General features: G+C 72.3%; 53 protein-coding genes (2 of these 53 running past the window's edge). 30 read left to right on the top strand and 23 right to left on the bottom strand.

Annotation, left to right across the window (positions count from 1 at the left end; all coding sequences use genetic code 11):
* Both AMK27_RS32480 and AMK27_RS32475 read right to left on the bottom strand, forming a co-directional pair.
* On the bottom strand, positions 1–268 hold the 5' portion of the coding sequence (locus tag AMK27_RS32480; protein ID WP_073916351.1) for a nucleoside deaminase. It extends 197 nt beyond the left edge of the window; only the first 268 of its 465 coding nucleotides appear in the window; it begins with the start codon at positions 266–268; the stop codon falls past the left edge of the window.
* A gap of 31 nt (positions 269–299) precedes the next feature.
* On the bottom strand, positions 300–902 hold the full coding sequence (locus AMK27_RS32475) for a hypothetical protein (protein ID WP_073916348.1): 603 nt from the start codon (positions 900–902) through the stop codon (positions 300–302).
* A gap of 216 nt (positions 903–1,118) precedes the next feature.
* On the opposite strand from AMK27_RS32475, the gene AMK27_RS32470 reads away from it, so the two are divergent.
* On the top strand, positions 1,119–1,310 hold the full coding sequence (locus tag AMK27_RS32470; RefSeq protein WP_073916346.1) for a hypothetical protein: 192 nt from the start codon (positions 1,119–1,121) through the stop codon (positions 1,308–1,310).
* A gap of 146 nt (positions 1,311–1,456) precedes the next feature.
* Positions 1,457–2,386, top strand: coding sequence for a DMT family transporter (locus tag AMK27_RS32465; protein ID WP_073916342.1), 930 nt, complete (start codon positions 1,457–1,459; stop codon positions 2,384–2,386).
* Here the strand turns inward: AMK27_RS32465 and AMK27_RS32460 are convergent.
* Together AMK27_RS32460 and AMK27_RS32455 are read right to left on the bottom strand one after the other, a co-directional pair.
* A complete protein-coding gene (locus tag AMK27_RS32460; RefSeq protein WP_073916339.1) occupies positions 2,289–3,173 on the bottom strand; it encodes a LysR family transcriptional regulator in 885 nt (294 codons plus the stop codon). The genes AMK27_RS32465 and AMK27_RS32460 overlap by 98 nt on opposite strands.
* The gene (locus AMK27_RS32455; protein WP_073916336.1) at positions 3,173–3,541 is read right to left on the bottom strand and encodes a PLD nuclease N-terminal domain-containing protein; all 369 of its coding nucleotides are present in this window, start codon (positions 3,539–3,541) and stop codon (positions 3,173–3,175) included. Before AMK27_RS32455 ends, AMK27_RS32460 begins: the two co-directional genes overlap by 1 nt.
* An 89-nt stretch (positions 3,542–3,630) precedes the next feature.
* Here AMK27_RS32455 and AMK27_RS32450 point away from each other — a divergent pair, with 89 nt between their 5' ends.
* From AMK27_RS32450 to AMK27_RS32440, 3 genes are all read left to right on the top strand, one after another.
* Positions 3,631–5,088, top strand: coding sequence for a menaquinone biosynthesis decarboxylase (locus AMK27_RS32450; protein ID WP_073916334.1), 1,458 nt, complete (start codon positions 3,631–3,633; stop codon positions 5,086–5,088).
* Positions 5,085–5,987: a menaquinone biosynthesis prenyltransferase MqnP gene (gene mqnP, locus AMK27_RS32445; protein ID WP_073916331.1), complete on the top strand. Its 903-nt coding sequence runs from the start codon at positions 5,085–5,087 to the stop codon at positions 5,985–5,987. Before AMK27_RS32450 ends, mqnP begins: the two co-directional genes overlap by 4 nt.
* 69 nt (positions 5,988–6,056) lie before the next feature.
* Complete coding sequence (locus AMK27_RS32440; protein WP_073916624.1) at positions 6,057–6,728, top strand: UbiX family flavin prenyltransferase; 672 nt, start codon at positions 6,057–6,059, stop codon at positions 6,726–6,728.
* Here the strand turns inward: AMK27_RS32440 and AMK27_RS43115 are convergent.
* Positions 6,725–6,862 carry a hypothetical protein gene (locus AMK27_RS43115; RefSeq protein WP_167346897.1) on the bottom strand — a complete coding sequence of 46 codons (138 nt, stop codon included), beginning with the start codon at positions 6,860–6,862 and terminating at the stop codon, positions 6,725–6,727. The genes AMK27_RS32440 and AMK27_RS43115 overlap by 4 nt on opposite strands.
* A 113-nt stretch (positions 6,863–6,975) precedes the next feature.
* Between AMK27_RS43115 and AMK27_RS32435 the strand changes: the two genes are divergently transcribed.
* Together AMK27_RS32435 and mqnE are read left to right on the top strand one after the other, a co-directional pair.
* On the top strand, positions 6,976–7,431 hold the full coding sequence (locus tag AMK27_RS32435) for an Lrp/AsnC family transcriptional regulator (protein ID WP_030324379.1): 456 nt from the start codon (positions 6,976–6,978) through the stop codon (positions 7,429–7,431).
* A gap of 48 nt (positions 7,432–7,479) precedes the next feature.
* Positions 7,480–8,643 carry an aminofutalosine synthase MqnE gene (gene mqnE / locus AMK27_RS32430; protein ID WP_030324380.1) on the top strand — a complete coding sequence of 388 codons (1,164 nt, stop codon included), beginning with the start codon at positions 7,480–7,482 and terminating at the stop codon, positions 8,641–8,643.
* Positions 8,644–8,787: 144 nt separating this feature from the next.
* Here the strand turns inward: mqnE and AMK27_RS32425 are convergent, their stop codons facing one another.
* Both AMK27_RS32425 and AMK27_RS32420 read right to left on the bottom strand, forming a co-directional pair.
* Positions 8,788–9,666: an AraC family transcriptional regulator gene (locus tag AMK27_RS32425; RefSeq protein ID WP_073916328.1), complete on the bottom strand. Its 879-nt coding sequence runs from the start codon at positions 9,664–9,666 to the stop codon at positions 8,788–8,790.
* An 81-nt stretch (positions 9,667–9,747) separates the two neighbouring features.
* Positions 9,748–10,281, bottom strand: coding sequence for a GNAT family N-acetyltransferase (locus AMK27_RS32420; RefSeq protein WP_073916326.1), 534 nt, complete (start codon positions 10,279–10,281; stop codon positions 9,748–9,750).
* A 178-nt stretch (positions 10,282–10,459) separates the two neighbouring features.
* On the opposite strand from AMK27_RS32420, the gene AMK27_RS32415 reads away from it, so the two are divergent.
* From AMK27_RS32415 to AMK27_RS32400, 4 genes are all read left to right on the top strand, one after another.
* Entirely contained in the window at positions 10,460–10,720 is a 261-nt protein-coding gene (locus AMK27_RS32415) for a DUF4229 domain-containing protein (RefSeq protein WP_073916323.1), read from the top strand.
* A gap of 374 nt (positions 10,721–11,094) precedes the next feature.
* A complete protein-coding gene (locus tag AMK27_RS32410; protein ID WP_073916321.1) occupies positions 11,095–12,435 on the top strand; it encodes a dicarboxylate/amino acid:cation symporter in 1,341 nt (446 codons plus the stop codon).
* 106 nt (positions 12,436–12,541) lie between these two features.
* Complete coding sequence (locus tag AMK27_RS32405; RefSeq protein ID WP_073916318.1) at positions 12,542–13,186, top strand: TetR/AcrR family transcriptional regulator; 645 nt, start codon at positions 12,542–12,544, stop codon at positions 13,184–13,186.
* Positions 13,187–13,393: 207 nt separating this feature from the next.
* Positions 13,394–15,277 carry an AMP-dependent synthetase/ligase gene (locus AMK27_RS32400; protein WP_073916317.1) on the top strand — a complete coding sequence of 628 codons (1,884 nt, stop codon included), beginning with the start codon at positions 13,394–13,396 and terminating at the stop codon, positions 15,275–15,277.
* A gap of 3 nt (positions 15,278–15,280) precedes the next feature.
* Here the strand turns inward: AMK27_RS32400 and AMK27_RS32395 are convergent, their stop codons facing one another.
* From AMK27_RS32395 to AMK27_RS32385, 3 genes are all read right to left on the bottom strand, one after another.
* Positions 15,281–15,934, bottom strand: coding sequence for a pyridoxine/pyridoxamine 5'-phosphate oxidase (locus tag AMK27_RS32395; protein ID WP_073916315.1), 654 nt, complete (start codon positions 15,932–15,934; stop codon positions 15,281–15,283).
* Positions 15,931–17,226 carry an FAD-dependent monooxygenase gene (locus AMK27_RS32390; RefSeq protein ID WP_073916313.1) on the bottom strand — a complete coding sequence of 432 codons (1,296 nt, stop codon included), beginning with the start codon at positions 17,224–17,226 and terminating at the stop codon, positions 15,931–15,933. The genes AMK27_RS32395 and AMK27_RS32390 overlap by 4 nt, the downstream gene beginning before the upstream one ends.
* A gap of 109 nt (positions 17,227–17,335) precedes the next feature.
* Positions 17,336–18,613, bottom strand: a complete 1,278-nt coding sequence (locus AMK27_RS32385) for a thiolase C-terminal domain-containing protein (protein ID WP_073916311.1) — start codon at positions 18,611–18,613, stop codon at positions 17,336–17,338.
* Between the two features lie 105 nt (positions 18,614–18,718).
* On the opposite strand from AMK27_RS32385, the gene AMK27_RS32380 reads away from it, so the two are divergent.
* Positions 18,719–19,921 (top strand): acyl-CoA dehydrogenase family protein, encoded by a 1,203-nt coding sequence (locus AMK27_RS32380; RefSeq protein ID WP_073916309.1) that lies wholly within the window; start codon positions 18,719–18,721, stop codon positions 19,919–19,921.
* On the top strand, positions 19,921–20,391 hold the full coding sequence (locus AMK27_RS32375; protein WP_073916307.1) for a nitroreductase family deazaflavin-dependent oxidoreductase: 471 nt from the start codon (positions 19,921–19,923) through the stop codon (positions 20,389–20,391). The genes AMK27_RS32380 and AMK27_RS32375 overlap by 1 nt, the downstream gene beginning before the upstream one ends.
* Before the next feature lie 171 nt (positions 20,392–20,562).
* On the opposite strand, the gene AMK27_RS32370 is transcribed toward AMK27_RS32375, so the two are convergent.
* The gene (locus tag AMK27_RS32370; protein ID WP_030315615.1) at positions 20,563–21,210 is read right to left on the bottom strand and encodes a TetR family transcriptional regulator; all 648 of its coding nucleotides are present in this window, start codon (positions 21,208–21,210) and stop codon (positions 20,563–20,565) included.
* 363 nt (positions 21,211–21,573) lie between these two features.
* Between AMK27_RS32370 and AMK27_RS32365 the strand changes: the two genes are divergently transcribed.
* Positions 21,574–22,359 (top strand): VOC family protein, encoded by a 786-nt coding sequence (locus AMK27_RS32365; RefSeq protein WP_073916622.1) that lies wholly within the window; start codon positions 21,574–21,576, stop codon positions 22,357–22,359.
* A 137-nt stretch (positions 22,360–22,496) separates the two neighbouring features.
* Positions 22,497–24,965 (top strand): outer membrane protein assembly factor BamB family protein, encoded by a 2,469-nt coding sequence (locus AMK27_RS32360; protein WP_073916305.1) that lies wholly within the window; start codon positions 22,497–22,499, stop codon positions 24,963–24,965.
* A gap of 49 nt (positions 24,966–25,014) precedes the next feature.
* On the opposite strand, the gene AMK27_RS32355 is transcribed toward AMK27_RS32360, so the two are convergent.
* Positions 25,015–25,665, bottom strand: coding sequence for a hypothetical protein (locus tag AMK27_RS32355; protein WP_073916303.1), 651 nt, complete (start codon positions 25,663–25,665; stop codon positions 25,015–25,017).
* Between the two features lie 125 nt (positions 25,666–25,790).
* On the opposite strand from AMK27_RS32355, the gene AMK27_RS32350 reads away from it, so the two are divergent.
* Entirely contained in the window at positions 25,791–26,342 is a 552-nt protein-coding gene (locus AMK27_RS32350; RefSeq protein WP_073916301.1) for a hypothetical protein, read from the top strand.
* 18 nt (positions 26,343–26,360) lie between these two features.
* Here AMK27_RS32350 and AMK27_RS32345 read toward each other — a convergent pair whose 3' ends face one another.
* Genes AMK27_RS32345 through AMK27_RS32335 form a run of 3 tightly spaced genes read right to left on the bottom strand, consistent with a single transcriptional unit; the run spans position 26,361 to position 28,724 of the window.
* On the bottom strand, positions 26,361–27,146 hold the full coding sequence (locus AMK27_RS32345) for an enoyl-CoA hydratase/isomerase family protein (RefSeq protein WP_073916298.1): 786 nt from the start codon (positions 27,144–27,146) through the stop codon (positions 26,361–26,363).
* Positions 27,143–27,568: a Zn-ribbon domain-containing OB-fold protein gene (locus tag AMK27_RS32340; RefSeq protein ID WP_073916297.1), complete on the bottom strand. Its 426-nt coding sequence runs from the start codon at positions 27,566–27,568 to the stop codon at positions 27,143–27,145. The genes AMK27_RS32345 and AMK27_RS32340 overlap by 4 nt, the downstream gene beginning before the upstream one ends.
* A gap of 13 nt (positions 27,569–27,581) precedes the next feature.
* Positions 27,582–28,724 carry a lipid-transfer protein gene (locus AMK27_RS32335; RefSeq protein ID WP_073916296.1) on the bottom strand — a complete coding sequence of 381 codons (1,143 nt, stop codon included), beginning with the start codon at positions 28,722–28,724 and terminating at the stop codon, positions 27,582–27,584.
* An 89-nt stretch (positions 28,725–28,813) separates the two neighbouring features.
* Here AMK27_RS32335 and AMK27_RS32330 point away from each other — a divergent pair, with 89 nt between their 5' ends.
* Both AMK27_RS32330 and AMK27_RS32325 read left to right on the top strand, forming a co-directional pair.
* Positions 28,814–30,370 (top strand): FadD3 family acyl-CoA ligase, encoded by a 1,557-nt coding sequence (locus AMK27_RS32330; protein WP_073916620.1) that lies wholly within the window; start codon positions 28,814–28,816, stop codon positions 30,368–30,370.
* Positions 30,371–30,469: 99 nt separating this feature from the next.
* Positions 30,470–31,138 (top strand): LppU/SCO3897 family protein, encoded by a 669-nt coding sequence (locus AMK27_RS32325; RefSeq protein WP_073916293.1) that lies wholly within the window; start codon positions 30,470–30,472, stop codon positions 31,136–31,138.
* 241 nt (positions 31,139–31,379) lie between these two features.
* On the opposite strand, the gene AMK27_RS32320 is transcribed toward AMK27_RS32325, so the two are convergent.
* Positions 31,380–31,622 (bottom strand): hypothetical protein, encoded by a 243-nt coding sequence (locus tag AMK27_RS32320; protein ID WP_073916291.1) that lies wholly within the window; start codon positions 31,620–31,622, stop codon positions 31,380–31,382.
* 258 nt (positions 31,623–31,880) lie between these two features.
* Positions 31,881–35,027, bottom strand: a complete 3,147-nt coding sequence (locus AMK27_RS32315; RefSeq protein ID WP_241847669.1) for an AfsR/SARP family transcriptional regulator — start codon at positions 35,025–35,027, stop codon at positions 31,881–31,883.
* Between the two features lie 184 nt (positions 35,028–35,211).
* On the opposite strand from AMK27_RS32315, the gene AMK27_RS32310 reads away from it, so the two are divergent.
* Together AMK27_RS32310 and AMK27_RS32305 are read left to right on the top strand one after the other, a co-directional pair.
* Positions 35,212–36,429: an amidohydrolase family protein gene (locus AMK27_RS32310; protein WP_073916287.1), complete on the top strand. Its 1,218-nt coding sequence runs from the start codon at positions 35,212–35,214 to the stop codon at positions 36,427–36,429.
* Positions 36,430–36,589: 160 nt separating this feature from the next.
* Positions 36,590–37,600, top strand: coding sequence for a quinone oxidoreductase family protein (locus tag AMK27_RS32305; RefSeq protein ID WP_073916284.1), 1,011 nt, complete (start codon positions 36,590–36,592; stop codon positions 37,598–37,600).
* A gap of 142 nt (positions 37,601–37,742) precedes the next feature.
* Here the strand turns inward: AMK27_RS32305 and AMK27_RS32300 are convergent, their stop codons facing one another.
* Positions 37,743–38,219 (bottom strand): DUF2690 domain-containing protein, encoded by a 477-nt coding sequence (locus tag AMK27_RS32300; protein ID WP_158076940.1) that lies wholly within the window; start codon positions 38,217–38,219, stop codon positions 37,743–37,745.
* 240 nt (positions 38,220–38,459) lie between these two features.
* On the opposite strand from AMK27_RS32300, the gene AMK27_RS32295 reads away from it, so the two are divergent.
* From AMK27_RS32295 to AMK27_RS32270, 6 genes are all read left to right on the top strand, one after another.
* The gene (locus AMK27_RS32295) at positions 38,460–39,377 is read left to right on the top strand and encodes an LLM class F420-dependent oxidoreductase (protein ID WP_073916279.1); all 918 of its coding nucleotides are present in this window, start codon (positions 38,460–38,462) and stop codon (positions 39,375–39,377) included.
* Positions 39,378–39,388: 11 nt separating this feature from the next.
* Positions 39,389–40,150 (top strand): SDR family NAD(P)-dependent oxidoreductase, encoded by a 762-nt coding sequence (locus tag AMK27_RS32290; RefSeq protein ID WP_073916277.1) that lies wholly within the window; start codon positions 39,389–39,391, stop codon positions 40,148–40,150.
* A gap of 109 nt (positions 40,151–40,259) precedes the next feature.
* Complete coding sequence (locus AMK27_RS32285) at positions 40,260–41,384, top strand: LLM class flavin-dependent oxidoreductase (RefSeq protein ID WP_073916274.1); 1,125 nt, start codon at positions 40,260–40,262, stop codon at positions 41,382–41,384.
* Positions 41,385–41,529: 145 nt separating this feature from the next.
* Positions 41,530–43,269, top strand: coding sequence for an N-acyl-D-amino-acid deacylase family protein (locus AMK27_RS32280; protein ID WP_073916273.1), 1,740 nt, complete (start codon positions 41,530–41,532; stop codon positions 43,267–43,269).
* Positions 43,266–44,717, top strand: coding sequence for an aldehyde dehydrogenase family protein (locus tag AMK27_RS32275; protein WP_073916270.1), 1,452 nt, complete (start codon positions 43,266–43,268; stop codon positions 44,715–44,717). Before AMK27_RS32280 ends, AMK27_RS32275 begins: the two co-directional genes overlap by 4 nt.
* 238 nt (positions 44,718–44,955) lie before the next feature.
* A complete protein-coding gene (locus AMK27_RS32270) occupies positions 44,956–46,539 on the top strand; it encodes an APC family permease (RefSeq protein WP_073916268.1) in 1,584 nt (527 codons plus the stop codon).
* A 147-nt stretch (positions 46,540–46,686) separates the two neighbouring features.
* Here AMK27_RS32270 and AMK27_RS32265 read toward each other — a convergent pair whose 3' ends face one another.
* A complete protein-coding gene (locus AMK27_RS32265) occupies positions 46,687–46,893 on the bottom strand; it encodes a hypothetical protein (RefSeq protein ID WP_073916266.1) in 207 nt (68 codons plus the stop codon).
* 82 nt (positions 46,894–46,975) lie between these two features.
* Between AMK27_RS32265 and AMK27_RS32260 the strand changes: the two genes are divergently transcribed.
* The gene (locus AMK27_RS32260; protein ID WP_073916263.1) at positions 46,976–47,446 is read left to right on the top strand and encodes a GNAT family N-acetyltransferase; all 471 of its coding nucleotides are present in this window, start codon (positions 46,976–46,978) and stop codon (positions 47,444–47,446) included.
* 13 nt (positions 47,447–47,459) lie between these two features.
* Here the strand turns inward: AMK27_RS32260 and AMK27_RS32255 are convergent, their stop codons facing one another.
* Together AMK27_RS32255 and AMK27_RS32250 are read right to left on the bottom strand one after the other, a co-directional pair.
* Positions 47,460–47,600: a hypothetical protein gene (locus AMK27_RS32255; RefSeq protein WP_382503665.1), complete on the bottom strand. Its 141-nt coding sequence runs from the start codon at positions 47,598–47,600 to the stop codon at positions 47,460–47,462.
* A 50-nt stretch (positions 47,601–47,650) separates the two neighbouring features.
* Positions 47,651–48,391: a GNAT family N-acetyltransferase gene (locus AMK27_RS32250; protein WP_073916262.1), complete on the bottom strand. Its 741-nt coding sequence runs from the start codon at positions 48,389–48,391 to the stop codon at positions 47,651–47,653.
* Between the two features lie 188 nt (positions 48,392–48,579).
* Here AMK27_RS32250 and AMK27_RS32245 point away from each other — a divergent pair, with 188 nt between their 5' ends.
* Complete coding sequence (locus AMK27_RS32245) at positions 48,580–49,410, top strand: LLM class F420-dependent oxidoreductase (protein WP_073916259.1); 831 nt, start codon at positions 48,580–48,582, stop codon at positions 49,408–49,410.
* Between the two features lie 150 nt (positions 49,411–49,560).
* On the top strand, positions 49,561–52,146 hold the full coding sequence (locus AMK27_RS32240) for a bifunctional FO biosynthesis protein CofGH (protein WP_073916258.1): 2,586 nt from the start codon (positions 49,561–49,563) through the stop codon (positions 52,144–52,146).
* Between the two features lie 15 nt (positions 52,147–52,161).
* Here the strand turns inward: AMK27_RS32240 and AMK27_RS32235 are convergent, their stop codons facing one another.
* Positions 52,162–53,241, bottom strand: a complete 1,080-nt coding sequence (locus AMK27_RS32235) for a tyrosine-protein phosphatase (protein ID WP_073916255.1) — start codon at positions 53,239–53,241, stop codon at positions 52,162–52,164.
* A 154-nt stretch (positions 53,242–53,395) separates the two neighbouring features.
* On the opposite strand from AMK27_RS32235, the gene AMK27_RS32230 reads away from it, so the two are divergent.
* Positions 53,396–54,514 carry an ADP-ribosylglycohydrolase family protein gene (locus tag AMK27_RS32230; protein ID WP_073916254.1) on the top strand — a complete coding sequence of 373 codons (1,119 nt, stop codon included), beginning with the start codon at positions 53,396–53,398 and terminating at the stop codon, positions 54,512–54,514.
* A 119-nt stretch (positions 54,515–54,633) separates the two neighbouring features.
* Here AMK27_RS32230 and AMK27_RS32225 read toward each other — a convergent pair whose 3' ends face one another.
* Positions 54,634–55,558: the 3' portion of a sodium:solute symporter family protein gene (locus tag AMK27_RS32225; protein ID WP_073916251.1), read on the bottom strand. It continues 626 nt past the right edge of the window; the window shows 925 of its 1,551 coding nt (coding positions 627–1,551); its start codon lies beyond the right edge, outside the window; it ends in the stop codon at positions 54,634–54,636.

Raw genomic sequence — 55,558 nt, 5'->3', positions numbered from 1 at the left:
AGTACCAGCAGGGCGAGAGGGTCGTCACCATCGTCGTGCCCCGGTACGAGCGCTGCCGGCCGGCGGCCCGGAAGGCGGCGGTCTCCGCGTGCGCCGACGGATCCCCGTCCTGCACCCGCCGGTTGTGCCCGCGCCCGAGCAGCGCGCCGTCCGCCCCGTACAGCGCGGCCCCGATCGGGATCCCGCCCTCGGCGAGCCCGGCGCGGGCCTCGGCGACAGCCGTCGCGAGCCACCGCCGGGCGCTCTCCCTGCTGAGACGCTCGTCCATGCCGGATCTCTTCCCCGCCACGGACGAGGCCTCACCTCGGACGGGCCGCGTTAGCCGGGGGGACGTAACGGAGCCGTCCGCTCTCGTCCGGCACCCGGGTGAAGCCGGCCGCTTCGAGGAGGGCCGCGCTCTTCCGTGCTGTCCGTCGGCCCCACACGTGGAGGGGCAGCATGAGGACGACGGTCCCCGCCCAGGTGACAGCGGCGATGGTGAGGACGGAGTCCCAGCCGTCACCGAAGTCCGCCCCGACGTCGAGGGCGGCGAGGACGAGGGGCACGCAGAGGAGCCAGAGGACCTCCTTCCGGTACCTCCGCTCGAGGTCGGACAGCATCCTGGCCCTGAGGAGCGCGAACGTCTCGAGGTCGGTCGCAGGCAGGGGTCCTTCTTCGGTGGCCCGCGGGTATCTGCTCCAGTTCTCCGCGGCGAGTTCCCGCGCCCGCGGACGGAGGTCCGGCACGAGGTACAGGGTGAAGCTGGTTCCTCCCTGCCGTAAGTCCGCGTACGCGTAGCCGAACTGCTCGGCCAGCAGCGTCAATCGGGCGAGTTTCTTCAAGGAGGCCGAGCCCGCGACGAGCGCGACCGGCCTCCCGCCCGCCATCAGCCGCAGCATCTTCCGTTCCAGTCTCTTCCCCACTGCTCCCCCTCACCTTCGGAACTCCAGTCACTCTCACACCAGAACCCTTGTGCGAGGTTCCCTCCGGTCGGTGATCGACGTCGTCCCCTCCGCCGATCGGCTGAGGACCGGAGCCCCACCGGCCCGGCGCCCGGGGGAGGGGCGGTCGGCGGACCTAGCCTGCGGGGTGCTCCGCCGGTCGGCGGGGTGTTTCGCCGCTCTACCGAGAGGTCTTCCATGCGTTCCCTGCTGACCGTCCTCGCCACCGGTGCCCTCGTCCTCGGCGCCGCCGGCATCGCGAGCGCCGACGTCCACGTCGAGCTCGAGCCGGAGGCCTCGCACACCGTCGTCTTCGGCGACTGGCTCCAGTTCGCGCACGACGACGTCTTCAACGCCGGTCACGACAACACCGTCGGCTCCGACAACTGAGCCCCCTCCCGGACCGTCGACCGCCGTGCGCGGCGGCGGTCCGGGAGGCTCCCACCGGCAGTCATCGCCGCTGCCGATGGGCCCCATCGGCAGGTCCCCCCACTGGCTCGTGGACCCGGATCCGGGCCGCTCGTAGCGTCGTCGTCATGAGAAACGAGACCAGGGGAACCGTCGAACTCACCCTCGCCATGGTGCTCTCCGGCACCCTCGGCATCTTCGTCGTGGAGTCGGGGGCGTCCCCCTTCAACGTGGTGTTCTTCCGGTGCCTCTTCGGGGCCGCCGCCCTCGGCGCGTACAGCCTGGCCCGCGGCTACTTCACCGGCCACGGCCTCACCCCGAGGACGTTCGGCCTCGCCGCGCTCGGCGGGGTGTTCATCGTCTTCAACTGGGTGCTGCTCTTCGAGGCGTACGAGGCCACCTCGATCTCCTTCGCCACCGTCGTCTACCACACGCAGCCGTTCTTCCTGGTGGTGTTCGGCGCCGTGCTGTTCCGGGAGCGGATCACCGCCGCGAAGTTCGGCTGGCTCGCCGTCGCGTTCGCCGGGCTCGTGCTGGTGTCCGGGATACGGCCCGGCGACACCGCGTCCCTCAAGGGCCTCGGGCTCGCGCTCGGCGCCGCCGTCCTCTACGCCCTGTCGACGATCGTCACCAAGCGGATCACCGGCGTACGGCCGCATCTGATCGCCCTCGTCCAGGTCCTGGTCGGCATCCCGCTGCTGCTCCCGTTCGCCGACTTCGGCGCCGCGTCGGAGCTCGGTGCGGGCTGGGGATGGCTCGCGGGCCTCGGGATCGTCCACACCGGGCTGATGTACGTCCTCATGTACGCCGCGTACGCCAAGCTGCCCACCGCCAAGATCGCCGTGCTGGCCTTCACCTACCCCGCCGTCGCCATGGGCGCCGACTGGGCCGCGTACGGGCACCACATCGGGCTGGTCCAGGCGCTCGGCGTTCCCCTGATCGTCCTCGCCAGCCTCAAGGTCACCCTTGCTGCTCGGACACCAGTCGCCGCGCCTGCTCCACGAACAGACGGACATGTGCCGGAAGCCGCTTCCCCCGTCGCCACGCGAGTTGGGTGAAGAGGGTGAACGGCGCCTCCCAGGCCAGCGGGACCAGCGTTCCCTCCGACAGTTCCGCCGCGACGGCCACCCGGGGCAGCAGCGCCACCCCGAGTCCCGCGGCCACCCCGCGCTTGGTCGCCTCGATCGTGCCGAACTCCATGAACGGCGGCGCCCACTCCCGCAGCTCCGCCTCGAACAGGTCGCGGTACGGGCAGCCCGGCTCGGTGCCCACCAGCTGCGCCCCGGCCAGGTCCGCGGCGGTCAGCCCGGTACGCCCCACCAGGGGATGGCCGGGACCCGCCACCAGGACCAGGGGCTCGGGCGCGAGGACCTCCGACTCCAGGCCCTCGTGCTCGGTGTCGGGCTCCATCAGGAAGCCGACGTCGTACGTGCCCTGCCGCAGCGCCTGCCGGGTCTCGTCGCCCAGGGTGGGCCGCAGGGTGAGGCGGACCCCCGGGTAGCGGTGGTGGAAGTACTCGAGGAGCGGCGGCAGCCGGTAGGAGGTCAGGGACTCCATGGTGCCGATGGCGATCGTGCCGGCCGGCTCGGCCGCGACGGCGACGGCGGTACGGGCCTCCTCGGCCAGCTCGCCCATGCGGCGGGCGTACGGCACGAGCCGCTCCCCGGCCTCGGTCAGCCGGATGCGGCTGCCGAGCCGCTCGAAGAGCTCCACGCCGAGCGAGGACTCCAGGGACCGGATCTGACCGGTGACGCTGGACTGCGCGTACCCGAGTTCGGCGGCGGCCCGGGTGAAGGAGAGGACGGTGGCGACCTTCTCGAAGGTGGCCAGGAGCCGCAGCTCCATCAGCTCTCGGTGTCCTCGCCGCGCTCGCGCCGCCTCAGTTCCTCCTCGCGGCGGCGGAGGTCCGCCTCCCGGGCCCTGAGGTCCTCGTCGTCCGGCCGCCCGGTCTGCCCCTCGTCCTTGAGGGACTTCAGGAACTCGGGGTTGTCGTCGGGGGCGACCCAGCCGCCCGCGCCGCCCCGGGTCCGCGGCCGCCGGTCCTTGCCCGCGACGATCCAGCCGATCGCGCCGACCACCGAGAACAGCAGGACGACGATGGCCCAGACCGGCTTCGGAAGGTGCTTGACCTCTTCCTCCGGGGTGTTCAGGCAGTCGATGAAGGCGTAGATCATCAGCGCCAGCGGGATGATGAACAGCAGCGCCCTGAGCATGTGGGACAGCCCCTTGGAAGCAGAGATGGGGCTCGTTTCGACCGCCCCGGTGACAGGCCCAGCGTAGCCCGTGGCGGATACTGGCCCCTATGGCTTACGACGATCTCCGCTCGCTGCTCAGGGCCCTCGAGCGCGAAGGCGACCTCAAGCGCATCAAGGCCGAAGTCGACCCGTACCTGGAGGTCGGGGAGATCGTCGACCGGGTGAACAAGGCAGGGGGCCCGGCGCTTCTCTTCGAGAACGTCAAGGGCTCCTCGATGCCCCTCGCGATGAACGTCTTCGGGACCGACCGCCGACTGCTCAAGGCCCTCGGCCTGAAGTCGTACGGCGAGATCAGCGAGAAGATCGGCGGGCTGCTCAAGCCCGAGCTCCCGCAGGGTTTCGTCGGCGTCCGCGAGGCCTTCGGCAAGCTCGGCTCGATGGTCCACGTGCCGCCGAAGAAGGTGAAGTCCGACGACGCCCCCGTGCAGGAGGTCGTCCTGACCGGGGACGACGTCGACCTCGACCTCCTCCCCGCCCTCTTCACCTGGCCGAAGGACGGCGGCTCCTTCTTCAACCTGGGCCTCACCCACACGAAGCACCCGGAGACCGGGGTCCGGAACCTCGGGCTCTACCGGCTCCAGCGGCACGACAAGCGCACCATCGGCATGCACTGGCAGATCCACAAGGACAGCCGCAACCACTACGCCGTCGCGGCGGCGAAGGGCGAGCGGCTGCCGGTCGCGATCGCCTTCGGCTGCCCGCCGGCCGTGACGTACGCCTCGACCGCCCCGCTGCCCGGCGACATCGACGAGTACCTCTTCGCCGGCTTCGTGCAGGGCAAGCGGATCGAGATGGTCGACTGCAAGACCGTGCCGCTCCAGGTCCCGGCCAACGCCGAGGTCGTCGTCGAGGGCTGGCTGGAGCCGGGGGAGATGCTGCCGGAGGGTCCCTTCGGCGACCACACCGGCTTCTACACGCCGCAGGAGCCCTTCCCGGCGCTGAAGATCGACTGCATCACGATGCGGAAGCGCCCGCTGCTCCAGTCGATCGTCGTCGGCCGGCCGCCGACCGAGGACGGTCCGCTCGGCCGCGCGACGGAGCGTTTCTTCCTGCCGCTCCTCAAGATCATCGTGCCGGACATCGTCGACTACCACCTGCCGGAGTCGGGCGGCTTCCACAACTGCGCGATCGTCTCGATCGACAAGAAGTACCCGAAGCACGCGCAGAAGGTCATGCACGCCATCTGGGGCGCGCACATGATGTCGCTGACCAAGCTGATCATCGTGGTCGACAAGGACTGCGACGTCCACGACCTGCACGAGGTGTCCTGGCGGGCCCTCGGCAACACCGACTACGCCCGTGACCTCACGGTCGTCGAGGGGCCGGTCGACCACCTCGACCATGCCTCCTACCAGCAGTTCTGGGGCGGCAAGGCGGGCATCGACGCCACGAAGAAGCTGCCCGAGGAGGGGTACACCCGCGACGGCGGCTGGCCGGACATGGTCGAGTCGGACCCGGCGACGGCCGCCCTCGTGGACCGCCGCTGGAAGGAGTACGGGCTGTGACCACGGCCGCCGTGCCCGGCGCACAGCCGGGGCGTACGAAGGCGTTCCTGCGCCTGGTGATGATCGAGCACTCGGTGTTCGCGCTGCCCTTCGCGTACACCGCCGCGCTCACCGCCATGTACCAGGTGGACAAGGACATCCACTGGTGGACGCTGTTCCTCGTCACCGTCTGCATGGTGGGGCTGCGGACCTTCGCCATGGCCTGCAACCGGATCATCGACCGCGAGATCGACGCGCGCAACCCGCGCACCGCCCAGCGCGAGCTGGTGACCGGGGCCGTGTCCGTGCGCTCGGCGTGGACCGGGGCCGGGATCGCCGTCGTCGTCTTCCTCGGCGCCGCCGCCCTGCTCAACCCGCTGTGCCTGGCCCTCGCGCCGCTCGCCGTCATCCCGATGGTCGTCTATCCGTACGGCAAGCGGTTCACCAACTTCCCGCACGCCATCCTGGGCCTCGCCCAGGCCATCGGGCCCATCGGCGCCTGGCTCGCGGTGACCGGCGAGTGGTCCTGGGACGCGGTCATCCTGGGCCTCGCGGTGGGCGTCTGGATCGGCGGCTTCGACCTGATCTTCGCCTGCCAGGACGTGCAGGCGGACCGGGCCGGGGGCGTCATGTCCGTACCGGCGCGCTTCGGTATCCCGGCGGCGCTGTGGGGCGCCCGCGCCTCCGCGGTCGTCACCACGGGCCTGCTCGTCTGGTACGCCCTCGCGACCGGTGCCGGTCTCTTCTTCTGGGTCGGCCTCGTGATCGTGGCGGCCGCGTTCTGCTACGAGCACTCGATCGTGAAGCCGCACGACCTGTCGCGGCTGAACCGGGCGTTCTTCACGGTGAACGGTTTCATCGGCATGGCGCTGTTCGTGTGCGCCCTCCTCGACCTGCTGGTCCGCGGACTCACCCCGTAGGCGGTGAGAGCCGCGCCCGGGCCTGGCTTTTCCCGGCCGGATAGGCTCTCTGTCGTGGAGTCGCAGGAGATGAAGAGTCGTCGGCCCTGGGTGGTGGGGGTTTCCGGGGCGTCGGGTACGCCGTACGCCGCCGCCGTTCTGCGGGGCCTCCTCGCCGCCGGGGAGAGCGTCGACCTCGTGGTGTCGCGGGCCTCGCGGCTCACGCTGCTCGACGAGACGGGCATCTCGTTCCGCGACGCGCACTGGCGCGAGGACCTGGCGGCCTGGCTGGCGCGGGGCGCGGACGGGAAGCCGGACACCTTCGACATGGCGGACGCCCTCGGCGACGTGCGGTACTGGGCGGCCGGCGATCTGGCCGCGGGGCCGTCCTCGGGGTCGTACCCGGCGAAGGGGATGCTGGTGGTGCCGGCCTCGACCGCGGCGGTGGCGGGAGTGGCACTGGGGCTCTCGAAGGACCTGCTGCAGCGGACCGCGAGCGTGACGCTGAAGGAGCGGCGGCCGCTGGTCGTCGCCGTGCGGGAGACCCCGCTGAACGGGCAGACGCTCAAGCACATGGTGGCGCTGGACGAGGCGGGAGCCGTGGTGCTGCCCGCCTCTCCGGCGTTCTACGCGGGGGCGACGCACATCCAGGATCTGGTGGACTTCGTCGCCGGGCGGGTGCTCGACGCGGCAGGGGTGCCGCATCGGCTGTACCGCCGGTGGGAGGGAGAGCTCGGTGGAGCGACCCCCCGGTCCGGTTAGCGCTTCTTGGCGTGCTTCTTGTCGGCACGCTTCGAGGCGGCGGTGGGCTGGTGGGCACGCGAGCGGTTGGCCAGGTCCTGCAGCTCGCGCATGCGTGCGTAGGCCATCTCGATCGTGTACACGGTGAACACCACTCCTGAAAGATCGTCTTTGATCGTCTAAAAGATTCACAGGGTGTCTTCCCTGTGTACCTTAGATTCTATACCTAAACTCGCGGTATCGCTGGACAATGGAAGGCTTCATACCTATGGACGCCGTGGACAGGCAGCTCATCCAGGCTCTGCGCGAGAACGGTCGTGCCTCGTACGCCGAGCTCGGCCGGCTCGTCGGGCTCTCCGGCCCCTCTGTCACCGACCGCATCAACCGCCTTGAGGCTGCCGGAGTCATCACCGGCTACCGCGCCACCGTCGACGCCGCCTCGCTCGGCCTCGGCGTCACCGCCCTCATCGGCATCTCCCTCTCCGACGCCGCCGACCACGAGGACGTGGCCCGACGGCTGAAGGACCTCGCCGAGATCGAGGACTGCTGGTTCATCGCCGGCGACGACTCGTTCATGCTCAAGGTGCGCGTCAGCGACGTCGACGGCCTGGAGAAGACGATCCGCCGCCTCAGCGGCACCAAGGGCGTCTCCCGCACCCGGACGACGATCGTGCTCTCCACGAAGTGGGAGAACCGGGTCGGAGAGCTGCCCGAAGAGGGCTGAGAGTACGGTTGGCACGGCGTAATTCGGAGAAAAGGGAGGCGGCCGTACATGGATGTGGGCCTCAAGCGCGAACTTGAGCAGAAGGTCCGGGACGGTGAGCGGCTGAGCCGCGAGGACGGCATCGCCCTGTACGAGTCCGACGACCTCGCCTGGCTCGGCGGTCTGGCCCACGAGGTCCGGACCCGCAAGAACGGCGACGTGGTGCATTTCAATGTCAACCGGCATCTGAACATGACCAACGTCTGCACCGCCTCCTGCGCCTACTGCTCGTTCCAGCGCAAGCCGGGCGAGAAGGACGCGTACACCATGCGCATCGAGGAGGCCGTGCGCCTCGCGAAGGCGATGGAGAACGAGAACCTCACCGAGCTGCACATCGTCAACGGGTTGCACCCCAACCTGCCCTGGCGGTACTACCCGCGCTCCCTCTCCGAGCTGAAGAAGGCCCTGCCGAACGTCTCGCTCAAGGCCTTCACCGCCACCGAGATCCACCACTTCGAGACCATCTCGGGGATGTCGGCCTCCGACATCCTCGACGAGCTCATCGAGGCCGGTCTGGAGTCCCTCACCGGCGGCGGCGCCGAGATCTTCGACTGGGAGGTCCGGCAGCACATCGTGGACCACCGCACCCACTGGGAGGACTGGTCCCGGATCCACCGCCTCGCGCACGAGAAGGGGCTCAAGACCCCCAGCACGATGCTGTACGGGCACATCGAGGAGCCTCGGCACCGCGTGGACCACGTGCTGCGGCTGCGTGAGCTGCAGGACGAGACCGGCGGCTTCCAGGTCTTCATCCCGCTGCGCTACCAGCACGACTTCGTGGACATGCAGGACGGCAAGGTCCGCAACAAGCTCCAGGCGCGCACCACCATGGCGACCGGCGCCGAGGCCCTGAAGACCTTCGCGGTCTCCCGGCTCCTCTTCGACAACGTGCCGCACGTCAAGGTCTTCTGGGTCATGCACGGCGTCCAGACGGCGCAGCTCGCGCTCCAGCACGGCGCCGACGACATGGACGGCTCGGTCGTCGAGTACAAGATCACGCACGACGCCGACAACTACGGCACGCCGAACAAGCTGGGCCGCGAGGACCTGCTCGAGCTGATCCGCGACGCCGGCTTCCGCCCGGTCGAGCGGAACACCCGGTACGAGATCATCCGCGAGTACCCGGGGCCGGACGCGGAGCGGCGCGAGACGCCGCAGGCGATGCGGTTCTGATTCCGCGGGCGGGCGCGGTCCTGGGTCCGCGGCCGACGCGGTCCTGAGTCCGCGGGCCGGTCGCGAGGACGGACGGAGGAAGGGCCGGTGGGATCACCCACCGGCCCTTCTCTCATTCCGCCGGGTGCTCCACCGGCGCTTCGCTCATCCCGCCGTGTGCTCCACCGGGATCCACAGCTCCGCCGCGGCCGTCGTCCAGTCCTCCGAGGGGCGGAGGCTCATGATCTCGGGGCCCGGCCTGATCGCGTACGGGTTGGACGGGAACCACTGGGTGAAGATGTCCCGCCACAGGTGCTGCACGGCCTCCGGGAGCGGGCCCTCGTTCTCGAAGACCGCCCAGGTGCCGGCCGGCACGTCGAGCACCTCGAACTCCGCCGGTGCCTCGGCGTCGCTCACCACCGCGTGCCAGTAGTCGAGCTGGGCGCCCTCCTCCCGGCTGTCGGTGAGGTGCACGACCGCCGAGACGACCCCCCGGGGCTCCTGGTCCGAGAGGCGCCCGAGCCGCTCGATCGCCTCCTGGCCGAGGGACCGGATGTGCGCGGCGATCGCCGGGTTCTCCCCCTCGTGGACCAGCGGGACCCGGGCCTTCCGCCCGACGACCCGGAGGTCCTTCTTCTCCACGACCCTGTACCGCATGCTGCTGTTCCCTTCGACGACGAGTCGGAAGGACATCCGCGGCTGGGCGTTGAGCGCGGCCCCGCTGCGGCGTGCCTCGCCGGGGCCGACCCCGTGCACCGCGCGGAACGCGCGGGCGAAGGCCTCCCCGGAGCCGTAGCCGTGGCGCACCGCGATCTCCAGGAGCGTCCGTTCCCCGGCGAGCACCTCGGCACCCGCGACGGTGAGCCGCCGGCGCCGTACGTACTCCGACAGGGGCATGCCGGCGAGCGCCGAGAACATGCGCCGGAAGTGGTGCTCCGAGGTCGTCGCGATCCGGGCGAGCCCGGCCGGGTCGAGGTCGCCGTGGACCTCGGTGACGAGGTGCTCCTCAATGTGGTCGAGTGCCTGGTTGAGCCGCTCCAGCACGTGGTCCGTCCTTCCCTTTTCCTTGCTCTCACCGTAGGAAGAGGCCAGGAGCCCGGACCCGACTTCCTGTGTCCGGTCCTGTCAGGTGAGCGGCAGCAGCATGACGATGTCGTCGCGGTCGTCCCCGGGGGCGACCCGGATCGCGTCGGGGACGCGGCCGACCTCCTTGTAGCCGCACTTGGCGTAGAAGCCGTCGACGCCGGTGCCGCCCCGGCAGGTCAGCCGGACGGCCTCGATGCCCTCGAAGCCGCCGGCGGTCCGGGCGGTGTGCTCGACCGCGGCCATGAGGTCGCGGCCGTATCCCCTGCCCTGGTGCCGGGGGTCGACCATCACCGTGTAGAGCCACACCCAGTGCTGCATCAGGGGGTGGGTGTTGAAGGTGAAGAACGCGGTGGCGGCGACCGCGCCGTCCTCGTCGCGGCCGACGAGCAGCCGCGTCCCGCCCTCGCTCATCGCGACGAGGTGCTTGAGCAGCGAGGGGCGGATCTCGTCGGGAGTGACGGGCGGGACGAAGCCGACCGCGCCGCCGGCGTTGGAGACGTCGGCCCAGAGGGCGAGCACGCCGTCGCGGAGGGCGGGGTCGATCGCCGGATCCACCTCAAACGTAAGGGTCATGGGGCGAGCTTAGCTATTACTTGCACGGTGCTCAAGGGGAGCCTCCGGGGTGCTCGCGAGGCCCCGCCCCCGGGGTGCCCCCGGAGCGCCGCCGGGGTCGTGCTTCACTGGAGGGGCTCTTGTCCCGTATGGGATCTTGGGAACTTTTCGGAACGTCGGAACGGAAGAGTGGGCTGACATGCTCCGCTACACGCTGATGCGTCTCGGCATCTTCGCCGGATGCTTCCTCGCCCTGTGGGGTCTCGTCTACATCGAGGTGCTGCCGCGCGGCCTCGGCGACTCGAACCTGCTCTGGGTCCTCGTCCTCGCCATCGTCATCTCCGCCCCGCTGAGCTTCGTCCTGCTGCGGAAGGTGCGCGACGAGGCGAGCGCCGAGGTCGTGGCGAAGGTCGACCGCGCGAAGGGCCGGCTGGCGGCGAACCGGTCCCAGGAGGACTAGTCCACACCGCCCGCCGCCCGTAAAGGCTGCGTAAGCTTGCTCACAGATCATCCGCCCCGGGCGGGAGCTTCCCAGGCTCCCGCCTGGGGCGTTCTGTGTTTCGGAGGCGAAACGGGGTTTCGCCTACCCCAAAGAAGGGCTTTGAGGTTCTCAAAGTTCAAGTGTTAACGTGTTCGACATGACGACAGCAGTGCGCCCCTCTCATGCCGCGAGCACCCCGCTCGTGGCGCGCCTGCACGTCGATCTGTGCCGCTGTATGTCCGCGGTCTGTTGCCGCGGGGTCTGACCCGGCATCATGCAGCGGCCCGCGTGAAAACGCGTGTGTGCCGCACCCCCGTCCCGTATTTCCCGATACGCACCTGTGGAGTGTGTCTGTGTCCGCGTCCGCGACCACACCCGAGAAGCAGTCCCCCGCTTCCTCGCGCATACCGAAGATCCCGTTCTGGGCCCAGATCATCGCCGGTCTGGTCCTCGGCGCCCTGCTCGGCTGGATCGCCCGCAGCCAGGACGTCTCCTGGCTGAAGGAGACCCTCGGCCAGGTCGGCGACATCTTCGTCCAGCTCCTGAAGCTGGCCGTCGCCCCGCTCGTCTTCTTCGCGATCCTGGTCTCGATCACCAACCTGCGGAAGGTGAACAACGCCGCCAGGCTCGCCACCCGCACCCTGCTCTGGTTCATGATCACCTCGCTGATCGCGGTGGCCATCGGCCTCGCCATCGGCCTGATCACCAACCCGGGCGCCGGCACCGGCCTCACCCCGCAGGACGGCAAGCTGCCGAAGCGCGAGGGCTCCTGGATCGACTTCCTGACCGGCATCATCCCGACGGACGTCATCACGCCGTTCACCGAGCTGAACGTCCTCCAGATCGTCTTCATGGCCGCCGTCGCCGGCATCGCCGCCCTCAAGCTCGGCGACCGGGCCAAGCCGATCCTCACGCTCTCCGAGTCGGTCCTGGAGCTCCTCCAGAAGGCCCTGTGGTGGGTCATCCGCCTCGCCCCGCTCGGCACCGTCGGCCTCATCGGCTTCGCCATCGCCGACTACGGCTGGGACCTGATCGGCAAGTACGCGACCTTCACCGCCGACGTCTACATCGGCTGCGCCCTGGTCATGTTCGGCGTCTACCCGCTGCTGCTTGCGACGGTCGCCAAGGTCAACCCGATCCAGTTCTACAAGGGCGCCTGGCCGGCCATCCAGCTGGCCTTCGTCTCCCGCTCCTCGGTCGGCACGATGCCGGTCACCCAGAAGGTCACCGAGCGCCTCGGCGTCCCGAAGGAGTACGCCTCCTTCGCCGTCCCGTTCGGCGCGACGACCAAGATGGACGGCTGCGCCGCGATCTACCCGGCGCTCGCCGCGATCTTCATCGCGCAGATCTTCGACGTGCAGCTCGGCATCGGCGACTACCTGCTGATCGCCTTCGTGTCGGTCATCGGCTCGGCGGCCACCGCAGGCCTGACGGGCGCGACGGTCATGCTGACCCTCACCCTCTCCACCCTGGGCCTCCCCCTGGAGGGCGTCGGCCTCCTGATGGCGATCGACCCGATCCTGGACATGATGCGCACGGCCACGAACGTCGCCGGCCAGGCGCTCGTCCCGGTGATCGTCTCCGCCCGCGAAAAGATCCTCGACCTCACGTCGTACGAGAACGCCTCGTCGTCCCCGATCGACGACCTGGTCGAGACCCGCGAGCCCCAGGAGAAGGTCGCCGTCGCGGCCTGACCCCTGTCGCACCACCCGCTCTGCGTGCCCCCTGCCCCGTCGGGCAGGGGGCACGTAGGCTTTCGGCGGGGCAGCCAGTGGATCTTGGGAGCAGGGGTGGGCCGCCATGGCCGGTGGTACCAGGGCGCGGCGGTTGCCGCGGGCCGTGCGGGAGCGGCAGATGGTGGACGCGGCCGTGCGCTGCTTCGCGCGGAGCGGCTACCAGGCCGCCTCCATGGACGAGATCGCCGAGTCGGCGGGGGTGTCGAAGCCGCTCGTCTACCTCTATCTGCACTCCAAGGAGGAGCTGTTCACCGTCGTCATCCGGCGGGAGGCGCAGGCGCTGCTCGGGGTCGTGGCCGAGGCGGTCGTCGACCGGACCGCGCCGCCCGACGAGCGGTTGTGGGCGGGGCTGATGGCCTTCTTCACCTTCGCCGCGGAGCATCCGGACTCCTGGACGGTGCTCAGCCGGCAGGCGCGGACGCACGGGGAGCCGTTCGCCGGGGAGGCGGCGCGGATGCGGGACGAGATCACGGCGTTCGTCGCGGGGCTGATCGGTGAGGCGGCGCGGGAGGCGCCGGGCGGTGCCGGGATCACCGGCCGGGACGTCGACGCGCTCGCGCAGGCGCTCGTCGGGTCCGCCGAGTCGCTGGCGAGCTGGGCCAACGAGACTCCGGGGGTGACGGCGAAGGAGGCGGCCGCGACGCTGATGAACTTCGCGTGGTCGGGTCTGGGGAACCTCATGAAAAGCGAGCGCTGGTCTCCCCGCTGACGCTTACCTCGCAGTAAGGTTACCGGCTAGTCAAGACTGTTGCAGAGTATGCAACGTGCCGGAGGGTGACCGCACTTCACCGCCGCACTACGCCAGTTCACCGCCGCACAATGCCCATTCAACGCCGCATGACCGCACTTCACCTCCGCACGACGCCCGTTCACCGACGTACGACCTCAGTTCATCGCGCAGACCGAGGAGCCGCACGTGTCCGTCGTCACCGCACCGTCCGGGAGCGAACCGGTCGAGCCGCACAAGACCCTGGTGGACGGGGTCGTCCGCGAGGTCTCCGTGCCCGCGCTCGTCCCCGCGATCCGCCGGGGCTCGCTCGCCGACCTGCCGTACGACAACGCCCGCCAGGACCCCGAGGCGGTGCTCTTCTCCCGCAAGGGGCCGGACGGGGTGTGGGCCGACGTCACCGCCTCCGCCTTCGCCGCCCAGGTCCACTCCGTCGCCAAGGGCCTCATCGCGCACGGCCTGCGGCCCGGCGACCGGCTCGCCCTCATGGCGCGGACCACCTACGAGTGGACGCTGATCGACTTCGCCGCCTGGGCCGCCGGGCTCGTCACCGTCCCCGTCTACCCGACCTCCTCCGCCTTCCAGACCCGCTGGATCCTCCAGGACTCCGGCGCCGCCGCCTGCGTCGTCGAGGACCCGGCCCAGGCCCGGCTCGTCTCCGCCGAGCGGCGGCAACTGCCCGGCCTCGCCCACCTCTGGGTCCTGGACACCGGCGCCGTCGACCAGCTCCGTGCGGCGGGCGCCCGGGTCGCCGACGAGGCCGTCACCGCCCGGCGCGGACTCCTCACCCCGGAGACCCTCGCCACCCTCATCTACACCTCGGGCACCACCGGCCGCCCCAAGGGCTGCGCCCTCACCCACGCCAACTTCTTCGCCGAGGTCGACAACGCGGTCCGGCTCCTCCACCCGGTCTTCGTCTCCGAGCACAAGGACCCGCCCGCCACGCTGCTCTTCCTGCCGCTCTCCCATGTCTTCGGGCGGATGGTGGCCATCGGCTGCGTCCGGGCCAAGGTCCGCGTCGGGCACGCCCCCTCGGTGGAGGGCCAGGAACTCCTCGACGACCTGGCCGGGTTCCGCCCCACCTTCCTCCTCGCCATCCCGTACGTCCTGGAGAAGGTCTTCCACTCCGCCCGCGCCACCGCCGAACGCGGCGGCAAGGCCGCCTCCTTCGACCGCGCCGCCCGGATCGCCCGCCGGTACGGACAGCAGGCGGCCCCCTCGCTCCCGCTGCGGGCCGCGCGGGCGCTCTACGACCCGCTCGTCTACCGGCGCATCCGGGCCGCGCTCGGCGGCCGGGTGAAGTACGTGCTCTCCGGCGGCTCCCCGCTCGGCGCGCACGTGTCGGAGTTCTTCGCCGGGGCGGGCGTGGAGGTCTTCGAGGGGTACGGCCTGACGGAGACCACGGCCGCGTCGACGGTGACCCCGCCCCGGCGGCCCCGCCCCGGCACGGTGGGCTGGCCGCTGCCCGGCACCTCGGTGCGGATCGCCGGCGACGGCGAGGTCTGGCTCAAGGGCGGTCATGTCTTCGCCGGGTACTGGGACGCCCAGCGCGGGGCGGCCGTGCCGTACACCGACGACGGCTGGTTCCCCACCGGGGACCTGGGCTCGCTCGACGCCGACGGCTATCTGCGGATCACCGGCCGCAAGAAGGACATCCTCATCACCTCGGCGGGGAAGAACGTGGCCCCGGCCCCGCTGGAGGACTGGCTGCGGGCCCATCCGCTGGTCGCCCAGTGCGTGGTCCTCGGCGACGACCGCCCGTACATCACGGCCCTGATCACCCTCGACCACGAGGGCCTGACGCACTGGCGGCGGATGCGGCACAAGGACCACCTGGCGCTCTGGGAGCTGACCCGGGACGAGGAGCTGCTCGCCGCGCTCGGGCGCGCGGTGGACGATGCCAACCGGCTGGTCTCCCGGGCGGAGTCGATCCGGGACTTCCGGGTCCTGAACGCCGAGTTCTCGGAGACCTCCGGTCATCTGACCCCGTCGCTCAAGCTCAAGCGGCGGGCGGTGCTGCGGGACTTCGCCCGGGAGATCGAGGAGATGTACGGCTCGGGAGCGGCCGAATAGCGGTCAGGGCCAGAGGAGTTCGCGGGTCCAGCCCTCGTCCGTGCGCCGGTAGCGGAGCCGGAGGTGGCGGCGTCGCGCGTCGCCCTGGAAGAACTCGACCTCGGCCGGCTCGACGAGGTAGAGCGTCCAGGTGGGGGCGGGGGCGTCCGGCTCCGCCTCGGCCCGGCGCCACGCCTCGGAGCTCGCCTCCGCGAGGGTCTCGGGGGAGTCGAGGAGCTCGCTCTGCCGGCCCACCAGGGCCGCGGCGAGGGCGCCGGTGGAGCGGGCGTGGAGGTCCTCGTACGCCTCCTCCGGCGTCCCGGTGGTGACATGGCCCCGGATCCGGACCTGGCGGCCCTGGGCCGGCCAGTAGAAGCCGAGGGCGGCCTCGGGGCGGGCGGCGAGCTGGCGGCCCTTGGCGCTGGTGGCGTGGGTGGCGAAGTGCCAGCCGCGCGCGTCGGCGTCGTGCAGCATCACCGTGCGGACGTCGGGCCTGCCGTCCTCGTCGACGGTGGCCAGGGAGAGGGTGTGCGGCTCGGTCTGGCCGGCCGCGACCGCCGCCGTGAACCAGTCGTGGAAGAGGGGGAGCGGCTCGGGCGGGGTGCCCGCCGGGTCGAAGGCGGGCAGCTCGGTGTCCCAGACCTTCAGGGAGCGCAGGGCGTGGTGGAAGTCGGTCATGAGGCCACGGTAGAGCGCGGGGCGGGTACGCTGCTCGTGAGCGGCGTCCGGTAGTCCACCAGCGGGACCGCGTTCGCCGCCGCCTGGATCTCGTCGCGGATCTTCCGGGCGATGAGGTTCTTCCACGGGGTCCTCGGCAGCGTGCGCACCATGAACATGCGCAGCGCGATCTTCCACCGGGAGCCGACGGTCATCTCCTTGACGAAGCCCTCGGCCATCCTCTGGTTCCGCTCCACTCCGGGCCGCATGTGCGCCTCGTAGCGCGCGAAGGCGACGCGGTGGTCGCCGCCGGCCCGGGCCAGTTCGCCCGCCAGGACGTACGCGCCGGTGAGGGCGAGTCCGGTGCCCTGGCCGGAGGCGGGGGAGGAGCAGTGGGCGGCGTCGCCGAGGAGGACGACGCGCCCCTTCGACCAGCGGTCCATCTCGATCAGGGAGAGGGAGTCGAAGTAGAGGTCGTCGGCGTCGGCGGCGTGGCCGAGGAGCCGGGGGATCTCCCATCCGTCGCCGGTGAAGGCCTCGGTGAGGTGGCGCCGCTGGGCGGTGATGTCCCGGTGGTGGTACGGGAGTTCCTCGGGCGAGGAGAAGATGAAGAGGTTCTTCGCGTCGGTCTCGCCGGCCGAGCTGTAGACGCAGACCAGCTTCCCGGGCAGCGCGTGGTACGTCTCCCAGCGGTCGAGGCCCAGGTGGTTGGGGGCGGTGAAGATGGAGACGTACGCGCCGAGGTGGCGCTTGAACCGCTTCTCCTCGCCGAAGACCAGGCGCCGGGTGTGGGAGTGCAGTCCGTCGGCGCCGACCACCAGGTCGAAGCGGCGGACGGTGCCGCTCTCGAAGGTGACGGTGACGCCGTCGGGGTCCTCGTCGAGGGTGGCGATCGAGTCGCCGAAGAGGTACTCGACGTCGTCGCGGGTCCGCTCGTGGAGGATGCGGGCCAGTTCGCCGCGCATGATCTCGTCGTCGTCCTCGACGCGTCCGCCGAAGACGTCGGCGGGCAGTTCGCCGATGGTGCGGCCGCGGTCGTCGACGTAGGAGCCGCCGCGCATGTCCGTGGAGCGGGCGCGGATCTCGTCGAGGATCCCCATCCGGCGGCAGACCTCGATCGCGGTGCCGCGGATGTCCACCTTGTAGCCGCCGGAGCGGAGTTCGGGGGCGCGCTCGACGACGGTGGGGGTGAAGCCGTAGCGGTGCAGCCAGAGGGCGAGGGCGGGGCCGGCGACCGAGGCGCCCGAGATGAGGACGGTCTTCGCCGCGGTGGGGGCGGCGGTGTTCGGGGTGCTGTGCGCGGTGCTGTTCACGGCAGGACTCCTTGTCGGTGGCGGCGGGCCGTTCCCTTGCCCGCGGACATGACTATACGGATGTCCTAAACGCTTGTCTATGACGCTTGTATAGATTCCTGGCCGCGGCTCACGAGCGGCCCAGGACCACCGTCCCCGACGAGCAGAACCAGCCCCCCGTGCCCGACGCCACCGCCACCTCCGGCAGGCTTCCGTCCGGCCGCCGCACCTGGAGCCCCGGCGCCTCCCCGCGCAGCTGCCGCACCGCCTCGACCAGCAGGAACAGCCCCCGCATCCCCGGATGGCAGGCCGAGAGCCCGCCGCCGTCCGTGTTCACCGGCAGCCGGTCCTTCTCCTGGACGAACGCCCCTCCCTCGCCCTTCGCGCAGAAGCCCAGGTCCTCCAGGGTCACCAGGGTCATGTAGGTGAAGGCGTCGTAGACCTCGGCGAGGTCCACGTCCGCCGGGGTCACGCCCGCCCGCTCGAAGGCGAGCCGGCCGCTGACCGCCGCCGGGGAGACCGTGAAGTCCTCCCACTCCGACATCGTGGTGTGCGAGACGTGCTCGCCCGTGCCGAGCACCCACACCGGGGCCTTGCGGCAGTCCTGGACGTACTCCTCCGCGACCAGGAGCACCGCGCAGCCGCCGTCGGAGCGCAGGCAGCAGTGCAGTTTGGTGAACGGGTCCGCGATCATCGGTCCGGCCAGCACGTCGTCCACGGTGATCGGGTCGCGGAACATCGCCTCCGGGTTGAGCGCCGCGTTCGCCCGCGCCCGTACGGCCACCTCGGCGAGCTGCTCCAGGGTCGTCCCGTACTCGTGCATGTGGCGGCGGGCGGCCATCGCGTACTTGGCGATCAGCGTGTGCCCGTACGGCACCTCGAACTGGAGCGGGCCGCGCGCGCCGAACGAGAGGTTCGCGGTGCGGCGCCGGGCGCGGATGTCGGCGCGGGCGGTGGAGCCGTATACGAGGAGGACCGCGTTCGCGTGGCCCGCGGCGATCGCGTCGGCGGCGTGCGCGGCCATGACCTCCCAGGTGGCGCCGCCGACGGCGGTCGAGTCCACCCAGCGGGGCCGGAGTCCCAGGTACTCGGCGACCTCGACCGGGGCGAGGGTGCCGAGGCCCGCCGAGGCGAGGCCGTCGATCAGCGAACGGTCCAGGCCGCTGTCCGCCAGCGCGCGCCGGGCGGCCTGGGCGTGCAGGGCGTAGGGGGTGGCCTCGTCGACCCGGCCGCAGTCGGCGAGGGCGACGCCCGCGACGGCGACACGGCGGGGGCGCCCGCCGCGGGCGGCGGCTCCGGTGGTGGCCGGCGCGGCGGCGGGCGCGGCGGGCTGCGCGAGGGGCGGGCCGGCGGTCGGCGCGGTGGTCGGGCCGGCGGGCTGCGCGGTGGGCGGCACGGTGGTCGGCATGAATCTGACGGTACATCAGATCTGTGCGAACGGAACCGGCGCGACTCTGGCAACCGGCCCGGCGCGGGCCTAGCATGACGCACCGTCAGAAACGGAGGGAGCCTCATGGACGCCTCGCTCGTCGTCCCGCTCACCGAGGAGCAGCAGCGGATCCGCCGCACCCTGCGCGACCTGCTCGCCGAACGGGCCGGACCGCGGGAGAACCGCGCGGCCACCACCACCCCCCAGGGCTACGACCCCGACCTGTGGGCCAGCATGTCCGCCACCCCCGGTGCCGCCGGGCTCGCCCTCCCCGAGGAGTACGGCGGAGCGGGCCGCGGACCCGCCGAACTCGCCCTCGCCTGCGAAGAGGCCGGCCGCGCCCTCGCCCCCTCCCCGCTCCTCGCGACCGGTGTCCTCGCCGCCCCGCTCCTCGCCGCCCTCGGCACCCGCGAGCAGCGCGCCGCACTCCTCCCCAGGCTCGCGGACGGCAGCCTGACCTGCGCCCTCGCCGTCCCCGGCGGCTCGCTGGCGCTCGCCCTCGGCCTCACCGGCGACAACACCGCCGAGGGCTGGTCCGGCGGCGGACGCGCGGGCGGCGTCCAGGCCCGCGCCGTCGACGGGGGCTGGCGGCTGTACGGCGAGGCCGCCCAGGTCCTCGACGGGCACAGCGCCGGACTGCTGCTCGTCGCCGCCCACGCCGGAGGTTTCGCCCGCAGCCGCACCCTGCTCTTCCTCGTCCGGCCGGAGGCGGCGGAGACGGCCGGGCTGGTCCGCACCCGGCAGGCCGCCCTGGACGCCACCCGGTCGCAGGCCACCGTCCAGTTCAGGGACACCGGGGCCGAACTCCTCGGCGAGGAACCGGCCGACGTCCTCGGCGTGCTCGCCGCCACCGGCCGGGCCGCCGCCGTCATGCTGGCCGCGGAGGCCGTCGGCGCGGCCCGGGAGGCCCTCGACCGGAGCGTCGCCCACGTCGGCGCGCGGGAGGGGTCCGGCCGGCCCGCCGGCTCCCTCCAGGCGGCCAGGCACCGCCTCGCCGAGCTGTACGTCCAGGTCGAGGCCGCCGGTTCGCTCACCTCCTGCGCGGCCAGGGAACCCGGACCCGGCCCCGACAGCGGGCCGCTCGCCCTCGCCCACGCCCTGGAGGCGCTCCGCGCCACCGCGGGCGAGTCCGTCCAGCTCCCCGGCGGCACCGGCTCCGCCTGGGAGCACGAGGCGCAGCTCTTCTTCCGGCGGGCCGCCTCCGACGAGCTGCTCTTCGGGCCCGTACGGAGGCTGCGCGCCCGCGCGGCGGAACGGACCGGACTCTTCGGAGAGGTGGCGGCGTGATGCCCGTCGGACGCACACTGATGCAGAAGATGTCCTCGACCAGGACCTTCGCCCGGATCGGCCCGCACGTCGTGCCCGCCATGGACAAGGCCGTGCACCGGCTGACCAGGGGAAAGGTGCTGCTCAGCGCCCGGATGCTGCCCGGCGTGGTGCTCACCGCCCGGGGTGCGAGGAGCGGGCTGCCCCGGGTCACCCCGCTCGCCTGCATGCCGGAGCCGGACGGCGGCTGGCTGCTCGTCGGCTCCAACTTCGGCCGCCCCGGACACCCGTCCTGGACGGCGAACCTGCTCGCCCATCCGGACGTCGAGGTGAACTGGAAGGGTGAGGACATCCCCGTGCGGGCGCGGCTGCTCGCGGGGGAGGAGCGCGCGGAGGCGTGGCGGGCGGCGCTCGTGTTCTGGCCGCCGTACGCCACGTACCAGGCGCGGATCGAGCGCGAGATCAGGCTGTTCCGGCTGAGCAGGCGCTGAGGCACTGAGGCGCTGAGGCGCTGAGGCGCCGAGGCGGGGCCAGGTCGCCGCCGGCCGCGGCCCGCGCCGACCGGCGGGAAGCCCGCCCGGACACGGCGACGCCGACGGCGGTCCGTGGGGGCGGGCCGCCGTCGGCGTCGACGACAGGACGGGTGGAGGAGGGGGTCGGAGCTATCGGGTCGGCTTCTTGCCGGTGATGCCCAGATGCACCAACAGGGCGAGGTTGGGCTTGAGTTCGGCCTGCTTCACGCCCCAGGTCGTGAAGCCCTTCTGGTGTCCGGCGACCGCGGCCAGCATGGCCACGAGCGAGCCGGCCATGGCGGCGGGGCTGACCTCCTTGTCGACCTTGCCCTTGGCCTGGAGCTCCTTCACTGCGTCCGTGAGGGAGTTGGTGACCGAGTTCAGGATCTTCATGCGGATCTTGTAGAACCGCTTGTCGCCCTCCGCGGCGCCGAGGTCCACGACCCGGAGGATGGCGTCGTGCTTCCGCCAGAAGTCCAGGAAGCCTTCGACGAGTTCCTCCGAGGTCTGCCAGCCGGCCTTGCCGACCCAGGAACGGCCGGAGACGAGCTCGGTCAACCCGGCTCCCTCCTTGGCCATTTCCTCCGCGATCTCGAGAACCGCCCCCTCGACGTCCGGGAAGTACTGATAGAACGTCGCGGGTGAAGTACCCGCCTTCCGGGCCACATCGATGACCTTGACGTCCCGGTAGGGCGAGGAGCTGAGCATCTCACCGAGGCAGTCGAGCAGCTTCTGCCGCGTCGCCTGGCCGCGTCGTCCGGCCACGCGGCCGTCGACGGTGCGTACTTGTCCTGTCATGCCGTCAGCTTACCGAGGGGGTGTCGGCGCGCGATTCGGCCGACTGCAAATGGGGTGCGCCCCTGTGCCAACCGTGTTCTCCGAGGTCGGCACGCGTGTCTCCCCGGGCGCGGCAGCGCGGGGGAGGGGCGTGATCGCGCCACTCGTGACGGCCGGGCGGGCGGCGGGCGGCCGGCCGGCGGGATCCTCGCGACCGGACCGGGGGATTCCCGTACCCGAATAGGCTTATGAACAGCCTGTGGACAACTTCGGTGGACAACTCAAGCGCCCCAAGGGTTCCAGGGCGATAAATCGCCACTTTGTTCGTATGTCCGGTCGGTGGCGGACGCTGCGGGACGCCTCCCGCCGACCTAGCGTGTGGACATGGCCGTACGCACTGAGGGCACCCCCTGCTGGGTGGACGCGCAGCTCCCCGACCTCGAAGCGGGCAAGCGCTTCTACGGCGAGCTCTTCGGCTGGACCTTCGACCCCGACCGCGACGAGGCACTCCTCGACGGACGCCGTGCCGCCGGCCTGCTCCCCAAGCGCGACGGCCGCATGCCCACCACCTGGACCGTCTACCTCGCCACCGAGAACGCCGGCACCCTCGCCGCCCGGATCAAGGCCGCCGGCGGCCAGATGGTGATGGAGCCCTACCCCGTCGGCCCCTTCGGCGTCCTCGCGCTCGCCGCCGACCCCGGCGGCGCCGTCTTCGGCCTCCGCCAGTCCGGCGACGACGACGGCTTCGAGGTGATCAACGAGCCGGGCGCCTTCTGCTGGATGGAGGTGTACACGCGCCGCCCCGAGGCCGTCGACACCTTCTACGCCACCGTCTTCGGCTACCTCGGCCGCCAGGCCGACGCCGACGAGGAGGGCAGGGACGCCGGCTTCGACTACCGCGTCTGGTCGCCCCCCGGCTCCCGGACCGGCGACGACAGCGCCTTCGGCGGACGCGCCGTGATCAGCGAGGCCTTCCCCGCCGAGATGCCGGGACACGTCCTCGTCTACTTCGCCGTCCCCGACTGCGACGAGGCCTGCGAGACCACCGTCCGGCTCGGCGGCCGGGTCGCCACCCCCGCCTTCGACACCCCGCACGGCCGCATCGCCGTCCTCCACGACAACCAGGGCGCGCGCTTCGCGGTCCTCTCGGAGCCGTCCGGCACGAGGTGAGGCCTCCCTTCCGGATGCGTTCGCTATGACCTGAGACACCCCGATCCGCCCCCGGGTTCGCAACCGGGCCCTCGGACAGGAAGAATCAGGGCCACGGGGCCGTACCCTCATGGCCCGTACGGGGAGGTGGCAGGCAAGTGGAACAGCTGACGCAGCACGACCCGAGACGTATCGGGCCCTTCGAGGTGCTGGGCCGGCTCGGCGCGGGCGGAATGGGCCTGGTCTATCTCGCGCGCTCGGCCTCGGGCCGGCGCGTGGCGATCAAGACCGTGCGCACGGAGCTCGCTGAGGACCAGCTGTTCCGGGTCCGCTTCACCCGTGAGGTGGAGGCCGCGCGGGCGGTCTCCGGCTTCTACACGGCCGCCGTCGTGGACGCCGACCCGCGGGCCGCCGTGCCCTGGCTGGCGACCGCGTACGTCCCCGCGCCCTCGCTCGAGGAAATAGTGAACGAGTGCGGACCGCTCCCGGCCCAGGCCGTGCGCTGGCTGGCCGCCGGCGTCGCCGAGGCCCTGCAGTCCATCCACGGCGCGGGCCTGGTCCACCGCGACCTCAAGCCCTCCAACGTCCTCGTCGTCGAGGACGGCCCCCGGGTGATCGACTTCGGCATCGCGTCGGGCGTCTCCAACACGCGCCTGACCATGACCAACGTCGCGGTCGGCACCCCGGCCTACATGTCCCCCGAGCAGGCCCGCGACTCGCGCAGCGTCACCGGCGCGAGCGATGTCTTCTCGCTGGGCTCGATGCTGGTCTTCGCGGCCACCGGCCACGCGCCGTTCCACGGCGCCAACCCGGTCGAGACCGTCTTCATGCTGCTGCGCGAGGGCCCCGACCTGGCGGGCCTGCCCGACGAGCTGCGGCCCCTCATCGACTCCTGCATGCAGATGGACGTCAGCCGCCGGCCCACCCCGGCCGACCTCCAGGCCCAGCTGGCCCCGCATCTCTTCGGTCCCGGCAGCGACGACAGCGGCACGGCCTCGGCCTGGCTGCCGCGCAGCGCCACCGACATGATCGAGACCCGCCGCGGCGGCCGCCCGGCTCCGGCGCCGACCGCGCCGCCGATGCCGCCGCGCCCGCCCCGGGGTCCCGCCGAGCGGGGCGGGGACCCGCGCTTCCCGGAGCCCGCGCCCGTCGGGGGCGGCGCCCGGCACGCCGAGCCCGGGCCCCTCGCCGGCGGCCGCCACGCCGGGCCCGCCGAGAGCTCGGGCGGCCCCGTGCGCCTCGCCGGCGCGACCGTCCCGATCGGCCCCGGCCCCCGGGTCGCCGACACGCGTGCGGCGCTCGCCGTCGGCCGGGGCGCCGACGCGGGCCCGGCGACCGGCTGGATCCGCCCGCCCGGCGGCGGCCCGCACGGCGCGGACCACGCTTCGCACGCCGGCTCGTACCCGGGGGAGCCCGGCCCGCCGCCCGGCTCCCGCCCGGTCAACGTGCCCCCGCAGGGCTCCGACCAGACCGCTCCGGCCGAGCCCGGCCCCTGGCGGCCGTGGCGCTTCCGGATGTCGAACGACGTCTGGGGTACCCCGGTCGTGGACGGCGACCTGTTGTACGTGACCTCTTTCGAGGTACACGCCCTGGACACCGGCAGCGGCCGGCGCCAGTTCAAGACCCGGGACGTGGCCTGGTCCATGGCCGTCGCCGCGGGCCGTATCCACGCCTCCGACGGGCCCACGCTCTACGCCCTCGACGCGACCGACGGCGCCGAGCGCTGGCGGCTGCGGACGGACGCCTGGGTGTACTCGCTCCAGGTCGACCGGGGCACCGTCGTCACCGGCACCCGGGGCGGCGGCGTACAGGCCTGGGAGGCCTCCAACGGCGCCAAGCTGTGGGAGATCACCGGCGCCCAGACGGACTTCGAGACCCCGGAGGCGGGGCCCGCCGTGCACGGCGACACCGTGTACGTGTGGCGGGACGCCCGGCTCCAGGCACTCGACGCCCGCACCGGGGCGGAGCGCTGGTCGTACCCGATCGGCGACGCCGCCTCCTGCGCCAACGTGCCCGTCCGCGTGGCCCCGGCCGAGGACGGCTGCGTGTACGTCTCCGCCGGGACCCGGGTCCTGTCGATCGACGTCGCCGCGGGCCACGTCCGCTGGCACTTCGAGGCGCCGGCCGTCTTCACCTCCCCGCCCGCGTTCGCCCCGGGCCCGGCGGTGACCGGCGGCGGGGTGTACCTCTCCGACCACCTCGGCACGGTGTACGCCCTCGACGCCACCACCGGCCAGGACCGGTGGCGGATCGCGACCGAGCCGCGCCAGTCGACCGAGCCGGTCCTCGTCGCCGACGGCAACATCCACGTCGGCAGCGGCAGCGCGCTCTACACGCTCGACGCGGTCACCGGCACGCCCCGGTGGCGGTTCGCGGCGGGCGGCGAACTCGTCGGCTCGCCCGTGGTCGCCGACGGCCGGGTCCACTTCGGCTCCGCCGACCACGTCCTCTACACCCTGGACGCGACCGGCGGGCAGCTCCGCTGGAAGCTCGCGACCGGCGGCGAGATCACCGGCTCGCCGGTGGTCAGGAACGGGGTCGTGTACGCCTGCAGCAAGGACCGCTGCGTGTACGCGCTCGACGCGGTCAAGGGCACGGCCACCGGCCGGGGGGCCGCCGGGCGGTAGCCGGCCGACTCCGGCGCACGGACAGGACAGGGACCCGCCCCGCAGCGCCTCAGCGCTGAGGAGGCGGGTCTCCCCGTCCCCGCTCCCGCTCCGGGTCCCGGGCGGGCACGTCGTCCCTGAACGGCGCGTCGTCCCGGACCGGCACCTCGTACGGCCGGGTCGCCGCGTACGGCGCCGAGGCCTGCGGGTGGGCGCCCGGCTCCTCCGGGAGGTACGTGTCGTCCGGGGGCGGGCCGTCGAGCGTGGGGTGGGTGGGCCGCGGCGCCCGGTCCACGTGGTGCGGCGGGCGGGACCTGCCCGACATGACCAGCGCGCCGAGCAGCAGCAGGATCCCGCCGCCGAAGGCGTTCGCGACCCCGTCGCCGAGCCCCGTACCGTCGCCGCCGATCGTGAGGCTGCCCTCCGCCTGCCCCACCCGCACCATCCACAGCACGGTGAAGCCGAGGACGACGATCCCGGCGAACGCGACGAGCAGCCGGGAGCGCAGCACCACTCCGAGGAGGGTCAGGAAGGCGGCGAAGAGGAACGGCGCGAGCATCGAGCCGAGCAGCTCGCCCTTGGCGTCGGTGATGCCGGTGAACAGCTCGTCGATCGCGTAGTCACGTCCGTGACGGCCGTCGTACCAGGCACGGAAGGGGCTCCAGACGGCGGCCGTCGCTCCGGCGAGAGCCAGGACCGAGCCGGCGACGTTGCGGATCATCGATGCGCCCTCCTTGACGGTCCGGCTCTCGCTCCCGACGCTACGCCCGGTGCGGGGGGCCCGCCACGCGGCCGCGGGGCGCCGCTACAGTGGCGCGGACACGACAGGAAGACGGGGGAGCGGCGATGGTACGCACACGCCTGAAGCTCGCGGCGACACTGGCGGTGGTGGTGCTGGCGCTGACCGGTTTCCACACCGGCCACGGCAGCAGCAGCGGTGGGGGCAGCGGCAAGAGCGGCAAGAGCAAGAGCCGCGGCCACTCGGACGACGACGACTCGGGCGGCGGCTGCTCCAGCGACGAGAAGAGCAACGACGACTACAGCGGCTCGGGCGGCTCGGGCACGCAGACGACGGCGCCCACCCCGACCGCCTCCCGTGCGACGGCCGAGGTCGTGGTCGTGGACTGCGTGAAGCCCGCGCAGAAGAAGCGGAAGGGCCGGCCGGCCCGTCGGGCGGATACGACGGCGACCCTGGAGATCACCTCGAAGAGCTGGGACACCGAGACGTTCCGGGTGACCCTGGAGTTCAAGGGCTCCACGGGCTCGGCGGTGGACTCGGCCGAGGCCCTCGTCACCGTCGAGGGCGGGAAGACGAAGAAGTTCGAGGTCGCGATGAAGAACCCGAAGGCCGTCGACCAGGTGAAGAACTGCTGGGTGTACGACGTACGGGTGGACTAGGCGCGTCCCCTCCGCGGGTCACCTGAGGCGGTGACCGCCCCTCCGCCTCTCGAACAGCTCCGCCTGACGGTCGGCCGTCAGGTTGCCCAGCGCGACCAGGTGCGGCGCGTGGGCCAGCGCCTGGGCCCTGGCGGCCTCCTTCACCGACCACAGCGCCCGGACCGTGCCCTGCACCGCCTCCGTGGGGTGGCCCGCGATGACCGCGGCGGCCTCGCGGGCTGCGGCCAGCGCGCCGCCGGGCGGGGTCAGCTCGGAGACGAGGCCCGTCTCGTACGCGCGCCGGGCCGAGATCCGTTCGGCGCTGCCCATCAGGGCCATCCGGGCGATCTCCCCGTACGGCATCCGCTGCGTCATGAGGACGGTCTCGAAGGCGCTGACCATGCCGTAGGTGGTGTGCGGGTCGAAGAAGGCGGCGTCCTCGCCCGCGACCAGGAACTCCGACTCGCCGAGCAGGTAGAAGGCCCCGCCGCAGGCCATCCCCTCGACGGCGGAGACGACCGGCTTCCACAGGTCGTTCGCCTTGGGTCCGATCGCCAGGAGCGGGTCGTCGATCGCGTACGGGGACGAGGGCTGCGGCACGTTCCCGGCGGCGGCCCGGTCGATGCCGGTGCAGAAGGCCCGCCCGCCCGCCCCGGTGACGACGATCGCGCGGATCTCGTCCTCGTACCGGAAGCCCCGCCAGACGGCGCCGAGGGCGCGGGCCATCTCCAGGGTGAGGGCGTTGTGCTTCTCCGGCCGGTCGAGGGTGACGACGGCGACCCCGGTCTCCTTGTCCCGCTCGACCGTGATGCCGGGGGTGCTCATCCGCGCTCCAGGAGCCAGCGGGGGACGACGACGCCGTCGATCTCGGCGAAGGCCACCCGCACCGGGGCGCCGATCCGGAGCCGGCTGGGGTCGACCGAGTTCAGGGGTGCGTCCGGGGTGGCGACGACGTTGCCGACGAGGCGGATGCGGGGGGCGTCGGCGAGTTCGACGATCACCGCGTTGTACGGGGCCTGGGCGGCGTACTCGGGCAGCAGGGGCGGGTGGGGGAGCACGTACGACCAGATCCGGCCGCGGCCGGACATCGGGCGCCACTCGCTCGCGAACGACTGGCAGTGCGGGCAGCAGGGGCGGGGCGGGAAGCGCAGCTCGCCGCAGTCGGCGCAGCTCTGGACGCGCAGTTCGCCCTGGGCGGCGTACTCCCAGAAGGGGGCGCCGTCCTCGTCGGTGACGGGGGTCAGCATGCGGATCAGCTCCTCAGGCGCGCAGCAGGATGGCGGAGGTGGGGACGCCCTCGCCCGCCGTGACGAGGCAGGTGGCGGCGTCGGGCACTTGGGCGGTGGAGGTGCCGCGGAGTTGCTTCACGCCCTCGTTGATGAGGTTGAAGCCGTGGACGTACGCCTCGCTGAGTCCGCCGCCGCCGGTGTTGACGGGCAGCCGGCCGCCGATCTCCAGCGCGCCGCCCTCGGTGAAGGCGCCGCCCTCGCCGCGGCCGCAGAAGCCGTAGCCCTCCAGGGAGAGCGGGACGAGCGGGGTGAAGGCGTCGTAGATCTGGGCGACGTCGACGTCCTGGGGGCCGAAGTCGGCCTGCTTCCACAGATGGCGGGCGGCGGTCCAGGCGGGTCCCGAGAGCGGGTCGTCGTTCCAGTAGTTGACCATGCCGTGGTGCTGGGCGGGCAGGCCCTGGGCGGCGGAGTGGACGTACACGGGCTTCCGGCGGCAGTCGCGGGCCCGCTCGGCTGAGACGATGACGCAGGCCAGCGCGCCGTCGGTCTCCAGGCAGTTGTCGAAGAGGCAGAGGGGTTCGCTGATCCAGCGGGAGGTCATGTACATCTCGCGGGTCAGGGGGCGTTCGTACATGATCGCGGCGGGGTTCTGGTTGGCGCGGTTGCGGCAGGCCAGGGCCACGTTGAAGAGGTGGTCGCGGGTGGCGCCGTACTCGTGCATGTAGCGGCGGGCGAGCATGCCGATCTCGTCGGCGGGCCGGAGCAGGCCGAAGGGGCGGGTCCACTGGCCGGGGGTGGGCAGCTGCACGGCGGTGTTCTTCCAGGGGCGGGGGCCGCTGCCCCGCTTCCGGGACCGCCAGGCGACGCCGACGCTCGCCTGCCCGGTGGCTACGGCGGCGGCGAGATGGCCGACGGTGGCGCAGGAACCGCCGCCCCCGTAGCCGACCTTGGAGAAGAAGGTGACGTCGCCCGCGCCGATGGCCTTGGCGACCTCGACCTCGTCGGTCTCCTCCATCGTGTACGAGGCGAAGCCGTCGACCTCGGAGGGTTCGATGCCGGCGTCGTCGAGGGCGGCGAGGATCGCCCGGCAGGCGAGTGTCCTCTCCGACTCGGGGAGCTGTTTCGCGAAGGCGGTCTGACCTATGCCGACGATGGCCGTGGCGTCCTTGAGCACCGAACCTCCTCATGGGGCAGCACTGCTGACAGCGCGTCAGGCTACAACTAATCTGACGGATAGTCAGCTACAGGAGGTTGGGTATGGACATGCGCGGCGACCTGGAGTGGGGCACGATCCCCGGTCTCGTACGGGCGGCCGCCGAGCGGTACGGCGCGCGGGAGGCCGTCGTCGACGGCCGCAACCGCGTCAGCTACGCCGAACTCGGCGAACGCGTCGAACGGGCCGCGGCCGCCTGTCTCGCCACCGGCATACACGTGGGGGACCGGGTCGCGATCTGGGCCCCCAACACCCTCGACTGGATCGTCTCCGCCCTCGGCGCCGTCACCGCCGGCGCCGTCCTCGTCCCGCTGAACACCCGCTTCAAGGGCACCGAGGCGGCGTACGTCCTCCAGCGCTGCCGCGCCCGGCTGCTCTTCGTCACCGGCACCTTCCTCGGCACCTCGTACGTGGCCTCCCTGCGCCGCTCCGGGGTCGCGCTCCCCGACCTGGAGAAGGTCGTGGTCCTCGGCGACAGCGCACCCGAGGAGTGGACGACCTGGAAGGAGTTCCTGGCGGCGGGCGACACCGTCCCGGCGGCCAGGGTCCACGAGCGGACCGCCGCCATCGACCCCGCGGCACCCTCGGACATCATCTACACCTCCGGCACCACCGGCCGCCCCAAGGGCGCCGTCATCAGCCACGCCCAGAGCCTGCGCTGCTACGCGGTCTGGTCCGAGCTGGCGGGCCTGCGCGAGGGCGACCGCTACCTCGTGGTCAACCCCTTCTTCCACACCTTCGGCTACAAGGCCGGGATCCTCGCCTGCCTGATGCGGGGCGCGGTGATCGTCCCGCAGTCGGTCTTCACGGTCGACACGGTCCTCGCCAACATCGCCGCCGAACGCATCACCGTCCTCCCCGGCCCGCCCACCCTCCACCAGTCCCTCCTGGACCACCCGGCCCGCGGGGCCCACGGACTCTCCACCCTCCGCCTCGTCGTCACGGGCGCCGCGGTCGTCCCCCTCCGCCTGGTCGAGCGCCTCCGCTCCGAACTGGGCGTCGGCACGGTCCTCACCGCGTACGGCCTCTCCGAGGCGAGCGGCATCGTCACCATGTGCCGCCGCGAGGACCCGGCCGAGACGGTGGCCACCACGTCGGGCCGCGCGATCCCCGGCACCGAGGTCCGCGTCTCGCCGACGGGCGAGGTCCTGGTCCGCGGCCACCATGTGATGACCGGCTACTTCGAGGACGAGGCGGAGACGGCGGCGGCGATCGACGAGGACGGCTGGCTCCACACCGGGGACATCGGCGTCCTCGACGAGGAGGGCAACCTGCGCATCACCGACCGGCTCAAGGACATGTTCATCGTGGGCGGGTTCAACGCCTACCCGGCCGAGATCGAGCAGCTCCTCGGCCTCCACCCGGACATCGCGGACGTCGCCGTGATCGGCGTCCCGGACCCGAGGCTGGGGGAGGTGGGCAAGGCGTTCGCGGTCCGGCGGCCGGGCGCGCGGGTCACGGCGGACGACCTGATCGCCTGGTCGCGGCGGGAGATGGCGAACTTCAAGGTGCCGAGGGAGGTCGAGTTCGTGACGGAGCTGCCGAGGAACGCGAGCGGGAAGGTGGTGAAGGGGGAGCTGAGGGCGCGGTGCGCCGGCGCGGCCTGAGGGTGCCCGCCCCCGAAGGGAGTGCAACCATCCGCAGCCGTGTACACGTCATACGGGCAGTCCTCGGCGAACCGCAGTCCCCCTCCCCTGGAGCAGCCCGTGTCCTCGCCAGCGCCTTCCGAGATCCCCCTCACCCTGACCCCGCAGCAGGCGGCCCAGGGCGTGGTCATCACCGTCACGCTGCCGACCGGCCCCGCCCACCTCGGCGTCCGCCCCTGCCGCCACGGCGAACTCGTCGCCGCACGGCTGGGCGAGGGCATCGTGTACCTGCGCATCACCGTCGCGGGCGGACAGAAGAAGGGCGGCGTCCTCGGCTGCCTGATCCCGCTCGCCGTGCTCGGCGCGATCGTCGTGGGCTCGTACCTCCTGAACGACGACGAGGACGACCGGGCGGGCTCGACGGGCCCCGGCCCGATCCCGACGTTCTCCTACCCGCCCCCGCCCACCTTCGACGTGGACGGCACCCCCACCGCCGGCACCACCCCGACGGAGGAGGAACCCGACCCGTACGAGAAGGGCACCTGCCTCAACGGCTCGCTCCCGGACTCGACGACCGCGCAGTCGGTGAGCGGCGTCGACGAGGTCCCGTGCTCGGCGTCCGACGCGCACTACAAGGTGATCCAGACGTTCCCGTTCACCTCGGACATGAACCGCTGCAACGCCAACCCCAAGACCCAGTACGCCTTCTCGCACCGCTACACGATGAACGGCGCGGTCGTCAGCCAGTACGTCTACTGCCTGATCGGCCTCGGGTCCTACGCGCGCTGACACCGCGGCGTGCCCGGCGCGCCGGGCACCGCACACACGCAGAAGAGGGGCCGGGCAGCTGCCCGGCCCCTCTTCTGCGGTGGTCCGATCGCGTTGCGCACGGGTCCTGCCCGGACGGATCCCCCCTGGTTCCGCCAGGTGTCCCCCAAGCCCGTGTGCTCCCCCGTCGACCGGACCTCCCTCGTCGGCCCCGGCGGCTCCCCCGAAGTCGCCGCCGCGGCCTCTCCCCGTCGGGAATGGTCTACTTGGCCGGCTCGGACGTGGCGTGCATGTCCTTGGTGGCGATGGACGCGTCGTGGCCGCCCGTGATCTTCTCGGTGATCGCGTCGATGGCCGGCTCGGACGTGGCGTGCATGTCCTTGGTGACGACGGACTCGTCACGGCCACCCGTGATCTTGCCGGTGATCGCGTCGACCGCCGGCTCGGAGGTGGCGTGCATGTCCTTGGTGGTGATGATCGGGTCCTGCTTGATCGGGTCGGTCATGCTCGTCAACTCCTGCGTGTGATGTCCGAGATGGGGGAGATCCGCCCAGCCGTTCCCCCGTGGACAGCCGGGCGAATCTCCGGGGCCGATCACCCTAGTACTCAGGGGCAGTGGCCCTCATCGGCGACCCGCCTGCCCCCCGACGCGGCGGATCGTCATGGGAAGAGCATGCCGGGTGGCGATAAACGAACGATGAACGCACTGGCCGGAGGGGTCTGGGCCGTCTCCTCCGGATCCTGCCTGACGGAAAGAGGCGGCCTAGGCAGCCGTCGCGGGCGCCAGCAGCGCGCGCACCTCGGCCGCCTCCGGGGCCCCGAGGGCGTCGAAGATGCCGAGTGCCTCCTGCCAGCAGACCAGCGCCCGGCCGCTCTGGCCGATGCCGAAGAGGGCACGGCCCAGCACGGTGAGGACGTTGCCCCGCCGCCACTCGCCGCCGATGCCGCGCAGCACCGTGAGGGCCATCTCGGCGTTCGACGCCGCCTGGGCGTGCCGGCGGGCGGCGATGTCCACCTCGGACAGCCGGAAGAGCGTCATGCCCTCCCACAGCCGCTGCCTGCTGTCGGCGAAGACCGCCAGCGCCTCGCGGAGCTGCTCGGCCGCCGCGGCGAGCTGGTCGTCCTGGGTGAGGGCGAGCCCGAGGGCGTACCGCCCGTTGGCCCCCCGGAGCGCGTGTCCCATCGCGTCGTAGATCCCGGTCCCCTGGCGGGCGAGCGCTATGGCGCTCGGCGTACGGCCCATGGCCAGGTGGATGCGCGACAGATTGCAGAGGGCGCTCGCCTCACCCGGCTCGTCCCCGATGTCACGGAACCGGTCGATCGCCTCGGTGAGGTACTGCTCCCCCTCCACGAAGCGGTTCTGGTAGAGCGCGATGATGCCCCGGGCGTTGGCGGACCAGCAGGCGGGCAGCGGATCCCCGGCCCGGTCGGCGTGCGGCAGGGCGAGTTCGGCGTCCCGGTCCGCCTCCTCGAAGCGGCCCGCCGTGTGATGGACACCCGCGAGGACCATGAGCGCGCGGCCCTCGGCCCGGGCGTCCGCGTGGCTGCGCGCGGCATCACGGAGGACGACGCCGGTCGCCTCGAACTCCCGGGAGTTCGCCCCCGACTCCCCGAGGTCCAGCGACGCCCACAGCAGGTCCACCGCGCGGCGCAGGGTGGTCGGGGACGAGGCCGACTGGCGGACGCACGCCAGGAGGCAGTTCGCCTCCGCGTACAGCCAGTCCTGGGCCTCGTGGCGGTCGGTGAAGGCCAGTCCCTCGTACGAGGTCGCCTCCAGGTGGTCCACCAGGCGGTCGCCGGGGCGCTCGATCGCGTACACCCGCGCCGCCGTCGACAGGTAGAAGTCCAGGAGGCGGGAGAGCGCGGCCTCCTTCTCCGTCGGGGGCTGTTCGTCGCGGTCCGCGCACGCGCGCGCGTAGAGCCGCACCAGGTCGTGGTAGCGGTAGCGGCCCGGCGCCGCCGACTCCAGGAGGGACGTGTCGACCAGCGCCTCCAGGAGGTCCTCCGTGTCCCAGAGCGGGAGGTCGAGGACCGCCGCGGCCGCCGCGAGCGAGATGTCCGGGCCGTCCGCCAGGCCCAGCAGCCGGAACGCGCGCGCCTGCGCCGGCTCCAGCTGCCCGTAGCCGAGCTCGAAGGTGGCCTTCACCGCCAGGTCGCCCGCCTGGAGTTCGTCGAGGCGGCGCCGCTCGTCCGCCAGCTTCGCCGCCAGGACCGACACCGTCCACGTCCGCCGGGCCGCCAGGCGCGAGGCCGCGATCCGGATCGCCAGGGGCAGGAACCCGCAGGCCGCCACCACGTCGAGGGCCGCCTCGCGCTCCGACTGGACCCGCTCCGCGCCCACGATCCGGGTGAACAGCTGGAGCGCCTCCTCGGGGGACATCACGTCCAGGTCGACCAGGTGCGCCCCGGCCAGGTCGACCATCCGGATCCGGCTCGTCACCAGCGCCGCGCAGCCCGCGGTCCCCGGCAGCAGCGGGCGGATCTGCGCCGCGTCCCGCGCGTTGTCCAGGAGGACCAGGACGCGGCGGCCGTCCAGCGTCGAGCGGTACAGCGCCGCCCGGTCGTCGAGCGAGTCGGGAATGGCCGAGTCCGGGGTGCCGAGGGCACGCAGGAAGGAGCCCAGGACCGTCTCCGGAGCGGCCGCGCGGGAGCCCGCCCCCTGGAGGTCCACGTACAGCTGCCCGTCCGGGAAGTGCGGCCGCGCCTCGTGCGCGACGTGCACGGCCAGCGTCGTCTTGCCGACACCGCCGATGCCGGCCAGCGCGGACACCGCCATGACGTGGCCCTCGGCCGTGGCGAGCCGGGCGCCCAGCTCCCGTACGAACGGCGCCCGGCCCGTGAAGTCCGGGACGGTCGCAGGGAGCTGCGCGGGACGGGCGACGGGCGCGGCGGCCGGGGCGTTCTCCTCGACCGGGCGGGCGAGTTCGGCGTCGGCCTGCAGGATGCGCTGCTGGAGCCGGGAGAGTTCGGGGGTGGGGTCGACGCCCAGCTCGTCGGCGAGCAGCCGGCGGGTGTCCGCGTACACCGCGAGCGCCTCGGCCTGCCGTCCGCTGCGGTAGAGGGCGAGCATCAGCAGCTCGCGGAGCCGTTCCCGCAGCGGATGGGCGGCGGTGAGCGCGGTCAGTTCGGACACGGCCTCCGCGTGCGCGCCGACCTCCAGGTCGATGTCGAGGCGGTTCTCCAGGAGGCTGAGCCGCCACTCCTCCAGGCGGGTCCGCTGCGTCTCGGCGTACGGCCCCGGTACGGAGGCCAGCACCTCGCCGTCCCACAGGTCCAGCGCCTCCGCGAGCCGGTCGCGGGCGCCCGCCCGGTCCCCGGCGGTCCGCAGCTTCTCGGCCTCGGCGCCGAGTTCCTGCGCGGTGGCGACGTCGAGCGCGGCGGCGGAGGTGCGCAGGGCATAGCCGCCCGACTCGCTGACGAGGACCTGGGGGCCGAGTGCCTTGCGGAGGCGGGAGGCGTACGTCCGTACGGCCGCGAGGGCCTGCGAGGGCGACTCCTCGCCCCAGAGGGCGTCGATCAGCTCGGAGGCGGTGGCGGTGCGACCGCCGCGGAGGAGCAGGGCGGCGAGCAGGGCCCGCTGCTGCGGCGAACCGGTGGGCACGGGCTCCCCGTCCCGCCAGGCCCGGACGGGCCCGAGCACGGCGAACCGCAGCGCGCCGGAGGCGGGTGCGGAGGGGTGGGAGGCGGTGTCGTTGCCGACGCCCGCGTCGGGCCGCGCATCCGCTCCCGGGCCTTGGCCGGAACGCGTTCCCGCGCCCGTGCCCCCGGCCCCGCCCCGGCCCGTGCCGGCCTGTGTCACCGTGTCCGCCCGTCCGCGACCGCCCTCGTCGGGGTTCAGGCCCGTGCCGGCGTCCGCGCCCGTCTTCGGAGCCCGTTGCACCGGAACTCGCGGCCCGCTCTCACGGTCCATAGCTCCCCCTGCCCGTACCGCCCACGCTTGTTTCGCCCTGGACAGTCTGCCTTGTCCGGAGGGAGTCCGTCAGCATCGGGTCGGCCGTAGTCCGGGCCGTGACGCGGCCGTTGCGGGCCCGTCACACCGCCGATTCCCCGCACGGTAGCTGACGGACCGTCAGATCAGCGCTACCGTGAGGAGCATGGAGACCTTCCCGAAGATCATCTCGGTGGACGACCACACCGTGGAGCCCCCGCACGTCTGGCGGGACCGGCTCCCGTCCCGGTACCACGACACCGGACCCCGGATCGTCCGCGCCCCGCTCAGGGAAATGACCTTCCTCGGCGGGAAGTTCGCCCCCGTGATGGGGGCCAAGGGGGACGAGGGCCCGATCGGCGACTGGTGGGTCTACGAGGACCTGCACCGGCCCCTCACCCGCCTCGACACCGCCGTCGGCTACGACCGCGACGAGATACGGCTCGAAGTCATCACGTACGAGCAGATGCGGCCCGGCTCCCACTCGGTGCCCGAGCGGCTCGCCGACATGGACGTCAACCACGTCCAGTCCGCGCTCTGCTTCCCGACCTTCCCCCGCTTCTGCGGCCAGACCTTCACCGAGGCGGGCGACCGCGAGCTCGGGCTGCTCTGCGTCCGGGCGTACAACGACTGGATGGTGGAGGAGTGGTGCGGCCCCGAGGCGCACGGGCGGCTCATCCCGCTCACCCTCATCCCGCTCTGGGACCCGGAACTGGCCGCCGCCGAGGTCCGCCGGAACGCCGCGCGCGGGGTGCGGGCGGTCGCGTTCTCGGAGATCCCGCCGCACCTCGGGCTCCCCTCGGTGCACACGGACCACTGGGACCCCTTCTTCCGGGCGTGCGACGAGACCGGCACGGTCATCGCGATGCACATCGGCTCGTCCAGCCGGATGCCGTCGACCTCCGCCGACGCCCCGCCGGCCGTCGGCTCGACCATCACCTTCGCCAACTGCTGCTTCTCTATGGTCGACTGGCTGATGAGCGGCACGTTCGAGCGCTTCCCCCACCTCAGGATCATGTACGCGGAGGGGCAGATCGGCTGGATCCCGTACATCCTGGAGCGCGCCGACGTCGTGTGGGAGGAGAACCGCGGCTGGGGCGGGGTCGCCGACAAGGTGCTGCGCCCGCCGTCGGAGCTCTTCGCCGAGCACGTCTTCGGCTGCTTCTTCGACGACGCGTTCGGCCTGAGGAACCTCGACGCGATCGGGGTCGGGAACGTCCTGTACGAGACGGACTACCCGCACTCGGACTCCACGTGGCCCAAGTCCAGGGAGGTCGGCGAGGCGCAGATGGGGCACCTGGACCCGGACGTCGTCGACCGCATCGTCCGGGGCAACGCGATCGATCTGCTCGGCCTGACCGCGGACGGCCTCTGGCGCCCGTAGCGGGACCCCGCGCGGACCGGGACCCCGCGTGGACCGGGACCCGCGCGAGCCGGGTGCTTCGCCTCGTGAGGCGGGGGGTCGCGGCTCGCGGGGGTCCGCCCGCCGGGAATCGGATCGCCCTCGACGGGGTTGGTGGGGGACGAACCGATAGGGGAGGGTCATGCGAGCGATTCAGGTGTACGAAGTGGGCGGTCCCGAGGTGCTGCGGGAGGCCGAGGTGGACCGGCCGCGGCCGGGTCCGGGCGAGGCGGTCGTGGAGGTCGCCGCGTCCGGGGTCAACTTCCTCGACGTCTACCACCGGGAAGGCCGCTACAGCCTTCCGCTGCCCTTCACCCCGGGCACCGAGGGCGCCGGCACGGTCGTCGAGGTCGGACCGGGCGTCGACGGCGTCGCGGTCGGGGACCGGGTCGGCTGGGTGGAGATTCCCGGCTCGTACGCCGAGCAGGCCGTCGTGGACGCCTCCCGGCTGGTGCCGCTGCCCGACGACATCGACTTCGAGACCGCCGCCGCCGTGCTCCTCCAGGGCATGACCGCGCACTATCTCGTCAAGGACGCCTACCCGGTCCAGGCGGGCGACACGGTGCTCGTGCACGCGGCCGCCGGTGGCATGGGGCTGCTCCTGACCCAGCTCGTCACCCATCTCGGCGGCAGGGTGATCGGCACGACGTCGACCACGGCGAAGGCCGAGCTGGCGAAGCGTGCCGGGGCCGCCGAGGTGATCCTCTCCTCGGCGGTCGACGATCTCGCGGCCGAGGTGAGGCGGCTCAACGGCGGTCAGGGACTGCCGGTCGTCTTCGACGGCGTGGGCGCGCACACCTTCGAGGCGAGCCTCGCCAGCCTGCGCACCCGCGGTCACCTCGTGCTCTTCGGCGCGGCGAGCGGTGCCGTGCCGCCGTTCGATCCGATGCGGCTCGCCCAGGGCGGTTCGCTGACCCTGATCCGGCCCAGCCTCGGGGACTTCATCGCCGACCGGTCCGAACTGCTCCGACGGGCGGCCGACGTGTTCGAGTGGGTGCGCTCCAAGGGACTCGAGGTCAACGTGACGGGCCGCTACCCGCTGTCCGAGGCCTCCCGGGCCCACAGCGATCTGGAGGCCCGGCGTACCACCGGCAAGCTGCTGCTCGTACCCGACGCGGCCGCTGCCGGGAGCCGCGAGAAGACGCGGAGCTGATCGCGGGCGACGAGGTCGGGGATCTCGGCGACTGAACGGCATGAACGGCGAGGGCCCGCCCGGGCCGCCGAGGGAGGCGGACCGGGCGGGGGTCGGGAGAGCCGAGGGAGGCGGACCGGGCGCTGGCCGGGGGAGCCGCGGACTAGTAGCTGGGGGTGCGGATGTCCGAGCGGTACCCGCCCGCCGTGTCCGTGGTGACCTCGGCGTGGGACGTGTAGCCCGCGTCGTTCACCATCGGCGTGTAGCAGGAGGAGTTGCCCGGCCGCACGGTGCAGGAGTAGGTCCTGCCGTCGTTGTCCCGCACGATGCGCGCCTGCGCGCAGGCGATGCCGGCGGAGGCGTTGCCGCAGTCGCTGTAGCCGTAGGTGATCGTCAGGCGGGCCCACGCGGTGCGGCAGCCCGAGTTGTAGCGCAGGTCGAGGGTGCCGAGCCGGTTGCTGTGGTAGTCGTACACGCCGACCGATTTCACCGTGCTGGTGGTGCCGCCGCAGTAGGTGGCGGCGGGGTCGGCGCCGTCGTACTGGAGGGCCTGGGCGGAGCCGCCCGTGGCCATCAGGCCGCCGGCGGCGAGGAGCAGGGCGGTGCCGACCTGGGCGGTGCGGTGGAGCAGGGAACGCATGGAGGACATCCGTTCGGGTCCGGTGGGTGGGAGTGGCGGCCGGGCCGTGGGGCCCTGCCGTCGGGACCCATCCTGGAGCGGTGCGCGCCACGGGTCTTGGACGAAAGCGAACGCCCGTGACCCGTCCCCTCCCACCCCTTGCCTGATGGATCGTCAGGTACGAGCATGGGCCCCGCTCGTGAAAGTGACGGTTCGTCAGATGCGCGGTCGCCGGGCGGCCGGGGCTCAAGGGGGTTCCTCATGGTGGTCTACGGGATGCAGCTGCCGGTCCAGTCGCAGAGCGCGATCTACGCCGAGCCCTGGGAGGCGGGCGCCGGGCCCGCCGATCTCCTCGCCGTCGCCCGAGCCGCCGAGGACCACGGATTCGACTACCTCGCCGGCTGCGACCACGTCGCCATCCCGCGCCGGCTCGCCGAGGCCATGAGCACCGTCTGGTACGACCCGGTCGCCACCCTCTCCTTCCTCGCCGCCGCCACCGAACGCGTCCGGCTGCTCTCGCACGTCGCCGTCGTCGGACTGCGCCATCCGCTCGTCACCGCAAAGGCGTACGCGACGCTCGACCACCTCTCCGGCGGGCGTCTCGTCCTCGGGGTCGGCGCCGGGCACGTACAGGAGGAGTTCGAGGCCCTCGGCGTGGACTTCGCGCGCCGGGGCGCCGTGCTCGACGAGACCATGGACGCGCTGCGGGCCGCGCTCGGGCCCGAGGAGTTCCCCGAGCACCTGGGGGAGCGGTTCGCCTTCAAGGACCTCGGGCAGCTGCCCCGGCCCGCGCAGGAACGCGTCCCGCTCTGGGTCGGCGGCTCCTCCCCGGCCGCCGTGCGCCGCGCCGCCCTCAAGGGCGACGGCTGGCTCCCGCAGGGCGACCCGCGCGAGCGGCTCGCCGGGCAGATCCGGAAGCTGCTGCGGCTGCGTGCCGAGGCGGGGATCGCGGAGCCGATCACCGTCGGCGCGATCGCCGAGCCGCTGTACGTCGGCACGCCCGGCTGGCCCGTCGGCCGCCGCACCCTCAGCGGCCGCCCGGAGGAGATCGCCGCCTCCCTGCGCGCCTACGGCGAGATGGGCGTCCACCAGATCCAGGTCCGGTTCCGCTCCCGGAGCCGGTCCGAACTCACCGACCAGATGGCGGCCTTCGGCACGGAGGTCGCCCCTCACCTCTAGGGAGTACGGACATGGGCACACTCGACGGGCGGGTCGTCCTGGTCACCGGCGCGGCGCGCGGGCAGGGCGAGCAGGAGGCCCGGCTGTTCGCCGCGGAGGGCGCCAGGGTCGTCCTGGCGGACGTCCTCGACGACGCCGGCGCGGCGCTGGCGAAGGAGCTGGGCGAGGAGCGGGCCGTCTACGTCCGTCTGGACGTGACCAGGGAGGACGACTGGACCGCCGCCGTTGCCCTCGCCAAGGAGCGGTTCGGGAAGATCGACGGGCTCGTCAACAACGCCGGCATCCTCCGCTTCCACGAGCTGCTCGCCACGCCCCTGGAGGAGTTCCAGGCGATCGTCTCCGTCAACCAGACCGGCTGCTTCCTCGGCATCCGCGCCGTCGCGCCCGAGATCGCGGCGGCCGGCGGCGGGACGATCGTCAACACGGCCTCGTACACCGGTCTGACCGGGATGGCCGGGGTCGGCGCGTACGCCGCCTCGAAGCACGCCGTCCTCGGGCTGACCCGGGTCGCCGCCCTGGAGCTGGCGGCGAAGGGGATACGGGTGAACGCCGTCTGCCCGGGTGCCATCGACACCCCCATGAGCAACCCGGAGGGCGTGGACCCGGCCGCCACGGCCGAGCTGTACCGCAGGCTCGTGCCGCTCGGGCGGATCGGGCGGCCGGACGAGGTGGCGGCCCTCGCGCTCTTCCTGACCGGGGAGGACTCGGCGTACATCACGGGCCAGCCGTTCGTGATCGACGGCGGCTGGCTCGCCGGAGTCAGCCTCTTCTAGCCCCGTCTGACGAGTCGTCAGGTATTGACGGGTCCACCCCGCGGTGCGACAGTCGGGCACATCACGAATCTGACGACACGTCAGAAACTCACGAGGACGGTGAACCCCCTTGGAATTCGGGATCTTCGTACAGGGATACGTCGGCAAGCGCGCCGAGACCGATCCCGAAGCCGAGCACAAGGCGCTCATGGAGGAGACCGAGTACGTCATCCAGGCGGACAGGTCCGGCTTCAAGTACGCCTGGGCCTCGGAGCACCACTTCCTGGAGGAGTACTCGCACCTCTCCGCCAACGACGTCTACCTGGGCTACCTCGCCCACGCCACCGACCGGATCCACCTCGGCTCCGGCATCTTCAACCCGCTCGCCCCCGTCAACCACCCGGTGAAGGTCGCCGAGAAGGTCGCCATGCTCGACCACCTCTCCGGCGGACGCTTCGAGTTCGGCTCCGGCCGGGGCGCCGGCTCCCACGAGATCCTCGGGTTCATGCCGGGCATCACCGACATGAACCACACCAAGGAGCTGTGGGAGGAGACGATCGCCGAGTTCCCCAAGATGTGGCTCCAGGACGAGTACGTCGGCTTCCAGGGCAAGCACTGGTCGCTGCCGCCCCGCAAGGTCCTCCCGAAGCCGTACGGGAAGTCCCACCCCGCCATGTGGTACGCCGCCGGCTCCCCGCCCTCGTACGCCATGGCCGGCAGGAAGGGCCTCGGCGTCCTGGGCTTCAGCGTGCAGAAGGTCTCCGACATGGAGTGGGTCCTCGACTCCTACAAGACGGCCATCAAGGAGGCCAAGGCCGTCGGCGACTTCGTCAACGACAACGTCATGGTGACCTCGACCGCGATCTGCGCCGAGACGCACGACAAGGCGGTCGAGATCGCGGTGGGCGGCGGCCTGAACTACCTCCAGTCCCTCCTCTTCCGCTACCACGACACCTTCCCGCGGCCGGAGGGCATCCCGGAGTGGCCGGAGCTCCTGCCGGAGTACTCGGCCGAGATCATCGAACTCCTCATCCAGGAGGAGCTGATGATCTGCGGTGACCCGTCGGAGGTCCTGGCGCAGTGCAAGCGGTGGGAGCAGGCCGGGGCCGACCAGCTGTCCTTCGGGCTGCCGATCGGGATCTCGTACGAGGACACGATGAACTCGATCAAGCTGATCGGTGAGCACGTGATCCCGAAGATCGACACGGACCCCGTCCACCGCACCACCCGCTTCCGCCAGTCCGCCGGCGCCTGAGGGCCCCACGCCGGCGGGCGGTGCACGACGAGCGCGGGGTGGTGTCTTCCCGGACCGCCGCCCCGTACCGGCCCCGGCCGGAGGCCGTTCCGCGGCGGCCCCCGGTCCGGGGCACACCCGTGTCCGCGTCCAGAAAGGGACCGTCATGCTCGACCACCTCATCACGGGCGCCACCGTCGTGGACGGCACCGGCGCCCCCGCCTTCACCGCCGACGTCGGCATCCGCGACGGCCGGATCGCCGTCGTCGCCGAGCCCGGCACCGTCCACGAGGAGGCCCGGAGCACCGAGGACGCCACCGGTCTCGTCCTCACGCCCGGCTTCGTCGACCCGCACACCCACTACGACGCCCAGCTGTTCTGGGACCCGTACGCCACCCCGTCCATGAACCACGGCGTCACCACCGTCGCCGGCGGCAACTGCGGCTTCACCCTCGCCCCGCTCCACCCGGACCGGCCCGAGGACGCCGACTACACCCGGCGCATGATGTCCAAGGTCGAGGGGATGGCCCTGAAGGCCCTGGAGGAGGGCGTCGACTGGTCCTGGTCGTCGTTCGCCGAGTACCTCGACGCCCTCGACGGCCGCATCGCCGTCAACGCCGGCTTCATGGTCGGCCACTGCGCCCTGCGCAGGTACGTGATGGGCGCCGACGCCGTCGGCGGACAGCCCACCCCCGAGCAGCTGGCACACATGGTCGCCCTGCTCAAGGAGGCCATGGAGGCCGGCGCCTGGGGGCTCTCCACCACCCAGTCGGCCACCCACTCCGACGGCGACGGCGCCCCCGTCGCCTCCCGGCACGCCGGCCCCGAGGAGCTCATCGCGCTCTCCCGCGCCGTCGGCGAGCACGAGGGCACCCAGCTCGAAGCGATCCTGGCCGGCTGCCTCGACCAGTTCTCCGACGACGAGATCGACCTGTTCGTCGAGATGACCTCCGCCGCCGGACGCCCGCTCAACTGGAACGTCCTCACCATCGACGCCGCCGTCCCCGAACGGGTCCCGCGCCAGCTCACCGCCTCCGAGCGGGCCCGGAAGTCCGGCGGCCGGATCGTCGCCCTCACCATGCCGATCCTGACCCCGATGAACATGTCCCTCGGGACCTTCTGCGCCCTCAACCTCATCCCCGGCTGGGGCGAGATCCTCGGGCTTCCCGTCCCCGAGCGGATCGCGAAGCTCCGCGACCCGGACGTACGGGCCGGGATGCTGCGGCGCGCCGACTCCAAGGAGGCCGGGGTCTTCCGGCGCCTCGCCCACTTCGGGCGGTACGTCATCGGGGACACCTACAGCCCCGAGAACGAGGGCCTCACCGGCCGCGTCGTCGACGACATCGCGGCCGAGCGCGGCCAGGACGCCTTCCAGTGCCTCGTCGAGATCTGCGCCAACGACGAGCTCCGGACCGTCCTGTGGCCGATGCCCAGCGACAACGACACGGCGTCCTGGACGCTGCGCCGCGAGACCTGGGAACACGAGGACGTGATGCTCGGCGGCTCCGACGCGGGCGCCCACCTGGACCGGATGTGCGGGGCCCCGTACACGACCCGCTTCCTCGGCGACTGCCTGCGCGGACGCAGGCTCGTGCCCCTGGAGCGGGCGGTGCGCATGCTCACCGACGACCCGGCCCGGCTCTTCGGGCTCCGGGAGCGCGGCCGGATCACCGAGGGCTTCCACGCCGACCTGGTCCTCTTCGACCCGGAGCGGATCGACGCCGGCCCGGCGACCCTCGTGCACGACCTGCCGGGGGACAGTCCGCGCCTCGACTCGCGGGCGGTCGGGATCGTGTCGGTGCGGGTCAACGGCGTGGAGACGGTGCGGGACGACGAGGTGACCGGCGCGGTCCCGGGGAAGGTGCTGCGCTCCGGCCGTGACACGAGGACGGTGGCGACCAGGTGAACCAGAAGCTCTTCATCGGCGGCGAGTGGGTCGAGCCCGACGGCGGCCACTACGAGGTGATCGACCCGGCCACCGAGGAGGTCGTCGGCCTCGCCCCGGAAGCCTCCCGCGCCCAGGTGTACGACGCGGCCGCCGCGGCCCGCGAGGCCTTCGCCTCCTGGTCCCGGACGCGACCGGAGGAGCGGGCGGCGATCCTCGACCGGGCCGCCGACCTGATGGCCAGGGACGCGGAGGCGAACACCCTCCTCGCCCGCGCCGAGACCGGCGCCACCACCGGCACGGCGCGCGGCATGCAGGTCGCGGTCGGCTCGGCCCGCTTCCGGCGGTACGCGCGCGGGGCCATGGAACCGGTCGAGCAGGCCCTGCCCCCGCAGATCAACGAGGCGGGCCCGATGGGGAAGGCCGGGGTGTTCGGCGCGGTCGCGGTGCGCCGCCCGGTCGGGGTGGTCACCTGCATCACCTCGTACAACAACCCCTGGGCCAACCCGGCCGGCAAGATCGCCCCCGCGCTCGCGATGGGCAACACGGTCCTGGTGAAGCCCGCCCCGCAGGACCCGCTCTCCGTGTACGCGATGACCCGCGCCCTGGAGGAGGCCGGCGTCCCGCCGGGTGTCGTCAACGTGGTCACCGGCTCCTCGGTGGAGGCGGGGCGGGCGGCCGTGGACTCGCCGGACGTCGACATGGTGTCGTTCACCGGCTCCACGGCGGTCGGGCAGGCGATCGGCGAGGTCTGCGGCCGGACCCTCAAGCGGCAGCTGATGGAGCTGGGCGGCAAGGGGGCGGCCCTCGTCCTCGACGACGCCGACCTGGACTCGGCGGTGACGGGGATCGGGACGACGTTCTCCTTCTACAGCGGACAGATCTGTACGGCCCCGACCCGGGTGCTCGCCCAGCGCGGGATCTACGAGCGGCTGATCGAGAAGCTCACCGGCTATCTGGCCTTCATGACGGTGGGGGACCCGGCGGAGCGGGGCACGATCGTCGGCCCGGTGATCTCGGCCGCCCACCGCGACCGGGTGGAGTCGTACGTCGAACTCGGCCGGAAGGAGGGGGCGCGGGTGGTCGCGGGCGGTGAGCGGCCGGACCTCCCGAAGGGCTTCTACGTGGCGCCGACGCTGCTCGCCGACTGCACCAACGAGATGCGGGTGGTGCGGGAGGAGATCTTCGGGCCGGTCGTGGTGGTGGTCCCCTTCGACGACGAGGAGGAGGGGATCGCGCTCGCCAACGACAGCGACTACGGGCTCCTCGACTACGTGTGGTCGGGCGACGTGGCCCGCGCCTTCCGGATCGCGGCCCGGCTGCGGGCCGGCGGGGTGGGCGTGAACACGATCGGACGGAACATGGAGGCGCCGTTCGGCGGATTCAAGCGGAGCGGGGTCGGACGGGACGTGGGCTCGTACGCCCTGCACGCCTACAGCGAGCTGCAAGCCGTGGTGTGGCCGGGCTGACGACGTCCCCGAAAATTCCTCGGGAAAATTTCGAAACGGACATTCCGGACCACGCTGCGGTTCCCGCATATCGGACATGGGCCGACCGACCTACCAGTTGGTCGGTCCGTGCCGGTGGTCGATCTTTCAATCATTGGCGTGCGTCCACTTCGACCCGTGCAATGCAAGGCAGTGGTCGATCAGGTGAGCGGATTTTGATCCTCCGGATATGGAAACCGCAGCATTTAACGTCCTGTTCATGACTCAGGTGGAAGCGCGGCCCCAGGCCGGAGACACGGTAAGGGGCGTCAACGCCCCGGGTGACACCGACGGCGCGGCCGGTAACCACGGCGTCCGCACCAAAGGCCTCGGCGGAAACTCCGTCGGCCTCCTCGGCAGTGCCGTCATCGGCATCTCGACCGTCGCCCCCGTCTACTGCCTGACCTCGACGCTCGGCTCCACCGCCGGCGAGGTCGGACTGCAGATGCCCGCGATCTTCCTCGCCGGCTTCCTCCCGATGCTCCTCGTCGCCTTCGCGTACCGGGAGCTCAACAAGGTCATGCCCGACTGCGGCACCTCGTTCACCTGGACCGTGAAGGCCTTCGGGCCCCGTATCGGCTGGATGTGCGGCTGGGGCCTCGTCATCGCGACGATCATCGTCCTCTCCAACCTGGCGGGCGTCGCGACCTCCTACTTCTGGCTCCTCGCCGGTGAGATCAGCGGCAGCGAGTCCATCGCCGCCCTGGACGACAACAAAGCCGTCCACATCGTCACCTGCCTGGCCCTCATCGCCGCGGCCACCGCGATCAGCTACCGCGGCATGACCGCCACCAAGGGCGTCCAGTACACCCTCGTCGGCCTCCAGCTCGTCGTCCTCGCCGTCTTCGTGGGCATGGCCCTGACGAAGGCCGGCTCCTTCGAGACCTCGGTCGACTTCTCCTGGTCCTGGATGAACCCCTTCGCGGTCCAGTCCTTCGCCGCCTTCACCGCCGGCCTCTCGCTCTCGATCTTCATGTACTGGGGCTGGGACGCCTGCATGGCGACCAACGAGGAGACCACCGGCAGCGCCAAGACCCCCGGCCGCGCCGCGCTCATCGCGATGGTCGTCCTGGTCGGCTCCTACCTGGCCACCGGCATCGCCGCCCAGATGGTCGTCGGCTCCGGCGAGAAGGGCCTCGGCCTCGCCAACCCGGAGACCTCCGACAACGTCTTCGCCGCCCTCGCCGGCCCGGTCATGGGCCCCACGCTCGGCATCCTGCTCTTCGTCGCGGTCCTCGCCTCGGCGGCCGCCAGCCTCCAGACCACGTTCATCCCGGTCGCCCGCACGGTGCTCGCGATGTCCACGTACGAGGCCCTGCCGAAGTCGTTCACCAAGGTCCACCCGGTCTTCAAGACCCCCGGCAAGGCCACGATCGTGGCCGGTGTCGCCACCGGCGTCTTCTACACCGTGATGACCCTGCTCAGCGAGAACGTCCTGGTCGACACCATCTACGCGCTCGGCCTGATGATCTGCTTCTACTACGCGCTCACGGCCTTCGCCTGCGTCTGGTACTTCCGCGGCGAGCTGTTCCGCTCCGGCCGGGACTTCGCGTACAAGGGCCTGATGCCGCTGCTCGGCGGACTGATGCTGACGGCCGTCTTCGGCAAGACGCTGTACGACATGTGGGACCCGGCGTACGGCTCCGGCTCCGCGGTGTTCGGCGTCGGCTCGGTCTTCGTGATCGGCGTCGGACTGCTGCTCATCGGCGTGGTGATCATGCTGGTCATGCAGCGGAAGAGCCCCGCGTTCTTCCGCGGCGAGGTCCTGACGAAGGAGACGCCGTCGCTGGTCGTCGCCGACTGAGTCCGGCGGGTCCGGAGGGACCGGCGGAGCATTCCTGAGTCATCGAGAACGCGAAGGTGGCGGGCCCGTGGGGGGTCCCGCCACCTTCGTCCTTCCTCGCCCGCGTAAGGCTCGGTCGGTTCAGTCGGTTCAGTCGGTTCAGTGTGTTCAGTGGTGTCCGGGGAGCAGCCGCTCCACCGCCGCGTTCGCGGCCGGCAGGTCCGGCGTACCGGCCGGCTTGGCCTTCGGCGTCAGGACACCGCTGAGCGGCACGACCGACGGCAGGCTCGCGTCGGCGGCGGCGGTTCCGGCGGCGGCGAGGCCGCCGGTCGCGGCGAAACAGGTCAGGGCGACTGCGGTGAGCATCTTCTTCATGACCGCACCAACGCGGACGGCATGGATCCGGTTACGAGGACGCCCCCGAAGCCCCCGCCGGACGCGTCCCTAGGATGCGTCCATGCATGGGGAGACGAACTGGTCGCTGCGCCCCGGGCGGGCGGACGACATCGAGACGATCGCGGAACTGCGGGCGGTCGTCATGCGGGACGACCTGGAGCGCCTCGGACGCTACGACGAGCACCGGGTGCGCCAACGGCTGCGCGACGGCTTCTCGCCGGAGCACACCTCGGTCGTCGAGGTCGACGGCGGCTTCGCCGGCTGTGTGACCCTGCGCCCGTACGAAGACGGCGCCGGCTTCCACCTGGAGCACTTCTACCTGGCCCCCGAGGCCCAGGGACGCGGCCTCGGGACGGCGGTGCTGCGGCGGCTCCTCGCCCGGGCGGACGAGGCCGCCGCCCCGGTCCGGCTGGTCGTGCTCCAGGGCAGCCCCGCCCGCCGCCTCTACGAGCGGCAGGGCTTCACGTACGCGTCCGAGGACCCGGTGGACGTGCTGCTCGTCCGCGCGCCGCGCGCCGCCGCCCCCGCCTGACGGCCGGCGGAGGTCAGAGAGCGGCACCGGCCGGCTGGCGGACGGTGACGTTGATCCGGTTGAACAGGTTGGTGACCGCGACCATCAGCACGATCGCGGCGAGCTGCTTCTCGTCGAAGTGGTCGGCGGCGGCGCCCCAGACCTCGTCCGGCACCGCGTCCGAGGCCGATGTGACAGCGCGACGGACACCGAGCCGCCGGCCCCCTACGCCTCGGCGATGAGGGCGGTGGCGACGGTGCGGAAACCGAGGCGCCCGTACAGCCGGGCCACGTCCGCGTCCGACGCCGACAGGAACACCAGCTCCACACCGCGCGACCGGGCGTCGGCCACCAGGGCGGCCGTCACCGCAAGCCCCAGGCCCCGGCGCCGGGCCGCCGGGACGGTGCCGACGCCGACGACCTCGGAGACGGGCCCGACCGGCTGGTGCTGCCCCGCCGAGAGCGCCGTGCCCGCGTCGTCGAGGGCGGCCGAGAGATGGGTGAGACCGGCCGTGATCCGACCGGCGACCTGGGCGACGACATCCGGCGTCGGCTCGGCGCCGAAGGCCGCGTACGGGGCGGCGACCGCGCTCGCCAGGAACGGATCGCGCGCGCCGACCATCCGTACGGTGACGCCCTCGGGCCCGGCCACCGGGAGCGCGTCGCCCTCCAGGACCATCAGCGGATGCTCGTGGACGGTGAGCCCGCTCGCCTCCACGGCCGCCCGCAGCCCCGGCGTCGTCTCCGCCACCCACTCGAACGCCTCGGGCGCCCCCAGCTCCCGCTGCCGCGCCCGCACCCGGTCCACGTCGGCGACCGTCACCTCCCCGTCGTACCCGAGCGCGGGCCGCGCGTAGTACGGCCAGCCCGCCCCCTCCCGCACGAACAGGGTCAACGGCCCGAACGCCTCGGCGCGGGCGGCGGAACGGGGCACGGCGTCGTAGTACGACTCGATTCGCTTCAGCACGCGCCCACGCTAGGCCCCGCCGCCCGAGACCGCCCCCGCATTTCCCCGCCCCCTCGTCGCGCGCGGCCGTCCCGCCCGGCGCCACGGGCGAAGACACCTCGGCGCGCACCCGTGAACGCCCGGCCGACGCGGAACGCACTCGTGTCGCACCCCTCGGAAATCCAGGCCGTACGCCCTACCGTGCCGCTATGCGGATCTCGACCACGATCTTCCTGACCGACGAGACCATCAGCCCCGTACGGCTCGCGCGTGAACTCGAACAGCGTGGGTTCGGCGGGCTCTACCTCCCCGAGCACACCCACATCCCCGTCGCCCGGGAGACGGACTACCCGGCGGGCGGGGAGCTGCCCCGCGAGTACGGCCGCACCCTCGACCCCTTCGTCGCCCTGGGCCAGGCCGCCGCCGTCACCGAACGCCTCGCGCTCGGCACCGGCGTCACCCTGATCACCGAGCACGACCCGATCGCCCTCGCCAAGCAGGTCGCGACCCTCGACCACGTCTCCGGCGGCCGCTTCACCCTCGGCCTCGGCTTCGGCTGGAACCGCGAAGAGGCGGCCGACCACGGCGTGGAGTGGCGCACCCGCCGGGAGCTCGGCCGCGACCGGCTTAACCTGATGCGCACCCTCTGGGCTCCCGAACCCACCGCCTACGAAGGCGAGTTCGGCCACTCGGTCCGGGCCTCCGAGGCCTGGCCGAAGCCCGCGGGCGGCGCGCCCCGCATCCTGCTCGGCGGCGCGGCGGGCCCGAAGCTCTTCGCCCAGATCGCGGCGCAGACGGACGGCTGGATGCCGATCGGCGGCCGCGGCCTCACGGAGTCGCTCCCGGTTCTGAAGGAGGCGTGGGAGAAGGCCGGCCGGGACCCGAAGGCCCTGGAGATCGTCCCGTACGCGGTCCTCCCGACCCGCGGCAAGCTCGCGCACTACGCGGAACTGGGCTGCGAGGAGGTCGTCCTCCAGCTCCCCCCGTCCCCCGAACCGGAGGTCCTCCGCGTCCTGGACGCGTACGCCGAGTACCTCTGATCCGAGTACCTCTGATCCTGTTACCTCTGATCCGGGTACCTCTGATCCGGTGGCTCCGCCCCGAGGACACCGACTGACCGCGTGGCCGGATTCGCCGCTTCCTGCGGGGACCCGAAGCCTGGTCGTGGTGCCCGCTCGTATGCTCGGTTCATGACGGATGACCAGGAAGCTCGCCCCACCGCGAATGCCATGCGCCGTGCGTTGAAGCGGGCGCGGGACGGGGTTGCGCTTGATGTCGGTGAGGCGGCCGTGTTGTTGCGGGCGCGGGGGGATGATCTGGCGGATCTGGTGGCGTCGGCGGGGCGGGTGCGGGATGCCGGGCTTGTGGCGGCGGGGCGGCCGGGGGTCATCACGTACTCGAAGAGTGTGTTCATACCGTTGACGCGGTTGTGCCGGGACAAGTGTCATTACTGCACGTTCGTGACGGTGCCGGGCAAGCTGCGGCGGGACGGGCACGGGATGTTCATGTCGCCGGACGAGGTCCTCGACATCGCCCGTCGGGGTGCGGAGCTGGGCTGCAAGGAGGCCCTGATCACGCTCGGGGACAAGCCCGAGGACCGGTGGCCCGAGGCCCGTGAGTGGCTCGACGCGCACGGCTATGACGACACCATCGCCTACGTCCGCGCCATGGCCATCCGCATCCTGGAGGAGACCGGACTCCTGCCGCACCTGAACCCGGGGGTGTTGTCGTGGACGGACTTCCAGCGCCTCAAGCCGGTGGCCCCGTCGATGGGGATGATGCTGGAGACGACCGCGACCCGGCTGTGGTCGGAGCCCGGCGGCCCGCACTACGGCTCCCCCGACAAGGAACCCGCCGTCCGCCTGCGTGTCCTTGAGGACGCGGGGCGGTCGTCGGTTCCGTTCACGTCGGGGCTGCTGCTGGGGATCGGGGAGACGCTTCAGGAGCGGGCGGAGTCGCTGTTCGCGCTGCGGCGGGTGGCGCGGGCGTATCACTCCGTGCAGGAGCTGATCATCCAGAACTTCCGTGCCAAGCCGGACACCGCGATGCGCGGGATGCCGGACGCGGAACTCGACGACCTGGTCGCCACCGTCGCGGTCGCCCGGCACATCATGGGCCCGTCCGCGTGCCTGCAGGCCCCGCCCAACCTCGTCGACTCCGAGTACGAGCGGCTGATCGCCGCCGGCATCGACGACTGGGGCGGCGTCTCCCCCCTCACCATCGACCATGTGAATCCGGAGCGCCCCTGGCCGCGGATCGAAGAACTGGCGGAGAAATCACGGGCCGCCGGGTTCGAGCTGCGCGAGCGGCTGTGTGTGTATCCGGAGTTCGTGGCGCGGGGGGAGCCGTGGCTCGATCCGCGTCTGCTGCCGCACGTTCGCGCGCTCGCCGACCCGGCCACCGGGTTGGCGAACCCGGACGCGCCGGTGCGGGGTCTGCCGTGGCAGGAGCCGGACGCGGCGTTCACGGCGTCGGGGCGGACCGATCTGCACGCCACCATCGACACCACCGGCCGCACCCACGACCGCCGCGCCGACTTCGACCACGTCTACGGCGACTGGGACGCCCTGCGCGAGGCCGCCGCCCCCGGCATGATCCCCGAACGCGTCGACTCCGACATCCGCCAGGCCCTCGCCGTCGCTGCCGACGACCCCACCCGGCTCACCGACGCCCAGGCCCTCGCCCTCCTCCACGCCGACGGGCCGGCGCTGGACGCCCTGACCCGTATCGCCGACGACGTCCGCAAAACGGTCTCGGGTGAGGAGGTGACGTATGTCGTCACCCGGAACATCAACTTCACCAACGTCTGCTACACCGGCTGCCGTTTCTGCGCCTTCGCCCAGCGCCGCACCGACGCCGACGCCTACACCCTCTCCCTGGACCAGGTCGCCGACCGTGCCGAACAGGCCTGGAACGTCGGTGCCGTCGAGGTCTGCATGCAGGGCGGCATCCACCCCGACCTGCCCGGCACCGCCTACTTCGACATCGCCCGCGCCGTGAAGAACCGTGTCCCCGGCATCCACGTCCACGCCTTCTCACCCATGGAAGTCGTCAACGGCGCCACCCGCACCGGCCTGTCCATCCGCGAATGGCTCACCGCCGCCAAGGAAGCCGGACTCGACTCCATCCCCGGCACCGCCGCCGAGATCCTCGACGACGACGTCCGCTGGATCCTCACCAAGGGCAAACTCCCCACCGCCACCTGGATCGAGGTCATCACCACCGCCCACCGACTCGGCATCCGCTCCTCCTCGACGATGATGTACGGGCACGTCGACCAGCCCCGCCACTGGCTCGGCCACTTCCGCACCCTGGCCCGCATCCAGCAGGAGACCGGCGGATTCACCGAGTTCGTCACCCTCCCCTTCATCCACACCAACGCACCCGTCTACCTCGCCGGCATCGCCCGCCCCGGCCCCACCCCACGCGACAACCGCGCCGTCATCGCCATGGCACGCCTCCTCCTCCACCCCCACATCCCCAACATCCAGACCAGCTGGGTCAAACTCGGCACCGAAGGCGCCGCCGAAATGCTCCGCTCCGGCGCCAACGACCTCGGCGGAACCCTCATGGAGGAGACCATCTCCCGCATGGCCGGATCGAGTTACGGCTCCTACCGGTCCATCCACGACCTCGAAGCCATCGCCGAAGCGGCAGGCCGCCCGGCGAAGCCCCGGACGACCCTCTACGGCGACGTACCGGAAGAACGACAGCGCACGGCGAGGGGGTCGGACGGACACCTGCCTGACCTGCTGCCGGTCCTTCCTCAGGAGTAGCCGGGAGCGGCGGGCTCAGCCGACCAGCAGGTCCTTCTTCAGCTCCTTGAGCTCCCGGTCGTCGATGCCGAGGCCCTTCCGCAGGTAGCCGCGGAAGGAGCCGTACGCGTCCTCGACCTCGTCGAAGCTCGCGTTGAGGTACGCGGGGCGGACGTCGAGGAGCGGCTTGTAGACGGCGGCCTGCGGGGCGGGGAGGTGGGAGAGGATCGCCTCGTTGGCGGCGGCCCGGTAGGTGTTGCTGGCCAGGTAGTCGGCCATGACCGTCTCCTGGGGGACCCCGAGGGCGGTGAGCAGGGCGGCGTTCGACCAGCCGGTGCGGTCCTTGCCGGCGGTGCAGTGGAAGAGGACGCCGCGCCCGCGGTCGGTGCCGATGCCGTCGAAGACGGTGGTGTAGGCGGTGCGGGCGGTGTCGCCGCTCACCATGAAGCGGTTGCCCTCGACCATCATGGCCTCGGCCTCGGCGGGGCTCTTCGGCATCGAGGTGAAGGTGCCGGTGCCGGCGAGGACGTCGGCGACGACGTGCGTGGCGCCGGCGGGGACGCGGTCGGGCGCGGTGGTCCGCTCGGACTCCATGCGCAGGTCGAAGACCGTCCGGACACCGAGGCGCCGCAGCTTGGCGAGGTCGGCGTCGGTGAGCTTCTCCAGGGAGTCGGACCGGTAGACCTCGCCCATCTTCACCCAGTGGCCGTCGGTGGTGCGGTAGCCGCCCGCGTCCCGGAAGTTGACGGTGCCCTGGAGGCGGATCAGCCGGTCGGCGAGGTGCAGCGGGGTGCCCCGGTCGGGGACCAGGTCGAACCAGCGGCGGTCGGTGGCGGCGAGGCCGGAGACGGTGACCGAGCCGGTGGCGCCGCCGCGGGCGACGGTACGGCCGCCGGTGCGGATGGTGACCCCGTGGGTGCCGGGGGCGTTCCAGGCGACGGTGTAGGTGCCACCGGTGTTCTCGGTGACGGTCGCGGCGGTGAAGGGGACGCGCCGCTCGTCCTGGTGCCGGTGTCCGTGGGAGTGCGCGGAGGCGGGCGGGGCGACGAGGCCGGTGAGCAGGGCGGCCGCGAGGGCCGCGGTGGAGAGGGACGTGACTCGTGTCAGGACGTTCATGACGCGGATCGTTCAAGTCATGCCCAAACCTCAGATGAACTACGGTCAAAAGTGGACTGAAGGGCTTCGGATCACATAACGTTCCGGCCCCCGAACGGACGTACCCGGTCCATTACAGTGCTGCGCAGACCGGTCTACGGGGGGAGGGCACGTCGTGGCCACGACAGCCGCGGCCGTGTGGGGCCGCGCCGAACAGCAGGACTTCCGCGCCCGCGTACGGGGCTGTCTGCTCGGCGGAGCCGTCGGCGACGCCCTGGGCGCCGGCGTCGAGGGGCTGACCCTCGACGAGATCAGGGACGCCCACGGACCTGACGGACTCGGTGAGCCCGCGCCCGCGTTCGGCCGCCGCGGCGCCGTCACCGCCGCGACCCAGATGGGGCTCTTCACCGTCGACGGTCTGATCCGCGCCCAGGTGCGCCGCGACACCGGCGCCTGGCACCCGCCCACCGACGTCCACCGGGCGCATCTGCGGTGGGCCGCCACCCAGCGCGACTGGGGCCCCGACGAGCGCCGCAAGGACAACGGCTGGCTCGCCCGCGAGGAATGGCTCTACGCCCGCCGCAACCCGCCCCGCGCCTGCCTCACCGGCCTCGGCGACGAGATCCTCGGCACCCTCGACAGGCCCAAGAACCCGGAGGCCGCCGACTCCGGCGCCCTCGTCCGCTCCGCCCCCTTCGGGCTGCTCGTCGGCTGGGAGCCGCAGCTCGTCTGCCAGCTCGCCGTGGAGTGCGCCGCCCAGACCCACGGCGCCCCGGCCGCCGGCCTCGCCGCCGGCGCGTTCGCGGTCGTCGTCCACGGCCTCGCGCGCGGTGGCTCCGTGGAGACGGCCGTCGACCGGGCGCTCGGGCAGCTGGCGGCGCGCCCCGGCCACGAGCCGGTCACCGAGGCACTCGGCCGCGCCCTCGGAGCCGTACGGGAAGGGGTTCCGGATCCCGAGCGGGTGGCCGCCCTCGGGGCGACCGAGGACCGGGCGGAGGGGCAGCTGGCGGCGGCCGTGTACTGCGCCCTGGTCGGCGAGGACGTACGGCACGGGCTGCGGCTCGCGGTGAACCACGACGGGCCGTCGGCGGTGACCGGGGCGCTCACCGGCGCGCTGCTCGGCGCCCTGCACGGCGAGACGGCCCTCCCGCCGGCCTGGCTGGCCGAACTGGAGGGCCGTGCGACGGTCCTGGAGCTCGCGGACGACTTCTCGATGGAGATGACGCAGGGGGCGGCCCTGCACGGCCCGACGGACTCGTCCCCCGGCTGGCTGGCGCGCTACCCGAGGGCCTGACCGGCGCTGCGGGTCACCCGGGGGCTTGTCCGGGCGGGTCACCCGAGGGCCTGACGCGCGCCGCCGGTCACCCGAGGGCCCGGCCCTGGCCGGTCACCCGAGGGCCCGGCCCTGGCCGGTCACCCGAGGCGCTGGTCCGCGGCGCGCTCGCCGCCCTGTGCGGGGATCGTGGCGCCGTCCTCGCCGTCGTCCGGGTCCGTGCCGATCCGGGCGAGCAGCGCGTCCCGCTCCGGGGTGTCCTCGGGCCGGACGAAGCCGATGAGCACGTACAGGACGAGGGACGTGGCGAGCGGCGAGACGATCTGGATCTGCAGCTCGATGCCGTCGAGGCCGTAGTTGGTGAGCCAGAAGACGAAGAGTCCGGCGGCCCAGGAGACCAGGGCCGCGGTCGGGCCGGACTTCCGGAAGGTGCGGAGCAGGCCGAGCATGAAGGGGATCGCGATCGGCCCCATGAGTCCGGCGACCCACTTGATGACGACGGTGATGATGTCCTTGAACGTGGGGGAGTTGACCTGCGTGGCGACGGCCATCGACAGCGCGAGGAAGGCGATCGTCGACCACCGCGCGGCGAGCAGCCCGGCCTTCTGGCTCCAGCCGCGGGCGGCCCTGCTGACGGCCGGCGCGATGTCGCGGGTGAAGACGGCGGCGATGGCGTTGGCGTCGGAGGAGCACATGGCCATGGTGTGCGAGAAGAAGCCGACGACGACGAGCCCGAGGAGGCCGTGCGGCAGCAGCTGCTCGGTCATCAGGGCGTACGAGTCGGAGGCGTCGGGCTTCTTCGGGTCGACGAGCAGCGGCGCGACCCACATGGGGAAGAAGAGGACCAGCGGCCAGACGAACCAGAGCAGCGCGGAGAGCCGGCCGGAGCGGGTGGCCTCGCGGGCGCTGGGGGTGGCCATGTAGCGCTGGGCCTGGTTCCACATGCCGCCGCTGTACTCGAAGGTCTTGATGAAGAGGTACGCGAGGAGGAAGGTCAGCGTGTACGGGCCGGCCGTCGGCGCGGTGTGGCCCTGGAGCTCGGGCCGGTCCCACACGGTCCACAGC

The organism is Streptomyces sp. CB02009 (assembly GCF_001905825.1).
Taxonomy (GTDB): Bacteria; Actinomycetota; Actinomycetes; order Streptomycetales; family Streptomycetaceae; genus Streptomyces.
This window is presented reverse-complemented; position numbering and strand designations above follow the sequence as displayed.

Excerpts from the sequence above, each read along its gene's own strand:
- AMK27_RS32435 (WP_030324379.1), top strand. The coding sequence starts at position 6,976 with ATGGACGCCGTGGACAGGCAGCTCATCCAGGCTCTGCGCGAGAACGGT.
- AMK27_RS32330 (WP_073916620.1), top strand. The coding sequence starts at position 28,814 with ATGCGCGGCGACCTGGAGTGGGGCACGATCCCCGGTCTCGTACGGGCG.
- AMK27_RS32310 (WP_073916287.1), top strand. The coding sequence starts at position 35,212 with ATGGAGACCTTCCCGAAGATCATCTCGGTGGACGACCACACCGTGGAG.
- AMK27_RS32405 (WP_073916318.1), top strand. The coding sequence starts at position 12,542 with ATGGCCGGTGGTACCAGGGCGCGGCGGTTGCCGCGGGCCGTGCGGGAG.
- AMK27_RS32380 (WP_073916309.1), top strand. The coding sequence starts at position 18,719 with ATGGACGCCTCGCTCGTCGTCCCGCTCACCGAGGAGCAGCAGCGGATC.
- mqnE (WP_030324380.1), top strand. The coding sequence starts at position 7,480 with ATGGATGTGGGCCTCAAGCGCGAACTTGAGCAGAAGGTCCGGGACGGT.
- AMK27_RS32280 (WP_073916273.1), top strand. The coding sequence starts at position 41,530 with ATGCTCGACCACCTCATCACGGGCGCCACCGTCGTGGACGGCACCGGC.
- AMK27_RS32465 (WP_073916342.1), top strand. The coding sequence starts at position 1,457 with ATGAGAAACGAGACCAGGGGAACCGTCGAACTCACCCTCGCCATGGTG.
- AMK27_RS32455 (WP_073916336.1), bottom strand. The coding sequence starts at position 3,541 with ATGCTCAGGGCGCTGCTGTTCATCATCCCGCTGGCGCTGATGATCTAC.
- AMK27_RS32395 (WP_073916315.1), bottom strand. The coding sequence starts at position 15,934 with ATGACCGACTTCCACCACGCCCTGCGCTCCCTGAAGGTCTGGGACACC.
- AMK27_RS32440 (WP_073916624.1), top strand. The coding sequence starts at position 6,057 with ATGAAGAGTCGTCGGCCCTGGGTGGTGGGGGTTTCCGGGGCGTCGGGT.
- AMK27_RS32340 (WP_073916297.1), bottom strand. The coding sequence starts at position 27,568 with ATGCTGACCCCCGTCACCGACGAGGACGGCGCCCCCTTCTGGGAGTAC.
- AMK27_RS32355 (WP_073916303.1), bottom strand. The coding sequence starts at position 25,665 with ATGATCCGCAACGTCGCCGGCTCGGTCCTGGCTCTCGCCGGAGCGACG.
- AMK27_RS32460 (WP_073916339.1), bottom strand. The coding sequence starts at position 3,173 with ATGGAGCTGCGGCTCCTGGCCACCTTCGAGAAGGTCGCCACCGTCCTC.
- AMK27_RS32350 (WP_073916301.1), top strand. The coding sequence starts at position 25,791 with ATGGTACGCACACGCCTGAAGCTCGCGGCGACACTGGCGGTGGTGGTG.
- AMK27_RS32365 (WP_073916622.1), top strand. The coding sequence starts at position 21,574 with ATGGCCGTACGCACTGAGGGCACCCCCTGCTGGGTGGACGCGCAGCTC.
- AMK27_RS32320 (WP_073916291.1), bottom strand. The coding sequence starts at position 31,622 with ATGACCGACCCGATCAAGCAGGACCCGATCATCACCACCAAGGACATG.
- AMK27_RS32415 (WP_073916323.1), top strand. The coding sequence starts at position 10,460 with ATGCTCCGCTACACGCTGATGCGTCTCGGCATCTTCGCCGGATGCTTC.
- AMK27_RS32420 (WP_073916326.1), bottom strand. The coding sequence starts at position 10,281 with ATGACCCTTACGTTTGAGGTGGATCCGGCGATCGACCCCGCCCTCCGC.
- AMK27_RS32300 (WP_158076940.1), bottom strand. The coding sequence starts at position 38,219 with ATGCGTTCCCTGCTCCACCGCACCGCCCAGGTCGGCACCGCCCTGCTC.
- AMK27_RS32235 (WP_073916255.1), bottom strand. The coding sequence starts at position 53,241 with ATGAACGTCCTGACACGAGTCACGTCCCTCTCCACCGCGGCCCTCGCG.
- AMK27_RS32245 (WP_073916259.1), top strand. The coding sequence starts at position 48,580 with ATGCGGATCTCGACCACGATCTTCCTGACCGACGAGACCATCAGCCCC.
- AMK27_RS32370 (WP_030315615.1), bottom strand. The coding sequence starts at position 21,210 with ATGACAGGACAAGTACGCACCGTCGACGGCCGCGTGGCCGGACGACGC.
- AMK27_RS32375 (WP_073916307.1), top strand. The coding sequence starts at position 19,921 with ATGCCCGTCGGACGCACACTGATGCAGAAGATGTCCTCGACCAGGACC.
- AMK27_RS32450 (WP_073916334.1), top strand. The coding sequence starts at position 3,631 with ATGGCTTACGACGATCTCCGCTCGCTGCTCAGGGCCCTCGAGCGCGAA.
- AMK27_RS32315 (WP_241847669.1), bottom strand. The coding sequence starts at position 35,027 with ATGGACCGTGAGAGCGGGCCGCGAGTTCCGGTGCAACGGGCTCCGAAG.
- AMK27_RS32240 (WP_073916258.1), top strand. The coding sequence starts at position 49,561 with ATGACGGATGACCAGGAAGCTCGCCCCACCGCGAATGCCATGCGCCGT.
- AMK27_RS32470 (WP_073916346.1), top strand. The coding sequence starts at position 1,119 with ATGCGTTCCCTGCTGACCGTCCTCGCCACCGGTGCCCTCGTCCTCGGC.
- AMK27_RS32295 (WP_073916279.1), top strand. The coding sequence starts at position 38,460 with ATGGTGGTCTACGGGATGCAGCTGCCGGTCCAGTCGCAGAGCGCGATC.
- AMK27_RS32290 (WP_073916277.1), top strand. The coding sequence starts at position 39,389 with ATGGGCACACTCGACGGGCGGGTCGTCCTGGTCACCGGCGCGGCGCGC.
- AMK27_RS32270 (WP_073916268.1), top strand. The coding sequence starts at position 44,956 with ATGACTCAGGTGGAAGCGCGGCCCCAGGCCGGAGACACGGTAAGGGGC.
- AMK27_RS32260 (WP_073916263.1), top strand. The coding sequence starts at position 46,976 with ATGCATGGGGAGACGAACTGGTCGCTGCGCCCCGGGCGGGCGGACGAC.
- AMK27_RS32265 (WP_073916266.1), bottom strand. The coding sequence starts at position 46,893 with ATGAAGAAGATGCTCACCGCAGTCGCCCTGACCTGTTTCGCCGCGACC.
- AMK27_RS32345 (WP_073916298.1), bottom strand. The coding sequence starts at position 27,146 with ATGAGCACCCCCGGCATCACGGTCGAGCGGGACAAGGAGACCGGGGTC.
- AMK27_RS32385 (WP_073916311.1), bottom strand. The coding sequence starts at position 18,613 with ATGCCGACCACCGTGCCGCCCACCGCGCAGCCCGCCGGCCCGACCACC.
- AMK27_RS32305 (WP_073916284.1), top strand. The coding sequence starts at position 36,590 with ATGCGAGCGATTCAGGTGTACGAAGTGGGCGGTCCCGAGGTGCTGCGG.